Source organism: Flavobacterium sp. FG139 (assembly GCF_057809695.1).
The window spans coordinates 1-57,671 of sequence record NZ_JBMDKL010000019.1; the positions used below are offsets into that span (position 1 = coordinate 1).

Annotated in this window: 48 protein-coding genes and 1 other RNA gene (1 of these 49 running past the window's edge); 25 read left to right on the plus strand and 24 right to left on the minus strand. The window is 34.2% G+C overall.

What is annotated here, in order from left to right; all coding sequences use genetic code 11:
* Window positions 1-212 precede the first annotated feature (212 nt).
* The 5 genes from ACODSI_RS13830 to ACODSI_RS13850 all read right to left on the minus strand — a co-directional run bounded on the left by ACODSI_RS13830 (window position 213) and on the right by ACODSI_RS13850 (window position 5,253).
* Complete coding sequence (locus tag ACODSI_RS13830) at window positions 213-779, minus strand: hypothetical protein (protein ID WP_488917451.1); 567 nt, start codon at window positions 777-779, stop codon at window positions 213-215.
* A 108-nt stretch (window positions 780-887) separates the two neighbouring features.
* Window positions 888-2,639, minus strand: a complete 1,752-nt coding sequence (locus ACODSI_RS13835; protein WP_488917452.1) for a tyrosine-type recombinase/integrase — start codon at window positions 2,637-2,639, stop codon at window positions 888-890.
* A gap of 140 nt (window positions 2,640-2,779) precedes the next feature.
* Window positions 2,780-3,424 carry a hypothetical protein gene (locus tag ACODSI_RS13840; protein WP_488917453.1) on the minus strand — a complete coding sequence of 215 codons (645 nt, stop codon included), beginning with the start codon at window positions 3,422-3,424 and terminating at the stop codon, window positions 2,780-2,782.
* Window positions 3,425-3,485: 61 nt separating this feature from the next.
* On the minus strand, window positions 3,486-3,902 hold the full coding sequence (locus ACODSI_RS13845; RefSeq protein ID WP_488917454.1) for a hypothetical protein: 417 nt from the start codon (window positions 3,900-3,902) through the stop codon (window positions 3,486-3,488).
* 148 nt (window positions 3,903-4,050) lie between these two features.
* Entirely contained in the window at window positions 4,051-5,253 is a 1,203-nt protein-coding gene (locus ACODSI_RS13850; RefSeq protein ID WP_488917455.1) for an aminotransferase class I/II-fold pyridoxal phosphate-dependent enzyme, read from the minus strand.
* A gap of 185 nt (window positions 5,254-5,438) precedes the next feature.
* Here ACODSI_RS13850 and ACODSI_RS13855 point away from each other — a divergent pair, with 185 nt between their 5' ends.
* The gene (locus ACODSI_RS13855) at window positions 5,439-5,891 is read left to right on the plus strand and encodes an Lrp/AsnC family transcriptional regulator (protein WP_488917456.1); all 453 of its coding nucleotides are present in this window, start codon (window positions 5,439-5,441) and stop codon (window positions 5,889-5,891) included.
* Window positions 5,892-5,899: 8 nt separating this feature from the next.
* On the opposite strand, the gene ACODSI_RS13860 is transcribed toward ACODSI_RS13855, so the two are convergent.
* Window positions 5,900-7,270 (minus strand): threonine/serine exporter family protein, encoded by a 1,371-nt coding sequence (locus ACODSI_RS13860; protein WP_488917457.1) that lies wholly within the window; start codon window positions 7,268-7,270, stop codon window positions 5,900-5,902.
* Window positions 7,271-7,336: 66 nt separating this feature from the next.
* Window positions 7,337-8,938 carry a phosphoenolpyruvate carboxykinase (ATP) gene (gene pckA / locus ACODSI_RS13865; RefSeq protein ID WP_488917458.1) on the minus strand — a complete coding sequence of 534 codons (1,602 nt, stop codon included), beginning with the start codon at window positions 8,936-8,938 and terminating at the stop codon, window positions 7,337-7,339.
* Between the two features lie 352 nt (window positions 8,939-9,290).
* Here pckA and lpdA point away from each other — a divergent pair, with 352 nt between their 5' ends.
* Entirely contained in the window at window positions 9,291-10,694 is a 1,404-nt protein-coding gene (gene lpdA / locus ACODSI_RS13870) for a dihydrolipoyl dehydrogenase (RefSeq protein WP_488917459.1), read from the plus strand.
* A 68-nt stretch (window positions 10,695-10,762) separates the two neighbouring features.
* Here lpdA and ACODSI_RS13875 read toward each other — a convergent pair whose 3' ends face one another.
* Both ACODSI_RS13875 and ACODSI_RS13880 read right to left on the minus strand, forming a co-directional pair.
* On the minus strand, window positions 10,763-11,137 hold the full coding sequence (locus ACODSI_RS13875) for a DoxX family membrane protein (RefSeq protein ID WP_488917460.1): 375 nt from the start codon (window positions 11,135-11,137) through the stop codon (window positions 10,763-10,765).
* Between the two features lie 90 nt (window positions 11,138-11,227).
* A complete protein-coding gene (locus ACODSI_RS13880) occupies window positions 11,228-12,133 on the minus strand; it encodes a DUF4349 domain-containing protein (protein WP_488917461.1) in 906 nt (301 codons plus the stop codon).
* Between the two features lie 199 nt (window positions 12,134-12,332).
* Between ACODSI_RS13880 and ACODSI_RS13885 the strand changes: the two genes are divergently transcribed.
* From ACODSI_RS13885 to ACODSI_RS13895, 3 genes are read left to right on the plus strand one after another with little or no spacing between them, the layout of a single operon-like run.
* Window positions 12,333-13,622 carry an anthranilate synthase component I family protein gene (locus ACODSI_RS13885; protein WP_488917462.1) on the plus strand — a complete coding sequence of 430 codons (1,290 nt, stop codon included), beginning with the start codon at window positions 12,333-12,335 and terminating at the stop codon, window positions 13,620-13,622.
* A gap of 22 nt (window positions 13,623-13,644) precedes the next feature.
* Entirely contained in the window at window positions 13,645-14,955 is a 1,311-nt protein-coding gene (gene tilS, locus ACODSI_RS13890; RefSeq protein WP_488917463.1) for a tRNA lysidine(34) synthetase TilS, read from the plus strand.
* Window positions 14,955-16,967 carry a protein-disulfide reductase DsbD family protein gene (locus tag ACODSI_RS13895; protein WP_488917464.1) on the plus strand — a complete coding sequence of 671 codons (2,013 nt, stop codon included), beginning with the start codon at window positions 14,955-14,957 and terminating at the stop codon, window positions 16,965-16,967. Before tilS ends, ACODSI_RS13895 begins: the two co-directional genes overlap by 1 nt.
* A gap of 40 nt (window positions 16,968-17,007) precedes the next feature.
* Here ACODSI_RS13895 and ACODSI_RS13900 read toward each other — a convergent pair whose 3' ends face one another.
* Window positions 17,008-18,195: a sensor histidine kinase gene (locus tag ACODSI_RS13900; protein WP_488917465.1), complete on the minus strand. Its 1,188-nt coding sequence runs from the start codon at window positions 18,193-18,195 to the stop codon at window positions 17,008-17,010.
* A gap of 269 nt (window positions 18,196-18,464) precedes the next feature.
* On the opposite strand from ACODSI_RS13900, the gene ACODSI_RS13905 reads away from it, so the two are divergent.
* Together ACODSI_RS13905 and ACODSI_RS13910 are read left to right on the plus strand one after the other, a co-directional pair.
* Window positions 18,465-20,000, plus strand: a complete 1,536-nt coding sequence (locus ACODSI_RS13905; RefSeq protein WP_488917466.1) for a YifB family Mg chelatase-like AAA ATPase — start codon at window positions 18,465-18,467, stop codon at window positions 19,998-20,000.
* A 17-nt stretch (window positions 20,001-20,017) separates the two neighbouring features.
* Window positions 20,018-20,941: an alpha/beta hydrolase gene (locus tag ACODSI_RS13910; RefSeq protein WP_488917467.1), complete on the plus strand. Its 924-nt coding sequence runs from the start codon at window positions 20,018-20,020 to the stop codon at window positions 20,939-20,941.
* Here ACODSI_RS13910 and ACODSI_RS13915 read toward each other — a convergent pair.
* The 9 genes from ACODSI_RS13915 to ACODSI_RS13955 all read right to left on the minus strand — a co-directional run bounded on the left by ACODSI_RS13915 (window position 20,938) and on the right by ACODSI_RS13955 (window position 34,672).
* Entirely contained in the window at window positions 20,938-22,260 is a 1,323-nt protein-coding gene (locus ACODSI_RS13915) for a hydroxymethylglutaryl-CoA synthase family protein (RefSeq protein ID WP_488917468.1), read from the minus strand. The two genes, ACODSI_RS13910 and ACODSI_RS13915, sit on opposite strands and share 4 nt — an antisense overlap.
* Window positions 22,261-22,411: 151 nt before the next feature.
* Window positions 22,412-23,272 carry a KPN_02809 family neutral zinc metallopeptidase gene (gene ypfJ, locus ACODSI_RS13920; protein WP_488917469.1) on the minus strand — a complete coding sequence of 287 codons (861 nt, stop codon included), beginning with the start codon at window positions 23,270-23,272 and terminating at the stop codon, window positions 22,412-22,414.
* Between the two features lie 12 nt (window positions 23,273-23,284).
* Window positions 23,285-27,268, minus strand: coding sequence for a PAS domain S-box protein (locus ACODSI_RS13925; RefSeq protein ID WP_488917470.1), 3,984 nt, complete (start codon window positions 27,266-27,268; stop codon window positions 23,285-23,287).
* 108 nt (window positions 27,269-27,376) lie between these two features.
* Window positions 27,377-28,705, minus strand: coding sequence for an aldehyde dehydrogenase (locus ACODSI_RS13930; RefSeq protein ID WP_488917471.1), 1,329 nt, complete (start codon window positions 28,703-28,705; stop codon window positions 27,377-27,379).
* A gap of 4 nt (window positions 28,706-28,709) precedes the next feature.
* On the minus strand, window positions 28,710-30,086 hold the full coding sequence (locus ACODSI_RS13935) for a hypothetical protein (RefSeq protein WP_488917472.1): 1,377 nt from the start codon (window positions 30,084-30,086) through the stop codon (window positions 28,710-28,712).
* A 74-nt stretch (window positions 30,087-30,160) separates the two neighbouring features.
* The gene (locus tag ACODSI_RS13940) at window positions 30,161-30,850 is read right to left on the minus strand and encodes an RluA family pseudouridine synthase (RefSeq protein WP_488917473.1); all 690 of its coding nucleotides are present in this window, start codon (window positions 30,848-30,850) and stop codon (window positions 30,161-30,163) included.
* A gap of 30 nt (window positions 30,851-30,880) precedes the next feature.
* Window positions 30,881-31,237: a four helix bundle protein gene (locus tag ACODSI_RS13945; RefSeq protein ID WP_488917474.1), complete on the minus strand. Its 357-nt coding sequence runs from the start codon at window positions 31,235-31,237 to the stop codon at window positions 30,881-30,883.
* A 33-nt stretch (window positions 31,238-31,270) separates the two neighbouring features.
* Window positions 31,271-32,089, minus strand: a complete 819-nt coding sequence (gene panB / locus ACODSI_RS13950) for a 3-methyl-2-oxobutanoate hydroxymethyltransferase (RefSeq protein ID WP_488917475.1) — start codon at window positions 32,087-32,089, stop codon at window positions 31,271-31,273.
* 114 nt (window positions 32,090-32,203) lie between these two features.
* Entirely contained in the window at window positions 32,204-34,672 is a 2,469-nt protein-coding gene (locus ACODSI_RS13955; RefSeq protein WP_488917476.1) for a glycoside hydrolase family 3 N-terminal domain-containing protein, read from the minus strand.
* A 162-nt stretch (window positions 34,673-34,834) separates the two neighbouring features.
* Between ACODSI_RS13955 and ACODSI_RS13960 the strand changes: the two genes are divergently transcribed.
* The 8 genes from ACODSI_RS13960 (at window position 34,835) to ACODSI_RS13995 (ending at window position 43,040) form a co-directional block, all read left to right on the plus strand.
* On the plus strand, window positions 34,835-35,581 hold the full coding sequence (locus ACODSI_RS13960; RefSeq protein ID WP_488917477.1) for an NUDIX hydrolase: 747 nt from the start codon (window positions 34,835-34,837) through the stop codon (window positions 35,579-35,581).
* 67 nt (window positions 35,582-35,648) lie between these two features.
* Window positions 35,649-36,155 (plus strand): hypothetical protein, encoded by a 507-nt coding sequence (locus ACODSI_RS13965; protein WP_488917478.1) that lies wholly within the window; start codon window positions 35,649-35,651, stop codon window positions 36,153-36,155.
* Window positions 36,156-36,161: 6 nt separating this feature from the next.
* Window positions 36,162-36,599, plus strand: a complete 438-nt coding sequence (locus ACODSI_RS13970) for a nuclear transport factor 2 family protein (protein WP_488917479.1) — start codon at window positions 36,162-36,164, stop codon at window positions 36,597-36,599.
* 76 nt (window positions 36,600-36,675) lie between these two features.
* Window positions 36,676-37,785, plus strand: a complete 1,110-nt coding sequence (locus ACODSI_RS13975) for a sensor histidine kinase (RefSeq protein WP_488917480.1) — start codon at window positions 36,676-36,678, stop codon at window positions 37,783-37,785.
* Window positions 37,778-38,464: a response regulator gene (locus ACODSI_RS13980; RefSeq protein ID WP_488917481.1), complete on the plus strand. Its 687-nt coding sequence runs from the start codon at window positions 37,778-37,780 to the stop codon at window positions 38,462-38,464. Before ACODSI_RS13975 ends, ACODSI_RS13980 begins: the two co-directional genes overlap by 8 nt.
* 112 nt (window positions 38,465-38,576) lie before the next feature.
* Window positions 38,577-40,511 carry a KUP/HAK/KT family potassium transporter gene (locus ACODSI_RS13985; RefSeq protein WP_488917482.1) on the plus strand — a complete coding sequence of 645 codons (1,935 nt, stop codon included), beginning with the start codon at window positions 38,577-38,579 and terminating at the stop codon, window positions 40,509-40,511.
* 15 nt (window positions 40,512-40,526) lie between these two features.
* Window positions 40,527-41,879, plus strand: a complete 1,353-nt coding sequence (locus ACODSI_RS13990; RefSeq protein ID WP_488917483.1) for an outer membrane beta-barrel protein — start codon at window positions 40,527-40,529, stop codon at window positions 41,877-41,879.
* 96 nt (window positions 41,880-41,975) lie between these two features.
* On the plus strand, window positions 41,976-43,040 hold the full coding sequence (locus ACODSI_RS13995) for a porin (RefSeq protein ID WP_488917484.1): 1,065 nt from the start codon (window positions 41,976-41,978) through the stop codon (window positions 43,038-43,040).
* Window positions 43,041-43,048: 8 nt separating this feature from the next.
* Here ACODSI_RS13995 and ACODSI_RS14000 read toward each other — a convergent pair whose 3' ends face one another.
* Window positions 43,049-44,473 carry an L-serine ammonia-lyase gene (locus tag ACODSI_RS14000; protein ID WP_488917485.1) on the minus strand — a complete coding sequence of 475 codons (1,425 nt, stop codon included), beginning with the start codon at window positions 44,471-44,473 and terminating at the stop codon, window positions 43,049-43,051.
* A gap of 104 nt (window positions 44,474-44,577) precedes the next feature.
* Here ACODSI_RS14000 and ACODSI_RS14005 point away from each other — a divergent pair, with 104 nt between their 5' ends.
* From ACODSI_RS14005 to ACODSI_RS14015, 3 genes are all read left to right on the plus strand, one after another.
* Window positions 44,578-44,955: a ribosomal maturation YjgA family protein gene (locus ACODSI_RS14005; RefSeq protein WP_488917486.1), complete on the plus strand. Its 378-nt coding sequence runs from the start codon at window positions 44,578-44,580 to the stop codon at window positions 44,953-44,955.
* Window positions 44,956-45,244: 289 nt separating this feature from the next.
* Entirely contained in the window at window positions 45,245-47,131 is a 1,887-nt protein-coding gene (gene dnaK / locus ACODSI_RS14010; protein ID WP_488917487.1) for a molecular chaperone DnaK, read from the plus strand.
* A 126-nt stretch (window positions 47,132-47,257) separates the two neighbouring features.
* On the plus strand, window positions 47,258-47,845 hold the full coding sequence (locus ACODSI_RS14015) for a hypothetical protein (RefSeq protein WP_488917488.1): 588 nt from the start codon (window positions 47,258-47,260) through the stop codon (window positions 47,843-47,845).
* A gap of 36 nt (window positions 47,846-47,881) precedes the next feature.
* Here ACODSI_RS14015 and ACODSI_RS14020 read toward each other — a convergent pair whose 3' ends face one another.
* Window positions 47,882-48,127, minus strand: a complete 246-nt coding sequence (locus ACODSI_RS14020) for a hypothetical protein (RefSeq protein WP_488917489.1) — start codon at window positions 48,125-48,127, stop codon at window positions 47,882-47,884.
* 1 nt (window position 48,128) lies between these two features.
* Window positions 48,129-49,205, minus strand: coding sequence for a glutaminyl-peptide cyclotransferase (locus ACODSI_RS14025; protein ID WP_488917490.1), 1,077 nt, complete (start codon window positions 49,203-49,205; stop codon window positions 48,129-48,131).
* 87 nt (window positions 49,206-49,292) lie between these two features.
* Between ACODSI_RS14025 and ffs the strand changes: the two genes are divergently transcribed.
* The 5 genes from ffs (at window position 49,293) to fsa (ending at window position 52,644) form a co-directional block, all read left to right on the plus strand.
* Window positions 49,293-49,390: signal recognition particle sRNA small type (gene ffs / locus ACODSI_RS14030), an RNA gene on the plus strand.
* Window positions 49,391-49,480: 90 nt separating this feature from the next.
* The gene (locus ACODSI_RS14035; protein WP_488917491.1) at window positions 49,481-50,479 is read left to right on the plus strand and encodes an enolase C-terminal domain-like protein; all 999 of its coding nucleotides are present in this window, start codon (window positions 49,481-49,483) and stop codon (window positions 50,477-50,479) included.
* A 38-nt stretch (window positions 50,480-50,517) separates the two neighbouring features.
* Window positions 50,518-50,886 carry a VOC family protein gene (locus ACODSI_RS14040; protein WP_488917492.1) on the plus strand — a complete coding sequence of 123 codons (369 nt, stop codon included), beginning with the start codon at window positions 50,518-50,520 and terminating at the stop codon, window positions 50,884-50,886.
* A complete protein-coding gene (locus tag ACODSI_RS14045) occupies window positions 50,874-51,677 on the plus strand; it encodes an SDR family oxidoreductase (protein WP_488917493.1) in 804 nt (267 codons plus the stop codon). Before ACODSI_RS14040 ends, ACODSI_RS14045 begins: the two co-directional genes overlap by 13 nt.
* Window positions 51,678-51,987: 310 nt before the next feature.
* Window positions 51,988-52,644 (plus strand): fructose-6-phosphate aldolase, encoded by a 657-nt coding sequence (gene fsa, locus ACODSI_RS14050; protein ID WP_488917494.1) that lies wholly within the window; start codon window positions 51,988-51,990, stop codon window positions 52,642-52,644.
* A gap of 83 nt (window positions 52,645-52,727) precedes the next feature.
* Here fsa and ACODSI_RS14055 read toward each other — a convergent pair whose 3' ends face one another.
* Entirely contained in the window at window positions 52,728-54,137 is a 1,410-nt protein-coding gene (locus tag ACODSI_RS14055) for a peroxiredoxin family protein (protein ID WP_488917495.1), read from the minus strand.
* A 216-nt stretch (window positions 54,138-54,353) separates the two neighbouring features.
* Between ACODSI_RS14055 and ACODSI_RS14060 the strand changes: the two genes are divergently transcribed.
* Both ACODSI_RS14060 and ACODSI_RS14065 read left to right on the plus strand, forming a co-directional pair.
* Window positions 54,354-55,130 carry a TlpA family protein disulfide reductase gene (locus ACODSI_RS14060; protein ID WP_488917496.1) on the plus strand — a complete coding sequence of 259 codons (777 nt, stop codon included), beginning with the start codon at window positions 54,354-54,356 and terminating at the stop codon, window positions 55,128-55,130.
* A gap of 80 nt (window positions 55,131-55,210) precedes the next feature.
* Entirely contained in the window at window positions 55,211-56,830 is a 1,620-nt protein-coding gene (locus ACODSI_RS14065; RefSeq protein ID WP_488917497.1) for an ABC-F family ATP-binding cassette domain-containing protein, read from the plus strand.
* Window positions 56,831-56,921: 91 nt separating this feature from the next.
* On the opposite strand, the gene ACODSI_RS14070 is transcribed toward ACODSI_RS14065, so the two are convergent.
* Window positions 56,922-57,671, minus strand: the 3' portion of a protein-coding gene (locus ACODSI_RS14070; RefSeq protein ID WP_488917498.1) for a lysophospholipid acyltransferase family protein. Its footprint extends 126 nt past the window's final position; only the last 750 of its 876 coding nucleotides appear in the window; the start codon falls outside the window, past its right edge — the gene reads right to left on this strand; its stop codon occupies window positions 56,922-56,924.

Genomic DNA, 57,671 nt, shown 5'->3' on the forward strand with positions numbered 1-57,671 from the left:
TCAAGTATTTCATTGCTTTTTTAAAGATATACGTCATAAATTGCCACTAACGTTCCCAGGCTTTGCGCTGTTGCGTATTTTCAAGACTGACGATAACAAATATACCTAAAACTTTGAAAGAAAAAACCTGATTAAAAGAAAAAAAATATTCACTAATGATTTCCGAAAATCCCAAGCCAAGCAATAGCGCAAAACCTGTGTTGGGCGATGTTTTAATTATGTTCAAAACTCTCAAGACATTTTATCATCATACTCATATTTGTTTTTAAATCATCTTTTATTTGACAACCTGCATATAGTTGATAAAAAACTCCTTTTTCTTTACTTTTTACAATGAAAAATATTGATTCTAGTGAATTTTCATTTTCAGATTTTGTGTGTATGAAATAGGAATCATATTTTAAAAGTTTTGTTTTTCCGGATTCTATTGCTTTTGGATATTCAATTGTCTTTCCGTTATTTTTCAAGAGCGATTTATATTCAAGTTCTAAATCTGTGTTATTTTCAAAACTTTTATATTTAACAATCGACATTATCCTAGTATATTTAGTTATTGAATCAGTTTTCCCGATATCTATTGCTAGTAAGATATTCTTATTATGATAATCTTCAATTTTCCATTCCCAATTTTTAGGAATTGTTATTGAAAAATCTTTGTTAGGATAAGAAATTTGTGTTTTTGCATATTTCACAGGATAGTTAGAATACTCTTCAACGGTAGTATACTTTTTAGTACAAGAGATTAAAAAAAAGATAAAAAAATATTTAAGAAGTTTCATAATCAAACTTATATTATTTTAAAATACTAAACGTTGTCTTTTGGATATTCTAAAATATCGCTCCAACTAGTAAATATCATCAAAGATATACATCTTTTTGAATGTTTTTTAGTGGTCATTGATTTTTTTGTTACTATTTACATTTACCATTCGGTCTAGTGGACTTTGGATTTTATCGACTGCTGTTTTGGTAAGATGCGTGTAGATGGTGGTGGTTTTAATACTGGAGTGCCCTAAGAATTGTTGGATGTATCTTATGTCTGTGCCGTTTTCTAATAGATGGGTAGCAAAACTGTGACGCAGCGTGTGTACTGTTGCTTTTTTTTCTAGGCCCGATTTCTTGATGGCGTCTCGCATTACTTGCTGTACGCTACCAGTGCTGTAGGGTTCACTTGCAAATTGTCCTTCAAACACATAATAGGTTCCTTTGTACAGTTGTTTGTAAATCTCCAGTGATTGTACAATAGAGTAGGGTAACATTACCATTCGATCTTTCTTGCCTTTTGCATTTTTGATGTGAATTTTGTGTTCGCTAAATAAGATATCGCTCCATTTTAATTGCACAATTTCACTTACTCGAAGTCCGGCACCATAACCAATTAATAGCAATAGCTTGTGTTTTGGATTGTCGACTACTTGAAATATTCTTAAACATTCTTCCATTGTCAATACAGAAGGTAATTTTTTCTCTTTTTTTGGTCGTGGAATACTGATTTCGAAAGAACTTCTACCCAATACTTGCTTATAGTAGAATTGTAATCCATTCACCATACTGTGTCCTGATGTTGCCGAAAGTCCTTGTTCCATTAATGAGCCTAAATATTTTATGACTTCTTTATGGGTGATCAATTCGGGATTCTCAAAGTCAAAATGTCTCATGAATTGTATGAAACTACTACTGTATGTTAACAAGGTTGAACTGCTGTAATTCAGAGCCAATAGTTGATCCACAAAATCGGATATATACGGCATTCCTTTTTCGGGAACTCTATTGAAAATGTTTTCTTTAGTCTTGGTTAAATCTTGTTTTTTCTTATTTGGCAAATGTTTTTTCTGCAAATACAATTTGGGTAATTCGTTGTTGACTAGTATTTCAAACGCTTCCATTTGAAGTTGAATACTTTCTAAAACAATTGGCGCAGCAGGCAATAAATAGCAATCTTTAATTTTGCTGTAGCGGGCCATTGAAAAGCGTTTTAGTTTTTCGTGAACGGCTATGATCTTAGGAACATAAACTTCTATCCAAGCGCTATCTTCTGGATGCGGAAGAATCCGAATCATTTGTCCTCTGTAATTGATGTCTTTTGAGATGTAATCATCTCCAAAAAAAGGCGATGTCATTAAGATGTTCTCTACATTTTCTTTAACCTTTGGGTTGCGTAAAACCATATAGGCTTTGTAACCCGAATTCCAGTATACTCCTTTTACAGACAGAAGTTGCTTGCTGATGGTTTCGTTGTAATGCATTTTAAACACCCAATATTTACCGATACTGTCTAACAATTGTAAACGCATTTTTTGTGCAAACGGAATAAGAGCCGTTTTATGTTCAGGATTGCCTTTTTGGGAAGTGCCTAACTGACTTTTGCTTGTAGCTATGGGTGAAAGGTCACGGCTTTTGCCGGTCACCGATTGCGTTTTGTTGGATAATTGGGTTGTAGTGTCAATTTCTATAGTACTGAAATTATTTTTTAATAAGGCGTAGGATGCCGCAGAATAATCAAGATACCAACATTTATTGGTACTACTAAAAGCGGCTTTTATAGTTCTTAATTTTGAAATAATTTCAGAATTGTAATCAAAATAAATTCCAATTCTAAAGGCATCACGGTGCCATATTTTCCTGATAATAATTGACATAGGCGTATAAATGAAAGTACTAAAGTAGTGAAAAATGTAGTAATAAAGAAAAAAAATGGGAGTTTTTTTATCTGTGATATTGAAATTGATGCAACCCTAATTTTAAAAACATTTAGTAGAATCAAACTTTGTTTTTTAACCTATTTTATGGATTTCACCAAAACCTTTTTTCTGCTGATAATTGTAAAATCTTTATTCCAAGTGTCTTTAAAAATATAAAACTTGGAACCTAATTTGACAATTCGATTTTCGTAAGCTGGATCGTCATCAAGAAATACGTTCACCTCATTTAATAGCCGCCATTGGTTGTTATAAAAGGAATACAAACTCAAAACTCCCCAGTTGTATTGCTCCAATTCCCTAAAAATTAAGAGTTCGGCTTTGCCATCGCCGTTTACATCTTCAGTAGATTTTATGTCAATACTATAGGCTTCAATAATGATTTCAGGAATAGTGCTGTTGAATTTAATTCGGCAGTAGCACACATTTTGACCGCATTCTTTTACATAAGTGCTATCGGTTGCTTTGGCAAGATTGTTACCTAAATCTTTATCCGCAATTAGTACACGTTTATATTCTATAAAGGCACTATCAGGAACTTTATCGCCGTTAATATCGCTTAATAGTATTGCTTTTTTGATGACTTCTAGTCGTCCTATGTAAGGACGTACTAAATTTTCGGTGGTGTCTAAATCTTTTAGAGTTGCTAGTCCGTTAGTATCTTGTGCATTGAGGTTGAAATGCATCAAAATTGTACATAAAATAAAAACTACTGATTTTGACATTTTTAATTATTATATTCTACAATAGTAGGAAACAGAACTGAATCACAAGCAAGTTTGAGGTTTAATTTTCTCTCAATTCCAATAAAGTAAGTTTGTTAATATCAAATGCCATTATTTTATATTTTCTTGGGATTGTTGTATTTTCTAGATATTCAATTTCTAAAACCAAGTTTACAGTATCTAATTTCCAATTCCCTTTTTGATGATGTAGTTTTAAATCATTGCCGCAAGGCGGTATAACAGAATTGATGAACGCTCCATTTTCTAAAAATGTAATTTTAGAGCCAAATACAGTGCTGTTGGATTCTCTGGTATAAGTTACAGTTGTTTGATTTGGATTGAGTTTTAAAATCCAAGTTCCTGTGAGATTAGATTCATTTAGTGTGGTAGCATTGCTTTTTTGACCGAAACCTAAAGTAACAGTTGTTAGTATCAAAATGGTGGTTATTATCTTTTGAAGTTGTATGGATTTTATCATTGTTTGTTAGGATTTATTAGATAACGATTAACACAGCAAAAAGTTACATATGTAGATAAATTTTTGTAAAAATAAAATGTAGAACATTTAAATAAAAAAATCCGCTCAAGATAATTCTCAAGCGGATTATTATTTAGGATTGGTTTTTTTACAAAACGTTTAATGCTACCATACAAGCTTTCATGGCTTGATAGGTTCTTTCAATATCGTTGTCTAATCCTATGGAGAAACGAATTAATCCATCGGTCAATCCCATTTCTAGTTGCTCTTCTAATGGAATTTCAGATGAAGTTGAAGTGCCAGGAGCCGAGAATAATGTTTTGTAAAACCCTAAACTTACGGCTAAATACCCGAGGTTTTTTTCTTGCATTAATTCCATTAACTCGTTGGCTTTATCAATAGTTCCGACATCGATAGTCATCATACCGCCAAAACCGTATTCTGGATTGATCATGGATTTGTATAATGAATGACTTGGATGGCTCGCTAAACCTGGATACACCACTTTTAATCCGTCGTTTTCAAATTTAGTAGCCAAATACAACGCATTATAACTGTGTTGTTTCATTCGGATGTGGAGCGTTCTCAAGTTTTTCATTACCGAAGCGCTTCTCAAACTGTCCATGGTTGGACCAAGAAGCATGCTTGCTCCCGAATTTACATCTTTCAAACTGTTGATGAATTCTCTTGAAGCACAGGTAACACCTCCAACAGTATCACTACTTCCATTGATGTATTTGGTCAAACTGTGAATGACAATATCGGCGCCTAGTTTAATTGGCGCTACCGATAAGGGTGAAAACGTATTGTCAACGACTAATTTCAGATTGTGTTTTTTAGCAATTTTAGCCAAACCAGCAATATCGGCAACTTCCAACAACGGATTACTTACCGTTTCGCAATACAATACTTTTGTACTTGAATTGATAGCGGCTTCTACAACATCTAGTTTGGTAATGTCTACGAAAGTAGTTTTGATACCCAATCTTGGTGCGAAATTCTTTAGAAAAGCATACGTTCCGCCATAGATGGTTCTACTCGAGACAATGTGATCACCAGCTTGACACAGTTGTAGCAATGTTGGCGTAATGGCGCCCATTCCAGAAGCAGATACATTGGCCGTTTCGGTTCCTTCCATAGCCGCTAAAGCTTTGTCGAGGTATAAGTTACTGGGTGACGAATGACGTGAATAAAGATAACAGCCTTCGGCATTGCCTTCAAAGGTGTCAAACATGGTTTTAGCCGAAAGAAAGGTATAGGTTGACGAGTCGGAAATGGATGGGTTTACACCACCAAATTCGCCAAAATATTGTAAGTCTTGAATTTTATCGGCAGGGTTGAAGTCGTTCATAGTGTTTAGTTTGTTTAATAATGTTCAAAGTTGTTTAATATGTTTCATATTTTCAATACATTTGAAAAATATTAGATTTTTAATCTATATTAGTTTAATATTATAGATTAAAAGGCATATTAAAATGAAAATTTATCCTTTACACAAACAATTTTAAACTTTCAATATTTAAATCCAAAAATAAAATGGACGTTACCGATAAAAAACTCTTGCAATTGCTTCAGTCGGATACCAAGAAAACCACTAAAGAGTTATCTTTAAAACTTAATCTTTCGGTTACTGCGGTGTATGAACGAATTAAAAAATTAGAACGTGAGGGCATCATTGATAAGTATGTTGCTTTGTTGAATAGAAACAAAATCAATAAAGGATTTGTGGTGTTTTGTCATATCAAGCTTATTCAACATTCGAAAGATTTTTTAACCAAATTTGAAAGTGAAGTGGTACAGCTTGCTGAAGTATTGGAGTGTTTTCACGTCAGTGGTGATTATGATTATATTTTAAAAATTTGCGTTAAAGACATGGAAGAATACCGCGAGTTTATGGTAACCAAACTGACTACTTTGCAGCATATAGGAAGTACACACAGTACGTTTATGATTGGTGAAGTTAAAAATACTACAGCTTTTATAGTGTAGATTGTTATTTATTTTGACTGTTTTTTTTGGAAGTAAAATTCAATTAATCGGTTTAAATCATTTCCCTTTACCGAATGATTTTTGAAAACAATAGTAGCAATTGCTACACCAAAGGCTAGTGCAAATACGATAAATATTGCCGAAATTCCGAAACTGAACGTTTGAATTACATCGTCTACCCTTTGAGGTTCACCATTGGGGTTCATAACCCAATTAATCATGCCCATCATGAATTTGTAACTTAACAAGCCTGGAATCATATTGATTACGGCTGGAATGGTAAAAACTAATGGCGGAGTATGAGTGCGATGGGCAAAATACATTCCAGAAATTCCCACGAAGCAAGAAGCGCAGAACACAGCAAATATTTGTCCGAAATTTAGTTCAACATTGAGATAATATTTTAGCATAAAACCTAATCCGCCTAATAAAAAAACTACCCATAAAGCACGTTTTGGAGTGTTGAATAAAATCGCAAATCCCACAGAAGTGATGCCTCCTAAAATGAATTTTGATAGTAATACAAGGCTGTTGGAATTTGATTGGTCCATGGTGATTGTATTTTGCAGCTCAGAAAAATCAAAAAGAATAGGAACCGAATTTTCTTGATGGAATAAATAATTACTGAAGAAAAATCCACTAGCAATGGCCGAAATGATTAGTAAGCTGTAAATTAATTTAGAACTTCCGGCTTCAATAAAACTTTCGAGATAATCGATAAACGAATTGATTAAAAATACACCAGGCACCAAGTAAAGCACAGAAACCGCAAGTGCTTCTTCGACTTTTATATTGAAAAGAGCTCCGAGAACATGAATTATTGAAACCGATACTATCGTAACTAGAAAAACAGAAAAGTAAGTATTATAACTTTTTGACCTGAAAAAGCGGAGCAACCCAAAGCCGGTAAGAGTTGATATAAATGCAATTAAAGCTTGCAATCCATCACCATTGAATAAAAGACAAAGTGCTACTGTTGCTAGGGAAATAGCGCTGTAAATTGTTTTTGTTTGATAAACAATTCTATGCTTGATGTCTTTTAAAGTCGACTTAATTGTAGCTAATCCTATTTTATTTTCTAGAACTTCCCAAGATAAAATACTGATTTCAGAAACGGTTTCGAAGTTGATGCCTTTTAATTTGATGCTTTTTGATAAGGTATATTTTTTTTCAGAATTATCTTTATAAATTGAAATTACTATTCCGTTGAACATTAAAACTAATTCTACATTGTATTCTAAACCTTTGGCTATTCGTTCAATATTTCTAGTAATGCGTGCATTGTGTGTACCGCTTGAGTGCAATAACACTACAATTTCGGCTAAAACCTCTAAGGTTTCGTTAGCCTCTTTGTCAATATCAACGAGATTAGGTTTCATTATTTAGAAAGTTAAAATAATAAGCCACTAAGATAGTGTTAAATTAGTGGCTTATTCCAAAAAAAATTATAAACTTGGGCCAGCTGCCACCAATCGTTTGCCTTCTTCTGTATTCGTATATTGTTCAAAGTTTTTATTGTACAAGGCTACTAATTTTTTAGTTTTAGTTTCCCATTCTGCTGCATCGGCATAGGTTGTTCTTGGGTCCAAAATATCATCAACATTAGCTAATGTTTTTGGAGCAGTTAAGTTCAAGAAAGGAACTTTTACAGTTTCTGCATTTTCAATACTTCCATCAATGATGGCATCGATTATCGCACGAGTGTTTTTTAAAGAAATACGTTTTCCTGTGCCGTTCCAACCGGTGTTAACTAAATAGGCTTTGGCGTTGTGTTCTTTCATTTTGGCGACCAATGTTTTAGAATACATCGTTGGATGCAAGGTTAAGAACGCTTCACCAAAAGCAGGAGAGAATGAGGGTTGCGGTTCAGTTATTCCACATTCAGTTCCGGCTAATTTAGAGGTAAATCCACATAAAAAATGGTATTGTGCTTGATCTTCATCCAGGATAGAAACTGGAGGTAATACGCCAAAAGCATCGGCAGATAAATAGATTATTTTGCTTGCATGACCTGCTTTAGAAGGAAGAACAATTTTATTGATGTTGTAAATGGGATAGGATACTCGAGAGTTTTCAGTGATGGAATGGTCGTAATAATCGACTTCGCCATATTCGTTAACGACTACATTTTCTAACAAAGCGTCACGTTTGATAGCTCTCCAAATATCAGGTTCGTTTTCTTCAGACAAATCGATTACTTTAGCATAACAACCGCCTTCGTAGTTAAAAACACCATTGTCATCCCAGCCGTGTTCATCATCACCAATTAAATAGCGTTTTGGATCGGCAGAAAGTGTTGTTTTACCTGTTCCAGAAAGGCCGAAGAAGATAGCAACATCGCCTTTTTCGCCTACATTAGCAGAACAGTGCATAGATGCCATGCCTTTCAGTGGCAGATAATAGTTCATCATAGAGAACATTCCTTTTTTCATTTCGCCACCATACCAAGTGCCGCCAATGATTTGAATTTTTTCGGTAAGATTGAACAACACAAAATTTTCTGAATTCAATCCCATTTTTTGCCAATCGGGATTGGTGGTCTTAGATCCGTTCATCACAATAAAATCGGGTTTGCCAAAATTCTCCAATTCATAAATAGATGGACGAATGAACATATTGGTGACAAAGTGTGCTTGCCATGCGACCTCCATGACAAAACGTACTTTCAATCGAGTATCGGCATTGGTTCCGCAAAAGGCATCGACCACATACAATTTTTTAGAAGCAGAAAGTTGTTTTAAAACCAAATGTTTCAACTCGCTCCATACTTCTTGAGTAGTTGGGAAGTTTACTTTATCGTCCCAATAAATGGTGTCTTTGGTAATGTCATCTTTTACTATATAACGATCTTTAGGAGAACGACCTGTGAATATACCTGTTTTTACAGCTACAGCACCAGAATCGGTTAGGGCACCTTTTTCAAATCCTTTTCTAAAATGAGACGTTTCGGCTTGAAACAATTCTTCGTAAGTTGGATTGTATACGACTTCATGATATCCGGTTATTCCTAATTCGTGTAATTCTTGTATGATTTTGATATTTTTCATGATGAAAAGATTTTTTAATTTATTTAACGTATTATAGGCTTAATTTTATACTTCAAAGTTCCAATAGTAAGCGGTTAAATAAGCTGATAATTATCATAAAAAAAATAAATCTACGAAATCGTTTTCTTTGTGTAGCAAGGGTTTAAAAGGGTTTTAGGTTTGTTTCTTTGGAAAGATAGTTGCTTCGTTGGAATGAAAGATTATTTGTTTTTATATCAAAAGATTATTGGTTCTCTTACTGTTTTTGTTGTTGAAATTGAAATTGATTTTTGTATTTGTTTTTGTAATTGCTATTGAATTTTAATTCGTAATTTTGCATAACAATTTTTAAAAACACACTAAATAATATAACATGAGTTCATTTGACGTAGTCATCATAGGTTCGGGTCCAGGCGGATATGTTTCGGCAATTCGTTGTGCCCAATTAGGTTTTAAAACTGCCATTATCGAAAAATATTCAACTCTAGGTGGAACCTGTCTAAATGTAGGTTGTATTCCTTCTAAAGCATTGTTAGCCTCTTCACACCATTATGAAGAATTGCAACATTTTGCCGATCACGGAATTGAAGTTTCGGGAGCAGTGAAAGTAAATTTGGAAAAAATGATTGCGCGTAAGCAAGCAGTTGTTGACCAAACCAGTGGTGGCGTTAAGTTTTTAATGGATAAAAATAAAATTACCGTTTTTGAAGGATTGGGTTCTTTTGTAGATGCAACTCATGTGGCTATTGCCAAAGCAGATGGAACTTCAGAAACTATTGAAGCTAAAAATATCATTATCGCTACCGGCTCTAAACCATCGAGTTTACCTTTTATTAAATTGGATAAAGAGCGTATCATTACTTCAACAGAAGCCTTAAAATTGCCAGAAGTACCTAAACATTTAGTGATTATTGGTGGTGGTGTTATCGGTATCGAATTGGGTCAAGTATACTTAAGATTAGGTGCAGAGGTTTCAGTAGTAGAATACTTAGACCGTATTATTCCTGGAATGGATGCTGGTCTTTCGAAAGAATTGACCAAAGTGTTGAAAAAACAAGGCATGAAATTCTATACGTCTCACAAAGTACAATCGGTTGACCGAAAAGGAAATGTAGTTACCGTTAAAGCCGAAAATGCTAAAGGTGAAATCGTTACTTTAGAAGGTGATTATGCTTTGGTTGCTGTTGGTCGTCGTCCGTATACAGACGGATTGAATGCTGATAAAGCAGGAGTGAAGCTAACTGAAAGAGGTATGGTAGAAGTGAATGATCATTTGCAAACGAACGTTCCGAATATTTATGCTATTGGCGATGTAGTTCGTGGCGCCATGTTGGCACACAAAGCGGAAGAAGAGGGTGTAATGGTTGCTGAAATTTTAGCAGGTCAAAAACCACATATTGATTATAATTTGATTCCGGGCGTGGTATATACTTGGCCTGAAGTAGCTGCTGTTGGTAAAACAGAGGAGCAATTGAAAGCGGATGGTGTTGCTTATAAAGCAGGAAGTTTTCCATTTAAAGCTTTAGGTAGAGCTCGTGCAGGAGGTGATATTGATGGATTTGTAAAAATCTTAGCCGATGCCAAAACCGATGAGGTTCTTGGAGTTCACATGATTGGTGCTCGTTGTGCCGATTTAATTGCTGAGGCAGTTACTGCTATGGAGTTTAGAGCATCTGCTGAAGATATTTCAAGAATGAGTCATGCGCATCCAACATTTGCAGAAGCTGTTAAAGAAGCAGCTTTGGCTGCTACAGATAATAGAGCGTTACACGTGTAAGTTAAAATTTGTTTTTTACATTATATAATTAAACCTGACAAGATTCAACATCCTGTCAGGTTTTTTATTTATGCAGTAAAAATCCCTTTATAACTATCCCATTTCGCATAAATCAAAAATAGATTTCCTATAAATAAGGCTGCTGCAATCGGAATTCCTTCAGGCATTAAGAAGACATTTATTAATAAAATGTTTAACGTCACTGGAACCAAAATTACAGCCCCAATTTTCATGAATTTTCCGGTAATAATTGTCAATCCTGCAATAAGTTCCACCGACTTAGCCAATGGTAAAATGTATTTGGAAGCCATAAATCCTTCCATTACTGTTTTCATATCTCCAACAGGTGCTGGTTGTTCTCCAAATTTAAAGAAATACGATAATGATGCAAAAAGCATTAGCCCACCTACAAGCAGTCTAACAATGAGTGTTGCAATTTTCATAATTTAAAGTTTAATTGATTAGTACAACAAATATAAGAGGTATTTGAAATAGAAAAACCACTGCTAATGAGTGGTTTATCAACAAAGTTTTCAAGATTTATTTTTCAGAATTTTTTTATATCCTAAATATCCCATACTGCCAATCAAAGCAAATGGCCATAATACCACCAGAAATGAAATGATGTTTTCTAGCATAAACCAGCCTGTTTTTACACTGTCCCACACTTGCAAACCAATATGAGGTCGATAGGCATTAATGCTTTTTTCATTTGCCACCATTTCTTGTTTGATGGTTTGATCTTGATACACCAATAGGGTTAAGGTGCTAAAGTTTACTTGATCTTTTAAAGATAAATTTTCTAAAGTTTTAGAATCATTGGCTTCTTTTTTAGCCTCTAAATTTTCTTCAGCATCAATAATTTGATTGAGTTTTTTGCCTTTGGTGTCAATGCCATTAGCGATTCTTTTTTCGGTAGTAACACTTCTGTGTTGTGCCATTTTATTGGATAACATTTGTAAAGTTACATCATCGGCCTTGATCACACGGTAATGTAAAAAACCAATTTGCTGGGCTATGGTTTTGATGACCGTATCCAACTGGGTGTTGGGTACTCGAATGGTCATGTTATTTTCAACGGTATATTTTGTAGTAACCAAAGTGCTGTCGGGACTAATTTTAGTTTTGTCTTCGTCGTTAATAGTGCTTTGTAGGTTGGTATAAGTTACAAAACCACCAAATTTACTAGTCGCATCTTCAATTATATTAGTCGATTTGTAAACATTTTTAACTTTAAATTTGATGTCGGCAGTTCTCACAAACTTACGAGTACTGTTCTTGGGTTGTACAGCTGCCGATGACGAAATTACACTGGTGCTGTCGGCGCTCATTTCGCTAGTGTCTACCGCAGCGATTGCGTTTTCTTTTTCTGCTTGTTTACAGGAAATTGCGATGCCAACTAGTAGCAAAGCAAATGCGAATTTGGTGTTTCTGTTCATAAAAATTCATTTTAAGTTATTATTGATGTAATTGTATTTAACTAAAAGATTATAAGTAGATTTATTATCAATATATAAAATGATTTTTAAGTGAATATTGGTTTTGTTTGGATAAACTAAAAACCGTGCCAAAAAATTAAAAACTTACGTTTAGCTTAAAATAAATTTGTTGTAATTTTGAGCAAATTAAATTTGTCCATTGAGAACCACAATAACTAAATCTATTGCCAAACCATCCGAATTTGTAAAACAACTTTTGTTGTGGTCCAATTCGTTTAGAGAAGTAGTTTTTTTAGATTCTAATGAGTACCATCAACACTATTCCAGTTATGATTGTGTTGCTGCCGTTGATGCGTTTACGTCCCTTAAAACCGATTACGAAAAAGCGTTTGAAGATTTGCATCAATACCAAAGTCAAACCAAAGATTGGTTGTTTGGTTATTTGTCATACGATTTAAAAAATGATACTGAAAACTTACAATCCCATAACTTTGATGGGTTAGAGTTTCCTGATTTGTTTTTTTTTCAGCCTAAGAAGCTTTTTTTACTAAAAGGAAACCAACTTGAAATTCAGTATTTATACCTGTGTGATGATGAAATGGAAGATGATTTTAATGAAATCTCTAGCATTAAAAATTCAGACAACCTTGTGCCTTCGCATAAAATGAATATTCAGCAACGTATTGCTAAAGACGATTACTTGTCTAAAGTTGAGGTAATGCTAGAACATATCCATCATGGCGCTATTTATGAAGCCAATTTTTGTATGGAATTCTTTGCTCAAAAGGCATTAATTGATCCTTTGGAAGTTTATCAAAAATTGAATGCTATTTCTGAACCACCATTTGCAGTGTATTTTAAAAACAATGATCAGTTTTTGATCTCTGCTTCACCTGAGCGTTATTTAAAGAAAGAAGCTGCTAAAGTCATTTCCCAACCCATAAAAGGTACAGCAAAACGTTATTTGGATTCTGTTTTAGACGAACAATCTAAGAACGAACTAGTGGCTAACCCTAAAGAGCGCTCCGAAAACATTATGATTGTTGATTTGGTTCGAAACGACTTATCACACACCGCCACTAAAGGTTCGGTGACCGTAGAAGAACTTTGTGGTATTTATTCTTTCAAACAAGTACATCAAATGATTTCAACGGTTGTTTCTACAGTAGATCCTACGACTTCACCTGTAGAAATTTTGAGAACTACTTTTCCAATGGGAAGCATGACAGGCGCACCTAAGATTTCGGCGATGCAAATTATTGAAAATCTGGAAGAAACCAAACGCGGATTGTACAGCGGAGCCGTAGGTTATTTTGCACCCAATGGTGATTTTGATTTTAATGTTGTAATCCGAAGTATACTGTATAATGCTAAAAATCAATACGTTTCCTTTTCTGTTGGAAGCGCCATTACTTCGTTATCCGAGCCTGAAAGCGAATACGAAGAATGTTTGTTGAAAGCCAAAGCCATGTTTGCTGTTTTGAGTTAATTATATTTCTTACTTTTGAAAGATGCTACAAAAATTACAAAACCACTTAGTTACTAATTTTTCTTTTTTATCAGGAAAACGCTTGTTTTTGGCGATTAGTGGTGGTATTGATAGCATGGTTTTATTGGATTTATTTCATAAAATGAATTATGATATTGCTGTTTTACATTGTAATTTTTCGTTGCGAAATTCTGAAAGTGACGGTGATGAAGATTTTGTGAAAGCATTTTGCAAAGCAAGACAGATTCCGATTTACATAGAAAAGTTTGATACCAAACAATTTGCCGAAGATTCTAAAACATCTATTCAAGTTGCTGCACGAAAGTTACGTTATGCCTGGTTTTATGAGCAATTAGCGCAATATAAATTTGATTTCATACTAACAGGTCATCATCTCGACGATAATTTAGAGACCTTTTTAATCAATCTTTCTCGCGGTACCGGTTTGGATGGTTTAACAGGAATTCCGGCTCAAAACGATCAAATTGTTCGGCCGTTATTACCTTTTTCTCGTGAAGAAATTGAAACGTATGCCAAAGAAAATAATTTGTCATGGCGCGAAGATTCTAGCAATGCTTCTGATAAATATCTACGCAATAAGATTCGACATCAGATTGTTCCTGTTTTAAAAGAAATCAATCCTACTTTTTTGGATTCTTTTCAAAAAACACAAAGTTATTTAAAGGAAGCACAATCGATTGTAAATGATGGAGAATACATCGTTTATCGAGAAGTTGTTACAGAAAAAGAAGACGGCACCATTTGGTTTGATTTGAAAAAACTACTTCAATTGCCCAATTATGGTGCTTATTTATACCAATGGCTTAAAGATTTCGGATTCACTGCTTGGAATGATATTTATGCGTTAGCACAGGCGCAATCGGGTAAACAGGTATTTTCAGAACACTATATTTTATTGAAGGATAGGGGTTTTTTAATCCTATTTGCCCAAGAAGAAAAGAAGGATTCAGAAGTGTTTTTGATTGAAAAGGGTCATAAAGACGTTAAAGTTCCCTTAAATATAACGTTTTGTAATGTAAGTGACATTTCGGTTACCGATGCAAATACTATCTTTGTTGATGAAGACGCATTGCAATTTCCGTTAACGATTCGGAAATGGGACGAAGGCGATTATTTTTATCCATTCGGAATGCAAGGTAAAAAGAAATTGAGCAAGTATTTTAAAGATGAAAAAATGTCTTTAATTGATAAATCAAATCAATGGATTTTATGTTCTGAAAATCAAATTGTTTGGATAATTGGAAAACGACAAGACGAACGGTTTAAAATAACAAATAAAACAACAAATAAACTACAAATACAACTGCAATAATGAGGAAAATAGTTTTTATACTTTTAGCTTTTTTAGCTTTTACAACTGGAAATTCACAGGTTAAACATCCTGTAAAATGGACATCCAATCTTGAAAAAGTTTCAGATACCGAATTCAATTTAGTTATGAATGCCACTATTGAAGAAGGTTGGCACATGTATTCTCAATTCACTCCAGCCGATGGTCCGTTGGGAATTACTCTTACATTTAAAAATCAGAAGGGCAATTTCGAATTGATGGGTAAAGCAAAAGAAACTCCCTATAAAAAAGAGTTTAATAAAGATTTTGGAGTAGACGAATATTATTTCGAAAACAAAGCTACTTTGACACAAAAGGTTAAAATTATCAATCCGAAGTGTGCCAAAATTGTGGTCAATGTTGACTTTCAAGCGTGTTTAAATGTGTGTGTAAATGATAATATTGACTTGAATTTTGTGTTGCCAGTTGTAGCTGTATCTTCTGCCGATCCTGCTGTTTCTACTATTGATACCACACAACAAAGTGTAACAAAAGTAGATTCTTTAGCTTCAGAAGTTAAAAAAGAAGCGACTTCTCCAACGGCTTCTAAACCTAAAAAAGAAGAGAAGAAAGGCTTATTAGCCATATTTTTCTTGGCTTTTTTAGGAGGGTTTGCTGCATTGTTAACCCCTTGTGTGTTTCCTATGATACCGATGACGGTGAGCTTTTTTACCAAACAAAGTAAAACTCCAGCACAAGGAAAACGAAACGCCATTATTTACGGAATTTCAATTATTGCTATATATGTTGTTTTGGGATTAGCAGTTACGGCAATTTTTGGCGCCGATGCTTTAAATGCACTTTCTACCAATGTTTGGTTTAATGTTATTTTCTTTGTCTTATTAGTTGTTTTTGCCACTTCATTTTTAGGAGCATTCGAAATTATGTTGCCAAATTCATGGGCTAATAAAGTCGATCGACAAGCGGATAGAGGTGGAATTGTAGGTATATTGTTTATGGCTTTAGCCTTGGCCATTGTATCTTTTTCGTGTACTGGACCTATCGTTGGAACGCTTTTAGTTCAAGCGGCCTCTAATGGAGGTATTGCTCCAGTAGTTGGAATGTTGGGATTTTCATCGGCTTTGGCGTTACCTTTTATGTTGTTTGCGATGTTTCCAGGTTGGATGCATTCGTTACCAAAATCGGGTGGGTGGTTGAATACGGTAAAAGTGTCGTTAGGATTTTTAGAATTAGCCTTAGCGTTCAAGTTTTTATCCAATGCCGATTTAGTATTGCAGTTGCATCATTTTGAAAGAGAAACCTTTTTAGCCATATGGATTGCTATTTTTGGAACATGGGGAATCTATTTGTTAGGAAAAATTACGCTTCCTCACGATTCGCCAATAACTCACATTTCGGTAGGAAGATTGATGCTAGCCTTATTGGTTTTGTCCTTTACATTTTACATGATTCCGGGACTTTGGGGCGCTCCTTTGAAATTAATTAGTGCTTTTCCACCGTCTGAAGAATATAGTGAAAGTCCGAATGGCGTTGGTGGTTCATCCGGATTTATATCAAATGAAAAACTACCCGATGGAGCAGAGCGCAACAAACACGGATTATTAATTTTTACAGATTATGACAAAGGGTTGGCTTATGCCAAGGAAATTAAAAAACCAGTTTTATTAGATTTTACGGGTCATGCCTGCGTAAATTGCAGAAAGATGGAAAATAATGTTTGGACCGATGTTAACGTTTCCAAAATTTTGAAAAACGATGTCGTTATCATTTCATTGTTTGCTGATGATAAAAGAGATTTACCAAAAAACGAACAATTTATTTCAAAATCAACAGGTGCTGAAATTGTAACCATTGGAGATAAATGGACCGATTTTATGATAACGAAATATAAAACCAACACACAACCTTTATATGTTTTGGTTGATGCTGAAGGAACTAATTTGAATGCAGAAACGCCAACTACAAGTTATGATCCAGATCCTAGATTATATGAAAATTGGCTGAAAGAAGGTTTGGCTAATTTCAATAAATAACTTCTATAAAAAAAAGTCTGTTGATTCAACAGACTTTTTTTTATTTTTTAATATTAATAGTAAATGTGGTGCCTACATTTATTTCAGAGGTTACTTTTATTTCACCATTTATTCGATCTAAAATTTTCTTTACAGAAGATAAACCTAAGCCAGTACCATAATCTCCATTTTTATCTCTAATATTCAAATTTTTGAATGTATAAAAAATATCCTCAAAATGTTCTGATTTCATACCAATGCCATTGTCTGAAACTTCAATAATCAATTCTTCTGGACTTTCAGTAAAGTCCACATCAATAATTATTTGTTCCTTATTATTGTATTTAATTCCATTTTCAACTAAATTCATTAAGATTTGAATCAAAGCATATTTACTAATTTTAAGAGAACAATAGGGACTTGAAAAATTAATGGTAATGTTCGGACTGACTTTAAACATTGATTTTATTTCATCAATAACCTCGCTAATTTTGAACTCTTCTTTAGTTGTTAAATCTACATTATCTAATTTATAATAGGATAGAACACCATCAACATATTTTTTCAATTGTAATGAACATTCTTCAATCAAATACAAATATTCTTTATCTTCATTGCGGTATTCCGAATCAGAGTTTTCTTTAATCAATCCAATAATTGAAATGATGTTATTTAATGGAGATTTCATGTCGTGCGATATCACTCCGGCAAATTTTTCTAATTCTGAGTATTTATAATATAAATCTTCATTATACTCTCTTAAGTTATCGTATTTTCTTCTGATTTTAAATAACTCAGAAGCTTGAACTGCAAGTATTTCTAATGATTTAATTTGCTTTTCGGTCAATGATTTATTTACATTATCTATAACACATAATGTTCCTAAAATAGCACCTGAATCCTTGTCTTTGATTGGAACACCAGCATAGAATCCTTCATCGGTAAAACCATTAATTAATCCTATTTTTCTAAATTCAGCATCCTCCATTAATTTTTCAATCACAACAGTTTCTGCTGAACGTGCAATAGCTATAGAACAAAAAGAAACCTCTCTTGGAACTTCGTCAAGAGTTAATCCTACTTTTGATTTATACCACTGACGGTATTTGTCAATTAATGAAATTGTAGATACAGGCGTGTTGCACAATGTTGAGGCTAAGTAAGTTATGTTGTCAAATTCTGCCTCTGCTTCTTTATCAAGTATATCATACTGATAGAGAATTTCTAGTCTTTTTTCTTCGTTAATCATTGTTAGGTAGTTTGGGTAATTCCATTTACGAGGAATTTCCAAGTAGAGTTTTATTTATTTTGTTAAATTTTAATTTTATTTCATTTTTTTATAAAATTCTGTTTTATATCAATGATAATTTATATTAAAATATTTTTATTTCTTATAGTTGTATAGTTAGTAAATATGAATTTTCTATTGAATTAATGTGCTATATTTTCTATTAACGTTAATATTTTTATATTTGTATTAGTATTAGTATTAGTATAAGCCAATTAAAAATATAAGCCATGTTAGTAAAAGTATTTGGAAGCGCCGTCTTTGGTGTTGAAGCCACCACAATAACAGTAGAAGTAAATATCGATAAAGGTATTGGATACCATTTGGTAGGATTACCAGACAATGCCATAAAAGAAAGCAGTTATCGTATAGCTGCTGCACTCAAAAATAACGGTTATCAGTTACCGGGAAAAAAAATCACCATCAACATGGCGCCAGCCGATTTACGAAAAGAAGGATCTGCCTATGATTTGACTTTGGCTATCGGAATTTTAATGGCCTCAAGTCAGATTCGAACTGAAGAAGTAGAGCGCTACGTTATAATGGGTGAGTTGTCTCTGGATGGAAGTTTACAGCCCATCAAAGGTGCTTTATCGATTGCCATTAAAGCTTATGAAGAAGGATTTAAAGGTTTTTTTCTTCCAATTCAAAACGTAAAAGAAGCTGCAATAGTGGAAGGTTTAGAGGTTTATGGCATTGAGAATGTAACGCAAGTAATCGACTTTTTTGAAGGAAAAGGGACATTAGAACCTACTGTAATTAATACGCGAGAAGAGTTTGATAAAACTTCAGATTTTCCAGAATTCGATTTTTCAGAAGTCAAAGGTCAAGAATCGATTAAACGATGTATGGAAATTGCTGCGGCAGGCGGACATAATATTATTCTTATAGGTCCGCCAGGTTCAGGAAAAACAATGTTAGCCAAGCGATTACCGAGTATTTTGCCTCCAATGACGCTGAAAGAAGCTTTAGAAACAACCAAAATTCATTCGGTTGCAGGTAAAATTAAGAATGCTGGGTTGTTAAGTCAGCGTCCGTTTAGAAGTCCGCACCACACGGCATCGAGTGTGTCGTTAGTTGGTGGAGGTAGTTATCCGCAACCCGGAGAGATTTCGTTATCGCATAATGGAGTCTTGTTTTTAGACGAATTACCCGAATTTAAACGAGAAGTACTGGAAGTTATGCGCCAGCCTTTAGAAGATAGGGAAGTAACCATTTCGAGAGCTAAATTTACTATCACGTATCCGTCATCTTTTATGTTAGTAGCAAGTATGAATCCGAGTCCGAGTGGCTATTTCAACGATCCAGACGCACCACAAAGTTCTTCTCCACATGAAATGCAACGATATATGAGTAAGATTTCAGGACCACTTTTAGATCGAATCGATATTCACATTGAAGTTACTCCAGTACCCTTTGAAAAACTAACAGAAACCCGAAAATCGGAAAGCAGTGTTGCCATTAGAGGCCGAGTAATAGCCGCAAGAGCAATCCAATCGAAACGTTTTGAACACACAGATAAGGTTCATTATAACGCTCAAATGGGTTCAAAATTAATACGAGAATATTGTGTTTTAGACGAAGCTTCCCTACATTTGTTAAAGACTGCCATGGAGCGATTGAATCTTTCGGCTCGTGCTTATGATAGAATTTTGAAAGTGGCTCGAACGATTGCCGATTTGGAAGCATCAGATAAAGTGCATTCCAATCATATTGCAGAAGCTATTCAATATAGAAGCTTGGATAGAGACGGTTGGCTGGGATAATGTTAAATCGATTAATTATGAAAAATACTATTTTATTAGGATTGTTGTTGGTTTCACAATTTGTTTTTTCACAAAGTATACCCAAAGTGGTATCTGGAACTCTTCATAGAATCGAAAATTTTAAATCTAACTACGTAACCGTTAGAAATATTGATGTTTGGTTACCGGATAATTATTCAACTTCTAAAAAATATGCTGTGTTGTACATGCACGACGGACAAATGTTATTTGACGCTGAAACAACTTGGAACAAACAAGCTTGGGATGTTGATGATGTATTGTCCAAATTGACAAAAGAGAAAAGGATTCAAGAGGTTATTGTAGTTGGTGTGGCTTCTGATTCACAAACGCGTCATATCGATTATTTTCCTCAAAAACCTTTTGAAAGTCTGGCTCAAACCCAACAAGATTCCATTTATAATGCCAATAGGAGTAATGGGCAGAGTGTGTTTCATAATGGCAAAATAAATTCGGATAACTATTTAAAATTTTTAGTTGAAGAACTAAAGCCTATGATTGATAAAACGTATTCGGTTTACACCGATCAAAAGCACACTTTTATTACAGGAAGCAGCATGGGCGGCTTGATATCGATGTATGCCATTTGTGAATATCCAAAAGTCTTTGGTGGTGCCATATGTATGTCAACCCATTGGCCAGGAATTTTTAGTTTAGAACACAATCCAATTCCGGGTGCTTTTTTTAAATACTTGAAAAAGCATTTGCCAAATCCTAAAAATCACAAAATTTATTTTGATTACGGAACGGCAACTTTAGACGCCTTGTATGTAACCCTACAACCACAAGTAGATGAAATCATGCAATCTAAGGGATTTACCGCTACAAATTGGATGACTCAAAAATTTGAAGATGCCGATCACAGTGAAAAATCTTGGAACAAACGGTTGTCGATTCCAATGCAATTTCTACTTGGGAATTAAACAAACTTATAGTATCGAGCACCCATTAAAACAGGATTTTCTTTTTCGATATAATCTAAAACAAATTCATTTTTAGGTTCTAAAACAGGATGCTTTCTTTCTTTTTTATGCAGTGAAATGTAGGTGCCAAAATCAATCTCAGACGATTGGTCTAAGGTTTCAAACAAATTAGTTTTAGCGATTACTGATTTCCATTCGGAGGCTACTTCGGCTTCAAACACTTTTGCTTTCGAACCACTACCATAGGCAATGAACCCCATTTTTTTACCGGTTAATTCGGTATTGTTTTGCAAATGAAAACTCAAGGTAGATAACATGCCAAGAAAAATTGAACCTGTATACATATTGCCTACTTGACCCGAAGCAATTTCTGATGGAAAAATAGTTTTTGTTACAAATTCTATATACTCAGCACTTTTAGCAATTGTTTTGAGGTCATCAGTCAGATTATTTTCTTTAGCATAAATCTCTACAAAAGTCCTACGCGCCTGAAAACAATAGGGAAGATGCATCAAAATATTCTCCCAGTTCTGATACAAAGCATTCGTTTGATTGGTGATTTCTTTATAATGGATATAGGCTTCAGAAGTTCGTTTGATGTAACATTCATTAGAATAATATCCGTCAAAAACGGGTTGTTCCTTATAGAATGCCACTTCATTTTCCAAAATTCCAAACCATTCGGGATTATCATCGGTATTTAGAATTTCATTTTTGGAAGCATACCGTCTTGGTTTGAAAAAATCAAAAACACCTTGTGCCGAAACGCCAACTTTGTTTGAAAACGATAGAATTCTTGGATTAGCCGAAATTAACATGGCGACAGCGCCAGCGCCTTGAGTATATTCTCCAGTTGAATTCAAATCGTATTTGGCATTGTCTGTGGCAACTACTATGGCTTTTTGGGTTGGGTTTAGACGAATAAAATCGAGAGTGGATTGTAACGCATCCACAGCTCCGATACACGCAAAAGTCATGTCTAAAGTATCGCAATATTTAAAACTACCATCGCCCAACTGTTGTTCTAAAAGTGCAGTAATATAGGTTGCAATGGGTTTAGAAGAGTCGACACCACTTTCAGTACCAACATAAATTCGCGCAATGTCTTTTGGGTTTAGGTTTTCCTGTTGGATTAATTTATAAACGGCATTTGCTCCAAAAGTGATCACATCTTGATACACATCTGGAAAACTCATTTTTTGAAGTCCAAGGCCTTTTATTAATTTATCAGGTTCTATATTTCGATTTTCTGCAAGCGTTTTAATAGGTAAATGCAGTTTGGGTATATCAAAAGTAATGCTGTCAATTCCGACTTTCATAGTAATCATATTTCCTGCAAAAATAAAAAAGCTGTTGTCAAATAGAGTTAGACAACAGCTAAAATATGTGGTAATAATGTCGATTTGTGATTATCTTAAAATAAGTCTTTTAAAATTTAATAATAGTAATTTTTTAGAACTAAAAACAGTTTTATTTTAATAATGCACTAAAAGTATCACCTTGATTGATATCGCCAGTTTCATATCCTTTTTTAAACCAGTACATTCTTTGGGCTGACGAACCATGTGTGAAGGTTTCTTGATTAACATGACCTTGCATTTTACTTTGAATGGAATCATCACCCACAGCATTGGCAGCACTTAAAGCCTCTTCGATATCGCCTTCTTCTAAATATTTTTGATTGTATTTTGCCCAAACGCCAGCATAAAAATCGGCTTGAAGTTCTAGGCAAACGGATAGTTTATTGGCTTCGGCCTCGCTTTTTCCTTGTTGAAGTTGACGAACTTTAGCCGAAGTTCCCATGAGGGTTTGTATGTGATGTCCAACTTCATGCGCAATGACATATGCTGTAGCAAAATCACCACCTTGGGCACCAAAACGTGTTTTTAATTCTTTCATAAACTCCAAATCGAAATACACTTTGTGATCGCCTGGACAGTAAAAGGGTCCCGATTGCGAAGTAGCATTTCCGCATGCGGTTTCTACTGCGTCAGAAAACAACACCAATTTTGGTTGTTCATAATCCATTCCTTTTTCTTTAAAAAGTTGTCCCCAAGTATCTTCGGTATAGGCAAAAATGGTTGAGGCAAAATCGCCCATTTCTTTTTGTTCGGGTGTTAATTCTTTGGCAGGTCCGTTACTAGTTGTTGATTGATTTTGTTCCACTTGTTGTTGGATGTTATCAATCAAAGGAGCGCTTTGTGGCATAAAAGTTTTAAGTAAGAAAAAGATAATTGCAATTACGCCACCGCCTACAATTGTTTTTCCGCCACCAGACATTCCTCTTCGGTCTTCTACGTTGTCACTTTTTCGGTTTCCAATCCATTTCATAAGATATCATTTTTAATGTTTAATCCATTTGGAAATAATGTTTTCCAATACTTCTTTCAAAATTGGTTTTGAAGCATAATCATTCATGCCAGCTTCAATGCATTTTTCTTTTTCCCCAACAACGGTTCCAGCGGTAAGTGCAATAATTGGTATATGTTCTCCATTTTTTAGATTTCTAATCTCTTTAGTGGCCTCATAGCCATTCATAACAGGCATTTGAACATCCATCAAAATAAGATCTGGTTTTAACACAATAAATTTATCGACACCTTCTTTTCCATCGCTAGCTTCATATATGGTTCCGTTTGGAATAATTTGTTTGACTAGTGTTTTGGCCAATAACATGTTTATTTTGTTGTCTTCTACTATAAGTATTTTGTAGTTTTCATGACCATAATCGTCTCGTTCTCTAGGATTGAAAAATACTTCAATGTTTTCAATTTCATTAGTTGTATTTTCATTAGAAGTTTTTAGAATGACTTCAAATGAAAATTCACTTCCTTTTCCGTATTCACTTTCTAGAATTAACGTACTGTCCATTAAAGACAATAATTGGTTGGAAATGGTCAAGCCAAGTCCGGTTCCACCGAATTTTCGTGTTGTGGAATTGTCACCTTGTGAAAAGGCAGAAAATATTTCTTCTTGAAAGTCTTTTTTAATACCAATTCCAGTGTCTTTTACGGAGAATACTATTTTATTTTCGTTAGCATTAATGGTTTGTTTGTTGTTGATTGAAAGGGTTACTTTTCCTTTTTCTGTAAATTTTACAGCATTACCAATAAGATTTATCAATATTTGTTTCAATCGAACGTTGTCGGTCCACACATAACGCGGTAAATTCTCATCAATAATTAATTCTAATTCTATTTTTTTAATATTGGAATCATAGCGGACCAATTCGATTACTTGTTTTGCTATTTCTGAAAGGTCATATTTTTTAATATACAAATCTAATTTTCCAGATTCTATTTTAGAGAAATCCAAAATGTCATTTATGATGTCCATTAATGAATGTGCCGATTCATTGATAGTGCCCATATATTGTCTTTGAATAGGCTCAAGTTTGGTGTTTTTTAATAAGTCAGAGAAGCCAATAATTCCGTTTAGTGGTGTTCTAATTTCATGACTCATGTTAGCAAGAAATTCTGATTTGGCACGATTGGCAGCTTCGGCATAATTTTTAGCTTTAATGGCTTCTTCTGCTTGAATTCGTTGGGTAATGTCTGTAAAAATACCTACAACAAATTCAATTTTATCATCTTTCATAATAGGTTCTCCAAACTCTTCAACCCATACTGTATGACCGTCTTTTTTAATAATTCGGTATATAAGATGTATTTTATGTGGTTTTATATTGATTTCTTCGGCTTCATTAATCAGTATTGCAACATCATCGGGATGTACGACATCAAGATAATAGACTTTGTTTTCGAGGAAGTCAGTTTTGGAATAACCGGTCAGTTTTTCAATTTCATCATTGAGATAAATTTTGGTCCAATGTTCGTCATATTTACTCAAATGAACACTTCCGGGAATGTTGTTTGCCAACAATCTAAATTTCTCTTCACTTTCTTGAATAATGGCTTCGTTATAATTGCGTTCAATGGCAGATGAAATATTATTTGCTAAAGTAAGTAGTGTGTTGATTTCTTCAAAAGACCAAATTCGTTCTATTTTAGTATCATCAAAAACGATAAAACCATAAAATTCATGTTTGACATGGATGGGTAAAAATAGAATTGATTTGGAATAAAGTGTTTCTAAAAACTCACGAGTCGTCTGATCTTTTATGTTTTTTATTAAAGAAAAATAAGGTTTGTTAGCTTTTAAAACCTCAACAATTTCTGGAATTTTGTTTTGCGAAACTTGTCTTAGATTAGGATTGATAGGTGCAATACCGTTCAAATCTCGAGTCCAACGGTGTTTTTGTTCTAGAATTCCATCATCTTTGTGGTAGGTAAAAAAGGACATTCTATCGGTTTTTGTAACTTTTCCAATTTCATCTATAATTCCTTCAAACATCTCGGAATTATTTTTACTGATAAGTACTTTATCGGTAATTTTGGTAATCACACTCAAAATATCATTCTTGTATGATAGTTTTCTTTCCGCTTCAATTCTTTTTTGAGTTTCTATAGATAGTGTGATAATATCGGCTATAGATCTAACAAAATTGCTGTCTTCGGTATCCCAAAGTTTGATTTTAGTGTCCGATTCTAAACACAATACTCCAATTAATTTACCATTGATTATAATGGGTGTATCAAGTAGTGATTTTATGTTATTTTTCGGAAAATAATCAACGCAAAACTCGGCTGTTTCTTCACTTTTATAGACATCTGATGAAATTATTTGTATTTCATTTTCAAGATAATTAAAGTAAGAAGGATACTCTTTTCTATACAGTATGGTACCGCTTTCAAATGTATTGCTATTTCTTAAAAAAAGACTTTTACATTCAATTGACTCGGGATTATAAATCCAATAACTAATTCGGTTTACATCAACTTTTTCGGCAACTAATGTCAACATGTTTTTTAACACATCATCAAAATTGTCCGATTTTAAAATGTTTGTTAAAGTGATGTTTTTTAAAGTTTCATTGTATAATTTTAATTTCCGTTGTTTGCGTTGTTTCTCAATTTCATTTTCTTTTACTAAAGTAATATCTCTAGCAATTGCGGTGAATCCAATTATTTTATCTTGATCATTTTTCTTGAAGGATACATTTTGGGAAAGCCAAACCGATTCACCACTCTTTTTTACTATAGGAAATATTAAAGTTGGAAATTCTTTTATTTCACTGGTCGTAATGCTGTAAAAAGTCATTACTTTATTGAGGTAATCTTCTCGAATTATTTGCGTGTAATGTTGTTGATATAATTCGTTGATGTCGTATCCTGTAACGACTTCAGCGTATTTATTAATAAAAGTATAATTACCTTTTAAATCGGTTTCATAAATAAAATCATTGGCATTTTCAATCAGATTGATGTATTGATTTTGAATTTGAATTTGTTCCGTAATGTCTTGACCAATGCCTATTACTAACTCTTCAGAAAATTTCCGATCTTTCCATTGGATGTACTTATATTCACCAGATTTTGCTTTTAATTTCCGAACATGCAATCGGTTATCAATATAATTATCGTGGTAGGCTTCTCCAATAAATTCTGGATCTTCTGTGAGTTCCCAAAATTTGAGTCCTAAAACTTCTTCGGGAGTATACCCTAAAAATTCCATTACTTGATGACTACAGTAGGTTAACGCACCTTTTTTATTAGTGACAATAGTCAACATATTACCTTTATTAACAATTTCATTGGCAAATAAAAACTTGTTTTTGGTATCTGTTAATGCTATGTGTCGCGCAATGTTTATAGCAAATGTGGCTAAAAAAGTGTTGAATAATAGTACTACTATATCTGTGGTTAATTGAGAATTATTATAAATGCTTATTGTGAATAGTAATGTTATTATTGAAAAAACTAAAAACTGAAAATAGCTTTTAAAAGCGTTGTAAGAAATAAAGAAAGCTACAATTAATTCAAGATAATTAGCCAATTCAAAGGTGTTGAATAATAAGTTGTAGTAGGTAACGCAAAAATAGCCCAAGTATAATGTGATAAAAACAGTACCTAAATGCTTTTTAAGTAATGTTGTTCGGGTGCTTACAAAATATAAAAGAATTAGTATAGAGCCCAGAATTAAGTTTGGGACGAAAAAAGGATTCCGCCGTACTTCAAATATTTGACAGATGAGTTCTACCAGAGGAAGAATTATTCCTAAAAAAAGGAGATAAAAATTGTATTGTTCTTCTTTGGGTTCAAATTCCGAGAAATGGCTGTCGAATTTTAATTGAAAGTTTCTGTTTTTTTTGACAATGATGTATGTAAAGTAAGCAATAAGAATTAAAATAGCACTTATTATCCATTCGTTGTTATAGAAAAAATTAGCCGTAAACTCTATGTTTAATGGAATGTAGTTTCGAATCATAAAAAAATAAGCATTCAATTGTATATTTATGACAAAAAATGATTTTCAGGATAAATATACTATAAAATTACCATAACCTGCTCAAATTTAGTGTACATTTTTTATAATTTACAACCAATCTAATATTTTTTTAAGAAATTTAATTTTGTTTTTATAGGGCGCATACCGCATTGGTAAATCCAACCATGTAGCTTTTTTTAGGATGGCTTTTTTGTGCGAAAAGGAATCAAAGCTTAATCGACCATGATAAGCGCCATTACCACTGTGTCCAACGCCACCAAAAGGCAAACGGTTATTGGAAAAATGCACAACGGTATCGTTAATGCAACCGCCTCCAAAAGAATATTTTAGCACCATTTTTTTAGCCCATTTGGTATTGTTTGAAAAAACATATAACGCCAAGGGTTTTTCATATTTTGATAGGACGGAATCAATTTCACTCTCATTTTTATAACTGATGACAGGCAAAATTGGACCAAAGATTTCCTCTCGCATCACCAAACTTTCCAGATTTGGCTCGTCTAGAAGGGTAGGAGCAATATAGTTTTCGGTTTGATTGGTTTGGCCACCATAAAGAATAGTTTCATCTGCTAAAAATTGAGTAAGGCGCAACCAATTTTTATCATTAATTATTCTAGGAAAATCGGGTGAAATAAAGGGGTTTTCTCCATAAGCTTGCACAATTTCTTCTTTAAGAGCCGCTACCAAATTTGATTTTGCATTGTGGTGGACCAATACATAATCGGGTGCAATACAGGTTTGACCCGCATTGATGAATTTTCCCCAAACTATTCGTTTAGCGGTTAATTTTATATTACAATCCTCATCAATAATGCACGGATTTTTACCACCAAGTTCTAAGGTTACGGGCGTCATGAATTCGGCCGCTGCTTTGGCTACCATTTTTCCTACGGCAACACTGCCGGTAAAGAATATATAATCCCATCTTTGGGCTAACAATTTTTGAGAAACTTCAACGCCACCTTCAATTACTTCAACATGGTTTTTGTCAAATGTTTCAGTAATAATTTTAGTGATTATGGTTGATGTATTAGGAGTTAATTCAGATGGTTTTACCACCACTTGATTACCTGCGGCCACTGCTGCAATTAAAGGGCAAAGTGCCAGTTGAAAGGGATAATTCCACGGAGCAATAATTAACACTTTTCCGTAAGGTTCACTCAAAATATAATCTTGAGATGGAAAATTTAATAAAGAAGGCAAAACCCATTTCGGTTTTGCCCAATGCTGTATGTTTTTAATAGTATTTTTTAAATCGGAAATAACATAACTCGTTTCTGTTATAACGGCTTCAAACTTTGGTTTTTTAAAATCTTGATATAATGCCGAAACAATCTCACTTTCATAACGATTAATGACGTTTAAAAGCTGTTTTAATTTTTCTTTTCTAAAATGGATGTTCGTTTTATATTCCATGATTTTATAAAAAAGCCCATCTCCAACCGGTGTAAAAGTCGGCTTGCTTGGTATCGTTAATTAAAGCGGTAACAATAGATCCCGAACCCATGTAGAAACCACCAATTCTAAATCCGACACCACCATTTAACCCCGAAATTTCATTATGCGTCCATGGTGAGAAAAATTCAAAAAAGCCTAAATTTACTCTAGGGGTAAGTGTATAACTGTTTTGAGCTGTAATTTGATTGTTGGCGTTATTGTTGTTTACTTTTTGCTGAATGTATCCTGAAATGAATAATTTTGAAATAATTTTTACATCGGCATAAGCGGTAAATAAAGTCGGCAATTTTACGGTAAAATCTTTTTTCTGTGGCGTAACGTTTAAATAACCTTGATTGATAAGAATGGTTTCTACCTGTTGTAAATTGTCTACATTATCAAACTGGTTTAAGTTTAATCCCAGCGGATTAGCTGCAGTGGATTGGATGTTAAGTTGGTAATTCGTTGCATGATTATTATCGTCTTTAAAGGTCATCGAACCTACATTACGAATGGCCATGCCCAAATTTAATTTGTATTTATTCCAATTTTTCTTCGGATTGGTTTCGGGTTTGTCTTTCCATTGGTAATTAATTCCGATATCACCAGAAAAGCCATTTAGCCCACCAAAAATCGATTGTGAATAATCATTTAAATTCGAAAAACTGGAAGCTAAGCCACCCGAATAAGCAATGTTTAAATTGGCTGTTGTATTGTTTAAATAGACTTGCCCAGCAGTATTAGTAATGGTTCCTTGAAACTTATCCAAACCTAAATTGGCATACGAACCAGGAAATAATAATTTGAATGTAGCACCAATATTTAGTTTGTATTTTTCTTTATCGATAAGATTTCTAGACAATGTAAAACCCACTTCACCCCAAGTAGTTCCGTTCAATCTTTGGTTGTAGTTGTTGCTAATCGTTGAAGAACCAAAAGCACTGTTTAATCCCGAATTGACCAAAGCATCTCCAAGTTTTGGATCGATATCGATAACATCCAATTTACCATGAGCTTTAGATGTGATGGCAAAACCCCAGTTTTTATATTTCATCGCTAATCCTAGGCCTAAAACCTCTGCATCAATACGCATATTGACTGGGTCTGAACCTTGAAAGAGTAGGGATTGTAAATCAGCATTTGAAAATAAATCGCTATAACCAATTTTATTATTAGAAACATTAAAGCTCATCCCTATAACATTCACTTCAAACTTATTAGACATGTTGGCCAATTCGGCTGGATTTAGGGAAGCATTTAAAATTCCCACACGACTTGAGGTGCTAACACCTGCAAAATGATCTTGTGAAAAACCTGAGTAGGCTAATAGCGCTAATACAATTACACTTATTTTTTTCATGAATAAAAGATTTAGGTTAATGTTTTATAAAGATACTATAACTGTTTAATAAACGAAAAAAAACATGAATTAGTTTACACTGCATTCCAAATTACATCGTTGGGAGTAGGAGCCAAAAGCGTTAAATGTTCTTTTGAAACTGGATGCGAAAAAGATAATTTTCGAGCATGAAGATGAATACCACCATCGGGATTGCTTCGATCGAAACCATATTTTAAATCACCTTTTATAGGACATCCAATTGCAGATAATTGTGCTCTAATTTGATGATGTCTTCCTGTATGAAGATTAATTTCTAAAGCAAAATAGTTGTTTAATTCTTTAATAATTTTATACTCTAAAGAGGCTTTTTTGCTTTCTGGAACTTCTTTTGTATGAGCCTTAGACGTATTGTTTTTTTCATTTCTTTTCAGAAAATGTATCAGAATATCCTGCGATTTAGGTGGTTTGTTTTTAACCACAGCCCAATAGGTTTTTTGAGTTTCTCGTTGACTAAACATTTTATTTAATCGCTCTAACGCTTTAGATGTTTTAGCAAAAACGACAATACCCGTTGTGGGTCTGTCTAGACGATGCACCACACCCAAAAAAACATCTCCAGGCTTGTTGTATTTGTCTTTAAGGTATTCTTTAACTACATCAGAAAGTGGTTTATCACCAGTTTTATCACCTTGTACAATATCGCCTACACGTTTATTAACCACAATAATATGATTGTCTTCGTGCAGAATTTGGAGGTTGGATTTGTTGGAAATAATTTTCAAGATTGATTATTGGATTTTTAGATAATTAGATTATTGGATTCCCAATGAAGAACGAAATTTAGAAATCATTTTGATGATTTTATTCAAATCTGTACTTAATTCATCTAATTTATCCTGATTAATATAACCTAAATCAAATGCTATTAATAGTTGAGTTTCTATTTCATAAGTTGAACCTATTGAAATCTCAAGAAATCGCGAAAAATCTTTATTGCTGCTTCTTGAACAACCTTCAGCTATGTTTGATGGAATGGATACGGATGCTCTTCGTAGTTGATTAGTAAGACCAAATTTTTCATCATCAGGAAAATTTGAAGTAGTAGCATAAATTTGGGTACAAAATTGTCTGCTTAGTTTCCAAATTTCCAAATCTTTAAATCTATGCATAAATCTAACAATCTAATTATCTAAAAATCCATACTAATACTGCTCATTAGCATTCGGAAAATCTTTACTTTTTACATCGCTAACATACTGACCGATGGCGCCAGTCATTTGTTCGTATAGATTGAGATAACGTCTTAAAAAACGCGGACTGAATTCGTTGTTCATACCCAACATATCGTGGATTACCAAAACTTGACCGTCAACGCCACCACCAGCACCAATTCCGATTACTGGAATAGAAATACTTTGAGCTACTTTTTCGGCTAAATGAGCTGGAATTTTTTCTAAAACTAAGGCAAAACAGCCTAGTTTTTCGAGCAATTTGGCGTCATCCAATAATTTTTCTGCTTCAGCTTCTTCTTTAGCTCTAACAGTGTAGGTTCCGAATTTATATATCGATTGTGGGGTTAAGCCCAAATGTCCCATAACCGGAATTCCGGCGTTTAATATTTTCTTGATGGAATCTTTAATTTCACTTCCGCCTTCTAATTTAACGGCATGTCCACCACTTTCTTTCATAATTCTAATCGAAGAACGCAACGCTTCTTTAGAGTCGGATTGATAGCTTCCAAAAGGTAAATCTACTACTACAAGTGCTCTTTCTATCGCGCGAACTACACTACTGGCATGGTAAATCATTTGATCTAATGTAATGGGCAAAGTAGTTTCGTGACCTGCCATAACATTACTTGCCGAATCTCCAACCAAAATTACATCAACACCAGCGGTATCTACAATTTTTGCCATGGTGAAATCGTAGGCAGTGAGCATTGAAATTTTTTCGCCATTGGCTTTCATTTCAACTAATGATTTTACGGTGATTCTTTTGTAATCTTTTTTAGCTACTGACATAAATGTAATTTTGAGATTGTAAAAGTACTAAAACTAATTGTTTTGAAATAAAAAAATGGACCCGAAATACATCGAATCCATTTTTAAAATAATTATTCCAAACTAAAAAAATAATTACGGTTTTAAATCGGCAAATTTGATATCGCTAGCAAATGAAGAATTGGTTTTTTCCACTACTAATTCTTTGGCAAGGTTGAAATCGACTGATTTTCTGATGTTTAAAGAGGAGCTTCCTACCGCTACTTTATAGGTTCCTGCCTCTGCAATCCAGGCGTTTCTAGATGCAATGAATGACGCTAATTCTTTAGGGTTTAAAGTAAGGGTTAGGGTCTGACTTTCGCCAGGTTGTAATACATTGGTTTTGCCAAAAGCTTTTAATTCGGATGTCGGTTTGTCAATTGATTTAGATGGAGCCGATACATACAATTCTACAACTTCTTTTCCAGCTATTTTTCCTGTATTTTTTACAGTAACCGAAACGGTCATTTTACCCGAAAATGATTTTGAACTCAATTTTACATCCGAATAATCAAAAGAAGTATAGGATAAGCCATATCCAAATTCGTAAGAAGGTTTTACGTTGAAAGTATTGAAATAACGGTATCCCACATAAACTCCTTCTTCATAAGTAACGCTTGTTGGATTTTCGGCCGGAGTTCCAATCCAATTTTTAGTTGCAGCAGCATCTTCATAGTTTATTGGAAATGTCATTGTCAATCTTCCCGAAGGATTTACTTTTCCTGTGATTACATCCGCTACCGAATTTCCACCTTCTTGGCCTGGTTGCCATGGCAAAATAATTGCATCTACTTTGTCTCTCCAACTTGCCGTTTCAATTACGCCACCAATATTTAAAACTACCACCACTTTTTTGCCTTTGGCATGAAAAGCATCAGCAACTTTATGGATTAGAGTTACTTCGTCGGCAGCCAAATTGAAATCGTCGTTTACAGTTCTATCGGCGGCTTCACCTGCATTTCTTCCTATAGTAATTAAAGCCATTTCAGAGGTATTCGCTTTGTTAGCGATATAGTCACGGCTTAATTCCAATTCAGAAAGTTTTTTAGGAGTAGCCAGTAAGCCACCTTCTTTTTTGCGACGATCCATTTCTTTTTCCTTTTGTCCGGCAGTATATGGTTTGTATATGCTTTCTAATTCTTTATCAATAGAAAAGCCAGCATTAGTTAAACCATCAATTAAAGAAATGGAGTAGGCTTCGTTTACATCGCCACTTCCCGTTCCGCCCGAAATAAAATCGTAGGATGTTACTCCGAAAACTGCTAAAGGCACCGATTTAGATGTGAACGGTAAGGTGTTTTTGTCATTTTTTAAAAGAATAGTTCCTTCAGCCGCCGCTTGTCTCGTAACTTCAGCATTTGCTTTCAAATTGGGTTTATTTGAATAATTGTATTTATTCATAGAAGGCGATTTCAAAATCAATTCTAATATTTTAGAAAGATCTCGATCTACATCAGCTTTGCTTAGTTTTCCATTTTTAATACTTTCTAAAACAGCTTTCTTTTGGGCAGGTAAGCCTGGCATAATTAGGTCGTTTCCTGCAGCAATCTGAGCGGCAACATTATTTACTGCATTAGGGGCAAACGGTGCCATAAAGCTATTGTAGCCTCCAAACCAATCGGTCATTACTAGACCTTTAAATCCCCATTCGTCTCTTAAGACGGTAGTCAATAAATCTTTTCGTTCGGATGTGAAAGTACCATTAATTGAGTTGTAAGACGACATTACTGTCCAAGGCTGAGCTTCTTTAACACTAATTTCAAAACCTCTTAAATAGATTTCACGCAACGCTCTTTCGCTGATGTGTGCATTGATGCCCATTCGATTGCGCTCTTGATTGTTGGCCGCAAAATGTTTAACCGAAGTTCCAACACCATTCGATTGAATTCCGTTTACCATAGCAGCCGAAATTTTACCTGTTAACAATGGATCTTCTGAATAGTATTCAAAATTTCTCCCACAAAGCGGATTTCTATGAATGTTCATTCCTGGTCCTAATAACACATCAACACCATATTCTTTAACTTCATTCCCCATGGCTTTACCAACAGTGTTGATTAGTTCGGTATTCCAAGTAGAAGCTAGAGCAGTTCCTACTGGAAATGCAGTGGCATAATAGGTATTGGTGTCTTTATCGCGAGTAGGGTTGATGCGCAATCCAGCAGGTCCATCAGAAACAATAACCGAAACCAAACCCAATCGTTTGATTTCATAAGTACCTCCAGCGGCTCCAGGCACTTTACCTAAATCGGCTTCTGGATTAAACGTAAATTTTACAGGATCAAAACCGGGCATTCCAATTCCAACTAATAAATTGGTTTTTTCTTCGTCAGTCAATTTGCTTAACAAATCTTTCACGCGATCCGCCATAGGAAGTCTATAATCTTCATAGATGTCTAGCATACCGTTTTGATTAAAATCGGAAAAGGTAAATCCGTTTATGGTGATAATTGGATTTCCGTCTGCATCTGTTTTTACAGGATTAGTTTTCCAAGAAATCCCCGAAATAATTAATGCCGATAACAGTGATGTTTTGGCAATTTTTGAAATGGAATGTTTTTTCATGGTTTATTTTTTATAGAAGTTATTTTTTCATTGCTTCAATATGAAGCAATATTAAATCTATTTTTTAATATTTGCAAAAAATTGGTAATTATTTTTTTGAAATGTATAGATTTATTGTATTAAACATAATCTTATTCGTAATTTTGCAAAGAATTTATAATTATGGACATTAAAAGAATTCTTGAAGAAAAGTCGGAAGTTTCCTGGGAAATCTATTTACCGCATCTTTCTATTGATTGTGTGGTTTTTGGGTTTTACAACACCGAGTTAAAAGTTTTAGTCACCAAAATTAAGGATCAAAACCAATGGGCGCTTCCCGGTGGTTATATTTTGAAGTCTGAAAATTTAAGCGATGCTGCCAACAGAATCTTGTTTGACAGAACTGGAGCAGAGAATATTTACCTGCAACAATTCCGTGTTTTTGGAGATTTGAATCGCTCGGAAGATTTTTTTAAAGACTATTCGGATACACTTTGGAATAAGCAGCGATTTCTTTCTATTGGATTTTACGCATTAGTCGATTATTCAAAAGTCAATTTGGTTATTGATGAAATTTCGGATGCCTGCGAATGGGTTTCTATTGATGATTTACCCGAATTTATGATGGACCATCGCTTTATATTGGACAAAGCATTAATGACACTTCGAAAACAACTGAATCATAAGCCAATTGGTTTAAATTTATTACCCGAAAAATTCACCATGCCCGAACTCCAAAAGTTGTATGAGATTATTTTGGGTAAAAAACTGAACCGTGGTAATTTTTACAGAAAAATGCTCCGTTATGATATTCTTGAAAAATTAGATGAAAGCAGAAAAGGTGGTGCGCACAAAGCCCCTGATTTGTATAAATTTGATGTAGAAAAATACCAAAACGCACTCCAAAATGGATTGAGTGAAGGCTGGTAAAATATTTTTGTAACGTTTTGATTTTTAGAGCTACTAATAGATTAGTTTAACTAGTAAAGTAATCAAAATGGAAACTACTAAAATTTGGAAAACCGTAAAGCAAGGTTTGTATTCTTTTGAAATTGACGGAAATAGTATCGGCACTTTAGAAGTTATTTATTCTCAAAATGATAGAAGGGCATTATTTACCATTGGGAATGCTATTTATACTTTAAAATACACCGGTTTTTGGAATAGTAATTTTGAAATTACTGACGCATCACAAACCAAAATTATGACTTCTCGTATTGAAAAATGGTATGCTAGTGCTATAATTTTAGAGTATAAGGGAAGGCAATTAAAACTTAGAATCCGAAATAATCCTATGGCAGAATATGTCATTTTAGATGGGGAAAAAGAACTATTAGCCTATGGATTGTCTACTGAAAATCGAAAAGCAATAGTGAGAATAAACACTTTTTCTGACGAAAATGATTATGTATTTGATTTTTTACTCTGGTATCTTTTCTTACCAATTGCACAAGAAAATATTGGAGATAACTTTTTATTCCAATCACTACTATTAAATGCCTAATTTTCTATGAAAAAGATTTTACTTTTTATCATTTTACTTTTAAGCCATTTCATCCATGCTCAAGAGCAAGAAGCAAAAACTACCATTGAACAATTTTTTGTTGCTTTTCATGCCAAAGATACTTTGAAAATGAAAGCAATATGTTCGGATAAAATGATTTTACAATCCATTCAAGAAAATGCTAAAGGCGCTAAATTAATCGATGAATCCAGTACTGAATTTTACAAGTCGATTGCTTCAATTCCAAACAACATCACATTTCAAGAAAAGCTGTTGGGCTTTACTATAAAAGTAGATGGAGCTATGGCACACGTTTGGACGCCCTATGAATTCTACATAAATGGCAAGTTAAGTCATTCGGGAGTCAATGCTTTTACACTTTTTAAAGAAAACAATAGTTGGAAAATTATCTATTGTATTGATACCAGAAGGAAATCTTTATAAAATCTTTATACAATCGCAAGAGAATACTATTTTTTACTTACAACTAACGCCGTAACTTTGTCAAAAATTAGAAGCAATGGATAAGTTGTTTAAAAAGAATACACCCAACCAATACCTAATTAGTGTAGTATCAGTTGTTATTCTTTCCTTATTGAGTCTTATCGTAAGAGATACAATCGATTATAAAATCATAGGATATGTTTTATTGCTTTTAGTTTCTCTATTAGCTATTTTCCTCGAAATAAGACCAGTTTTATTAGCCGCTATCTTGAGTGCTTTGGCTTTAGATTATTTATTCATCAAGCCTTATTACACACTTCACATTGATAATGTTCAAGATGCATTTTTGCTCATTATGTTCTTTATCATTGCTTTGATTAATGCCGTTTTAACTAATAAATTTAGACGAATGCAACGTGCCATTCAAATTAAAGAAACACGTGCCAGTACTTTAAAATTATACAATACCTTACTCGATTCTTTATCGCACGAATTGCGCACACCGATTGCTGCTATTTTAGGTTCTATCGATACCTTGCAACAAAAAAATGTGAACTTATCGTCAGAAACCCAACAAAAATTGCATAATGAAATTGAGAAAGCGTCGATGAAGTTGAACTATCAAGTAGAAAATTTGCTGAACATGTCGCGTTTAGAATCAGGATATATTCATCCTAAATTAGATTGGTGTGATGTTAAGGAAATTATTTATAATGTTTGCAGTCGGCTTTCTGAAGAAACAAAAGACCATCACATTTCCTATAAAATAGACGAAAATTTACCTTTATTCAAATTGGATTATGGATTGATGGAACAAATTATTTACAATTTGGTTTACAATTGTGCACAACATACGCCTAAAGGAGCAAACATAGAAATTAGTGCGAAATACGATGTGGATGTGGATTATGAAGTGCATATTGATTTGATTAAAAAATGCATCATCACTATTTCTGATAATGGCTACGGATTTCCACCAGAAGAAATTGATCGTGCTTTCGATAAATTTCATAGATTTAAAGATTCAAAAACCGGCGGAACTGGTTTGGGTTTGTCTATTGTGAAAGGCTTCGTTGAAGCTCAAAATGGTAGTATTACTTTGCAAAATGGTGAAGAAAGCGGTGCCGTTTTTACCTTAGAATTTAATGTTGATTGTTTACCCATTAATTCTTTAAAAAATGAATAACGGATTTTCCATATTGGTCATAGACGATGAAATTCAAATACGAAAGTTGCTTGAAATTTCACTAGAAGCCAATGAGTATAAAGTTTATTTTGCCGTAAATGGAAAAGAAGGAATTACGGCAGCAGCAAGCCATCAACCCGATTTGATTCTCTTAGATTTGGGTTTGCCTGATGAAGACGGTCAAGATGTTTTGGTCAAATTGCGCGAATGGTACCACAATCCAATCATCATTTTAACGGTTAAAAGCGCCGAAGAAGAAATTGTGAAAGCATTAGACAATGGCGCTAACGATTATTTGACTAAGCCTTTTCGAACTCAAGAATTATTAGCACGTATTCGAACTGCGTTGCGAAGTAAATCGAGTGTAACCAACGAATCGATACTCACTTTTGGAAATATTTCAGTCGATTTGGTTTCTAGAATAGTTAAAGTAAACAATGAAATTATAAAGTTTACGGCTACTGAATATAATTTACTTACGCTTTTAATAAAAAATGACGGACGTGTATTGACCCATCAATATATTCTCAAAGAAATTTGGGGTCAAAGCTATTCCGAACAAACGCAATATTTGCGCGTTTTTGTGGCGCAACTTCGTAAAAAAATTGAAGACGATCCCAACCGACCTAAATTCATCATCACCGAATCGGGTGTAGGATATCGCTTCAATACGTCTTAAAATTTCAAACTAATCTTATCGAATTACCAATTGAATTGCTTGTTTTAAACTCGCGATAAAGGTCTTTTGTGCTCAATTTTTTCTAATACTTAAATACTTAAATTCTAAAATAATGAATCCTTCAACCAAACAAAAAATAACAGCAGTATCGCTTTTAGTAGCACTCGGCATCATTTATGGTGATATTGGAACCAGTCCGTTGTATGTAATGAAAGCCATTATTGGCGACAAACCTATAAACGAATTACTGGTTTACGGTGGTGTTTCTTGTGTTTTTTGGACGCTTACTTTTCAAACCACTTTAAAATACATTATCCTCACACTTTCGGCCGACAATCACGGCGAAGGCGGTGTTTTTTCGCTTTATGCATTAGTAAAACGTTTTGGGAAAGGGAAGTTAGTGATTCCAACTATTCTAGGAGCAACCACACTTTTAGCCGATGGAATTATTACACCACCCATTTCAGTTGCTTCTGCGGTAGAAGGATTGGGCGATATAATTCCGAATATTCCCACCATTCCCATTGTGATTGTAATTTTATCGGGATTGTTTATTTTTCAACGCTTTGGAACTCAAAAAGTGGGTTCGATATTTGGTCCAGCCATGTTCATTTGGTTCAGTATGCTTCTAGTTTTAGGAGTTTCACAAATCATTCATCATCCTGGAATCATCAAAGCATTAAATCCTATGTATGGGTATGAATTGCTAACACAATATCCAAAAGGCTTCTGGTTGTTAGGCGCTGTTTTCCTATGTACTACTGGTGCTGAAGCATTGTATTCCGACTTAGGGCATTGTGGTAAAGAGAATATTCGTTTGACTTGGATTTTTGTAAAAATAAGTTTGGTTGTGAACTATTTGGGGCAATCGGCTTGGTTGATGAATCAAGGAAAAGAATTCCTAGATGGCAGAAACCCATTTTATGCCATCATGCCACATTGGTTTTTATTGGCAGGTGTAATTATATCTACATTCGCCACCATCATCGCATCTCAGGCTTTAATTAGTGGTTCGTTTACGTTAATTAATGAGGCTATATCGTTGAACTTTTGGCCACGGGTTACTCTTAAAAATCCAACCAATTTAAAAGGGCAAATTTATATTCCCTCTATAAATAACATACTTTGGTTTGGGTGTATTTTGATGATTTTATATTTCAAAAACTCCACCAATATGGAAGCTGCTTATGGTTTTTCCATCACTATTGCCATGATGATGACCACTGTTTTACTAACGTATTACTTGGTTTATATTAAAAAAATACACAAATCGTGGGTTACTTTAATATTGATTGTATTTGCTTTAATTGAAGTGTCTTTTTTCATTGCTAATGTCTCTAAAATTAAAGAACGATGGATGTTTTTATTCTTTGAATTATTCATTTTTATGGTGATGTATGTTTGGTATTATTCTCGTAAAATCAACAATCGATTTGTAAAATTCATTAATTTGGTAGAGCAAACTTCCTTGTTGAAAGCATTGAGTGAAGACGATGCCATTCCGAAATATGCTACGCATTTAATCTATTTATCAAAAGCTGATCGAACTTATGAAATTGAAGAAAAAATCATCAAATCCATTTTCGCTAAACAACCCAAAAGAGCTGATATTTACTGGTTTTTTCACATTAATCGAACCAATGAACCGTTTACCTTAAACTATGAAGTAATCGAATTATTAGACGATAAAGTCATCAAAATCGTATTGAATATCGGATTTAGAGTGCAACCCAAAGTAGAGTTGTATTTCAAAAAAATTGTTCAGGATTTAATGAGTAAAAAAGAATTGAACTTACACATTCGCCCAGATGGTTCAACAAAATACAATAGCGAACCCGACTTTAAATTCATCATTATTGAGAAATTTCTTTCTGCAGAAAATGAATTTGCTATGAAGGAAGGATTCTTATTGCATTCGTATTATTGGTTAAAAAACCTGTCACTTTCTGATGCCAAAGCCTTTGGATTGGATAAAAGTGATGTGGCCATAGAAAATGTTCCTATAGTATACCAACCCATGACCAACTTACAATTAGAACGAAAATAAACAAACAAAACAAACATGAAAACAAACATTTTTTTAGGAGCACTGTTCTATTCAGCTATATTTTTTGGACAGACTGATTCGACTAAAGTCAAAACACCTTTTGAAGGTATGGATCAAACTTGGCAAAACGGTTCTGACCGACGAACCAACTCGGTTTTAACGTCAAAATATTTTACAGGAAGCGTTATGCTTGATGCCAATTACACCCATTCGTTTAACAATCCAAATGACAATACCGTTGTGGGTTCTACTGCTTTGGCACGCAATAACGAAATGCAAGTTTCTAGTGCTAATTTGGGTGGTGAATTTAACTATGAAGGTGCTCGCGGTAAAATTATGATGCAATTTGGCACGCGTTCTACGGTGATTCCACGAAACGATTACAGTGTCTATCGCGGTCAATACCAATTGGATAATGTGTATCGCTATTTGTCTGAAGCCTATGCAGGGTATCATTTTAATAAATGGTACGGCATTAATGTGGACGCCGGAATGTTCATGTCCTACATCGGTTTGAATTCGTATTATCAAGTTGAAAATTGGGAATACCAAGCTTCTTTTACATCCGACAATACGCCATGGTTTTTCAATGGTTTGCGTATTCAAATCTTTCCAACGAAAAAATTAAAAATTGAAGGTTGGTTGATTAACGGATGGCAGAGTTATGGTAAATTCAACAGTATGCCCGGAGTTGGAGGAAATATTACGTGGTGTCCTAATGAAGCTGTCAAACTATTAAGTAACGATTATTATGGTACTGATGCCGCAGGATTACCAAACAGGAAGCGCTTTCATTCGGATAATAGTTTGTTAGTGCGCTATTACAACCAACCTAAAGCTAAAGGTGTGAGTCGTGCGGCTTTTTCCTCTACCTTTGATATCGGATTTGAATCGGGTGATGGTGTTAAAGGATTTAATGGCGATGCCAACACACCTTCACAGTATTTCTTGAGTGGTATGGTGTATAACCGAATTTGGTTCAACCAAAATAAGCTTGCTTGGACTATTGGTGGTGGTTATATGACCAATCCTGGAAGGTATTTAGTATTGTATCCCACAGGAGATGCGAGTCCGTTACCGAATCCTAATAATCCAACTCAAACGGCTGGGACGCATCCCTTTTCGGCCAATCCAGGCGATGAATTTAAAGGTTGGGATTGTTCTACCAATTTTGATTTCATGCCCAACCAAAGCATAACTTTTCGAATAGAATTTGTTCATAGAGAGGCGAATGTTCCTTATTTTGCGGGTAGTGGCGGTGTTACTTCACCAACAGGTTACACCACTACAGCTTTGCCAACCGATTGGAAACCTGATTTGGTTAAAATGGAAAACCGACTCATTTTTGCTATTTTATTTAGAATTTAATTAAAAAAAGTAAGTTTCATACGAATGCAAATCTAAATGTCAAAAAAGCGTTTAGATTTGCATTTTTATTTTTAGAATTTTCTAAATAAGGTTCGTATGAAACACTTCTTTTATTCTTTTTTACTAATTGTTTGTTGCAGTTTTTTTGGTTTTTCACAAGAAAAAAGTGAGGTTAAAGTAACATTTTCGGGGTTTTTAGAGACCTATTATTCGTATGATTTTAATCAACCTCAATCGGAAAAGAAGTTACCTTTTTTATACAATTATAACCGACACAATGAGTTCAATGTCAATCTGGGCTTGCTTAGAGCCAAACTGGAATATGAAAATATGTACGGAAGTATTGCATTACATTCGGGTACTTATGTTGAAGATAATTATGCTAATGAAAAAATAAAATATGTTAGCGAAGCCTATTTAGGATTGTATTTGGATCAACATAAAAAGCAAACCATTGAAGTAGGAATTATGCCCAGTCATATTGGTTTTGAATCGGCTACAACGGCGACTAACTTGACTTTAACACGTTCTATTTTGGCTGAAAATTCACCGTATTTTGTAACTGGAATTAAATATTCATACAAACCGTCCGATAAGTGGAATTTTTCGGGATTAATCTTGAATGGTTGGCAGCGCATTTCAAAACCAGAAAAAAATAGTATTCCCTCAATAGGAACTCAAATGGTTTACAAACCATCCGATAAATCAACAATTAATTGGAGTAATTTTGTGGGTAGAGAATATTATGGTTCCGAATTATTAATGCGTTATTTCACCAACATTTATTGGGACTACAAATGGAATTCGAAATGGCGAACTATTGGAGGTTTCGATTTTGGTTTGCAAGACACTTCTTCTCGAAACGAAGTGCATGCCAATTGGTTTAGTCCAGTGATTATAGCACAATATACCATCAATTCAAAATGGCAAACGGCACTTCGAGCAGAGTATTATCAAGATGTAAAAAACGTTATGATTGCTACACCTAATGCGTTTAAAACAACAGGTGCTTCTTTGAATTTTGATTATTTAATCAATTCAAAAATGAAATTTAGAACTGAAGTGCGCTACTTTGACAGTAAAGAAAAAGTGTTTGTAAAAAACAATCAACTCACTCCTGAAGATTTTTTTATAACTACGAGTTTGAGTTTCGAATTTTAATCGATGTACTAACAATCAGCCACGTTAACGGCTACAGCTAATCCACCTTCGGAGGTTTCTTTATATTTGGAATTCATATCTTTAGCCGTTTGCCACATGGTATTAATGACTTTATCCAAAGGCACTTTGGCATTTTTAGCATCGGTCTCCATTGCCAACTCGGCAGCATTAATGGCTTTAATAGCACCCATAGTATTGCGCTCGATACACGGAATTTGAACCAAACCGCCAATAGGGTCGCAAGTCAACCCGAGATGATGTTCCATGGCAATTTCGGCTGCCATTTGCACTTGATCGGGAGTGCCACCCATTACTTCACACAACGCAGCTGCTGCCATGGCTGACGAAACGCCAATTTCTGCCTGACAACCACCCATAGCTGCTGATATCGTAGAACCTTTTTTGAAAATACTGCCAATTTCGCCAGCAACCATCAGAAATTGTTTGATTTCTTTTTCACCAGCGTCATGGTTTTCAATCACTAAATAGTACATTAAAACAGCCGGAATTACACCAGCACTTCCGTTGGTTGGTGCGGTAACTACACGACCTAATGCCGCATTAACTTCGTTAACCGCTAAAGCAAAACACGACACCCATTTAAGAATTTGACGAAATTTCACTTCGGTTTTTCTAATGCACTCGAGCCATTCTTGAGGCGAATTGTAGTTGGACAATCCTATTAGACCTTGATGCATATCAAAAGCACGTCGGCGCACATTCAATCCGCCAGGAAGTATGCCTTCACTATGACATCCAATGTACATACATTCGAGCATGGTGTTCCAAATGCGCATTAACTCGTTGTGAATTTCTTCTTCAGAGCGCATCGATTTTTCATTATCGTAAACCACTTCAGAAATTTTTCGGTTTTGAGTGGTACAATACTGCAGTAATTCTTCTGCATTTTGAATAGGATATGGAAACGCACATTTGATGGCTAATTTCTTTTTGGCGTTGATGCGTTCTTCTTTCACCACAAAGCCACCACCAATAGAGTAGAAGGTTGACGCATATTCTTGAGTTGCTGTTTTGGCGGTAAAAGTCATTCCATTAGCATGAAATGGCAAGAAGTTTTTATTGAAGACAATGTCTTTATCAAAATCAAACGCAATAGGAAATTGATTACCAAGGTTGATTTGTTTATTAGTTTTTATGGACGAAATGATTTTGTCGATATTTTGAACCGGAATGTACTCGGGATCTTGACCACTTAATCCCAGCATGACCGCTAAATCGGTAGCGTGACCAATTCCGGTAAGTGATAAAGAACCAAACAAATCGACTTTAATATGGGATACATTTTCAAGAAGGTTTTCTTGTTTGAGTTCGGCTAAAAATCGTTCGGCAGCACGCCAAGGCCCCAAAGTGTGCGAACTCGACGGTCCGACACCAATTTTTAACATGTCAAAAACCGAAATACATTCTTCCATAAACTATATCGTTTTAGTAAAGGCAAATATAACGGAAAGAATTAGATTTTTTAAGCTACATTTGATTTTGTTATTCTTAATAAAATCAAGTTTTGGCTATTAAATTGAAATATAATTATTTGGCTTTTTTTGTGGTACTTTTTTTAACAGAGATAGTGATAGCCTTGTATGTGCACGACGATTTTATTCGACCTTTTTTTGGAGATGTTTTGGTGGTTATTTTGATCTATTGCTTTTTGATGAGTTTTCTAAAAGTTTCAAAAATCAAGATGGCGGTATTTGTTTTACTTTTTGCTTTTGGTATTGAATTGGGACAATATTGTGATTTGATTTCGATTTTACACCTTCAAAATTCGAGATTAGCACGTGTGGTGATTGGAACGTCTTATTCTACAGCAGATTTAGGTTGCTATTTGGTTGGATTTGTTCTCATTTTGTTAGTAGAATATTGGTTAGAAAATAAAAAGAACAATAAAGTGTAATAACATAGTTAATTCCTAGCCCAGGTAGAGCCGGCATCCTTGCGTAGTTTACGAAGCAAGATACAGGCAAAAACTGGACACGAGCTCCAAAAGAGCGAACTGATGAAGTAAATAGCTTCTAAAAAATACAAAATTTGCGACAACTTGTCATATAATTTTCCTTTAAAACTGACAATTTTAACCAATTTATCGCTTGGCACAATACTTGTCATTTGTGAAAACGTGTTGAAAAACGCTGCTCACTCCTAGAGGAGCAATCAAAAGAAAACAAAAAAAGGAGATAAAAAAAATGGGAAAAATTATTGGTATCGATTTAGGTACAACCAATTCATGTGTTGCTGTTATGGAAGGTGGAGAACCAGTTGTAATTGCTAATGCAGAAGGAAAAAGAACTACACCATCTGTAATTGCATTTGTAGAAGGTGGCGAAATTAAAGTAGGTGACCCTGCAAAAAGACAGGCAGTAACAAATCCTACTAAAACCATAGCATCTGTAAAAAGATTTATGGGTAATAAATATTCAGAAAGTGCTAAAGAAGCATCGACTGTAGCGTATAAAGTGGTTAAAGGAGATAATGACACACCACGTGTTGATATTGACGGAAGACTTTATACACCACAAGAATTGTCAGCAATGACACTTCAAAAAATGAAAAAAACTGCTGAAGACTATTTGGGTCAAACCGTTACAGAAGCAGTTATCACAGTACCAGCTTATTTTAACGATGCACAACGTCAAGCTACAAAAGAAGCCGGTGAAATTGCAGGATTGAAAGTAATGCGTATCATCAATGAGCCCACTGCTGCGGCATTAGCTTATGGATTGGACAAACAAGGTAAAGACCAAAAAATTGCAGTTTACGATTTAGGTGGAGGTACATTTGATATTTCTGTTCTTGAATTAGGTGACGGAGTTTTTGAAGTATTATCTACCAATGGAGATACACACTTAGGTGGAGACGATTTTGATCAAGTGATCATCGATTGGATGGCTAACGAATTCAACAGCGAAGAAGGTGTTGATTTACGTAAAGATCCAATGGCGTTACAACGTTTGAAAGAAGCTGCTGAAAAAGCTAAAATTGAATTGTCATCTTCAACTCAAACAGAAATTAACTTGCCGTATGTTACAGCTACTGCTTCAGGACCAAAACACTTAGTTAAAACATTAACTCGTGCTAAGTTTGAGCAATTGGCTGAAACTTTAGTAAAACGTTCAATGGAACCCGTTGCTAAAGCGTTGAAAGATGCAGGTTTGTCAACTTCTGATATTGATGAAGTAATCTTGGTTGGAGGTTCTACAAGAATTCCAGTAATTCAAGAGCAAGTAGAAAAATTCTTTGGTAAAAAAGCATCAAAAGGAGTGAACCCTGATGAAGTTGTAGCTATTGGTGCTGCCATTCAAGGTGGTGTTTTAACGGGTGATGTAAAAGATGTATTGTTATTAGACGTAACACCTTTATCATTAGGAATTGAAACTATGGGTAATGTGATGACCAAATTAATTGAGTCTAACACTACTATTCCAACTAAAAAATCACAAGTTTTCTCAACGGCTGCGGACAATCAACCAAGTGTTGAAATTCACGTATTGCAAGGTGAAAGAACGATGGCCGCAGATAATAAAACTATCGGTCGTTTCCACTTAGATGGAATTCCACCAGCACCAAGAGGTGTTCCTCAAATTGAAGTAACATTTGATATTGATGCTAATGGTATCATCAAAGTGTCTGCTACAGATAAAGGAACAGGTAAATCTCACGACATTCGTATTGAAGCTTCTTCAGGTTTAACTCCAGAAGAAATCGAAAGAATGAAGAAAGATGCTGAAATGAATGCAGAAAATGATAGAGTTGCTAGAGAGAAAGCTGATAAATTGAACGAAGCTGACAGTATGATTTTCCAAACTGAAAGTCAATTGAAAGAGTTGGGCGATAAATTATCTGACGATCATAAAGTAGGTATTGAAGCGGCTTTAACTGAATTGAGAATGGCACACCAAAATCAAGATTTAGAAGCCATTCAAAAAGGTCTTGATAACGTGAATGCTGCTTGGAAAGTTGCCACTGAAGCAATGTATGCTCAAGGTGATGCAGGTCAAGCCCAAGAAGCACAGCCACAAGCCGACGCTAATGGCGACCAAACTCAAGATGTAGATTTTGAAGAGGTAAAATAAGAACTAAGTAATTAGTACTACATTTTAATAGTAAACCGAGTTAGCAATAACTCGGTTTTTTTATTTAACAGTAATCAAACAAATAATTTGCTATATTGGTCGTTCATTAAACATCAATTTAATTCTATGAAAAAAATAATTTTGTTGGTAGCGCTTTCTTTCGTGTTGGCTACCGCTGTTGGTCAAAAAAAGAAAGCTACTGCAGCATCCAAAGCAACTGTTGGTTTGGCTAAAGCCGATAATTTAGTGGCTGAAGTAAAGTCGGGAAATTTTCAATTGACAATTACTGAAAATGGCAAACCCAAAGATGCTATTGTGATCAAGGCAGCTGATGCTAAATTTGCACCAACCAATTGTAAATTAACGTCGTTCACTGCAAGTGGTACCAAATTGTATTTATTGACTTGGACTGAAGTTACACAAAACAAAACCGATTTAAAAACAGAAGATATTACGACCATTTATTCTAATATTTATGAAATCTCATCAAAAAAACTGGTTTTTTACAATACACAACTAACCAATCATATCACTGAGAAAGTCTTTTTAGATAAAATGAAACAGGTAAGTGAAACCCAAGAAAAGATGCGAAGAGAAGGTTTTGAATTTACGTTAAATCCTGATGGTTCGGTGAAACAAAAGAACAAAACGCAAGAAAATAAGTTAGTGTTCGATGCGGCTAAAATGGAATATGTAGACAGTAGAAAAAAATAAGTTAAAAAAAATCGAGTTTAATTCACTCGATTTTTTTTATTTTCTTTTGATGAATAGTTTCGAAATTTTGGTTAAAATAGCAGATTTTGGTTTAGTAGTATTTTGGAGTGACGTTGCATAACGCAAACAAACTTCATCTGTATTTATCGCTTTTTCATTGTCGTAGTCAAAAACATTTTTCTGACATAGGGTACAAAATCGGCTTTTTTCTTCAGGATTCATTTCAAGCCAATTCTCCTGACATGGTTTCGGAACTAAACTACTTTTAGTTGTATTTGACATCTTATTGGTTTATCTTGATTTCAAACATCTTATCCCAATTTTTGCCCGTTACAAAAAAGGTTTTAGTTTTTGGGTTGTAAGCAATTCCGTTAAGCACATCAACATCGGCTAGTTTAGTTCGCTTTTTTTCTAAATCGGATAAGTCTAACATCGCTTCAACAGCACCATTTTTTGGATTGATGACAATAACAAAATTTCGTTGATAAATATTGCTGTAAATTTTTCCATCAACCCATTCCAATTCATTGATATAAGGAACTTTTGAATTGCCAGAATATACATTTAAATAGTCAATTTGTTGCAATGTTTCTGGGTCAACAATATGAATTTTTTCTGAACCATCATTATAATACAAATTCTTGCCATCATTCGTCATTCCCCAACCTTCCATAGGTTTATAATAAGGTAATGTTTTTAATTTTTTAAAGGTATTTACATCATACACATAGCACTCGTTTTGCTTGTACGTCAATTGATAAATTTTACCATTTAAAATTGAAATTCCTTCTCCAAAAATAGCTTCAGGGTATTCTACTTTTTTCAACACTTTTCCTGTTTTGTAATCTACTTTTCGCATGCTTGAAATGCCTCTAATTCCGGTATCGTTTCCTTCACCATTTCCTGTTCCTTCATACAAGGTATCTTTGTAAAACTCTAAACCTTCTATGTAAGCTTTGTAATCGTGTGGATACGTGTTTACAATGGTATACGTTAAAACTTTAGGTGTAATATCGGAGATCAACTCCACACGGGTAGAATCTACTTCAGTCGATCCGTCGTAAAAGATATTGGCTTTTAAATTTTGATAACCTAACTTTTGATTTTTTAAATCAAATAATAACTTGTCAGCGCCTTTAACAGCTCCAACTTTTTTGTTATTGATGGAATAAACAATGCTGTCTACTTTTTTATTTTGAAGATTAACAACCTCTAATTTTAAGGTTTCTTTTGGGGTATATTGTGCTTTTAGTACATTTTCATTGAAGCTAAATAAGTTCTCTGAAGCAGTTTTATCCAAACAACTCACAGTCGATAGAGAAGCTAATAAAATGACTGCTAATAGATTATATTTTTTCATTATAAAAAGGTTGAATTTTATAGTTACAAATGTATTATTTAAGATGTTAATTTCTTGCAAAAATATAAAAAGATTGTATCTTTGCACCGGCAAGTCCTACACGACCAGCTCCTGCAGACTCCTCCAGGATGGGAACATAGCAAAGGTATGTGGTTGTAGCGGTGCGATGTAGGTCGCTTGCCATCTTTTTATTCCGTTACGCTACTTTGGTTTCGTTTCGGAATTATTTTTTTATATTTGTTTGTACTTCAACAAACAAAAATCAACTTCCTTACATGACATTATCTTGGCAAATTGTTCGCTTGGAATTAAAAGAAACTTTTTCCATTGCTTATGGTAATTATTCCCACCGAGAAGCATTAATTGTTTCGTTGCAATCGCATCAATGCTCTGGTTATGGCGAATGTACTGCTATCGATTATTATCATATTAATTTAGCAGATTTTGAGCTTCAATTGAAATCGATTCAAAGTAAAATTGAATCACAAAAAATACAACAGCCAACCGATTTTTATGCATTTCTACTAACTTTAGAATTGCCAAGTTTCTTGCGTTCTGCTTTAGATTGTGCCTATTGGGATTTGTATGGAAAACTTGAAAATAAAACTTTTTTGGAGCTCAATTCAATTAATGTTCGGCAACTTCCAGAATCATCCATTACGATTAGTGTGGCTCCGATTGTAGATCAAATTAAAAAAATAAAAACGTCATCTTGGAATAGATTCAAAGTAAAATGCAATCATTTTAACAAGCAAGAAATCACCTCTTTATTGGAATTGGATTACAATATTGCTTTAGATTCAAATGGTAGTTTTTTGAAAGACGATTGTCTGTGGTTGGAACACGATGCTGGCACTGAAAGGTTCGCTTATTTAGAGCAACCTATGCCAAAAGGAAGTGAACAATTTAAAGTTTTGCATGCTGATTTACATGCCAATTGGATGGCTGATGAAGATTGTCAAGATGAAGTGGCTTTAGAACAATTGCAACCGCATTACAGAAGTGTTAATATTAAATTAGTGAAATGTGGTGGATTAACACCAGCCTTGCAAATGATTGCTAAGGCACGAGAATTGAATTACAAGATAATGATTGGTTGTATGACCGAATCAACTGTTGGAATTTCGGCTGGAGCTGCACTTGCACCATTATGTGATTTTGCCGATTTGGATGGTGCTAACTTGATTTCCAATGATATTGCTAAAGGAAGTCAAATAGTTAATGGAAAAATCCAATTATCTGAACAATCTGGATTGGGAATTACTTTAATTTAGGATAGATTTTTCTATCTTTAACCCTTAATTTTTATCAAATGAAATTTGAACCTATAGTTCCAATGATTTGGACGAAAGAATTACAAAAAACCATCGATTTTTACTGTAATGTTCTAGGATTTACTTGCGGAAATCAAAGTGAAGAATGGGGTTGGGCTTCTGTTCACAAAGATGATTGTGAAATTATGATAGCCGAACCTAATGCACATACACCATTTGAACGACCTTATTTTTCGGGAACTTTTTACATCAAAACGGATGATGTAGAAACGCTTTGGAATGATTTGAAAGACAAAGTTAAAGTGGCGTATGATTTAGAAGATTTTGATTGGGGCATGCGTGAGTTTGCCATTTACGACAACAACAGTTATATGATTCAATTCGGGCAAGATTTATGGAAAAAGTAGTATTAATAACTGGTGGTTCCTCTGGGATTGGAAAATCTATTGGGGAGTTTCTGCATCATAAAGGTTTTGTAGTGTATGGTACGAGCCGAAATCCAGAACGTGTTACCAATTCGGTGTTTCCGTTGATTGCACTGGATGTTCGAAATGTTGAGAGCATTCAAAAAGCGGTTGCTGAAGTAATCACCAAATCGGGTAGGGTTGATGTGGTGATAAACAATGCAGGTGTTGGAATAACGGGTCCGATTGAAGAAATTCCGACAGAAGAAATCAAGAATAATTTTGAAACTAATTTGTTCGGTCCGATTGAAGTAATGAAAGCCGTTTTGCCACAAATGCGTCTGCAAAATTCGGGTTTGATCATTAACATTACTTCTATAGCCGGTTATATGGGTTTGCCATATCGCGGCATTTATTCGGCTTCCAAAGGCGCTTTAGAATTGATTACCGAAGCGTTGCGAATGGAAGTCAAATCGTTTGGAATACACCTAACGAATGTGGCACCTGGTGATTTTGCGACTAATATTGCGGCCGGACGTTATCATGCACCTTTAGTCAAAGGCTCGGCTTATGAACTGCCGTATGGAAATACCTTAAAAATGATGGACGAACATGTGGATAGTGGCAGTAATCCGTATGAAATGGCAGCAGCAATTTATAAGATTATTCAAAATCCGAATCCGAAAGTACATTATAAGATTGGCGTTTTTATGCAAAAATTTTCTATTGTGTTGAAACGCATTTTACCTGATACAATGTATGAGAGAATGTTGATGAATCATTACAAGCTTTGACAAAATTCAATGTCAATTTCAATCACAATTACAAAAATCAATTACAAAATTCAATGTCAATTTCAAAAATCAATTAAAACACAATCATAATTTGATTTTTGTAATTGAATTTTGTAATTGAATTTTGTAATTGAATTTTGAAAAGGAATTTGTAATTTTGCACCCGATTGCGTTAAGGATAGTAGTGAAAAGCCCAGAAACTTGCTGCAACGATAGTGGAAGTAAGTTGAGGACTTGTAACGGATAGCCTGACCCGTAGGGTAACGCCCAAATTAAAAATAAAAACACAACTACTTTAATATATAAAACTATGAAATTTTTTATTGACACTGCCAATCTAAACGACATTAAAGAAGCACAATCGCTTGGAATTCTTGATGGCGTAACAACTAATCCTTCGTTGATGGCGAAAGAAGGAATTACTGGGAAAAACAACATTTTGAAACACTATGTTGACATTTGCAATATTGTAGATGGTGAAGTGAGCGCCGAAGTGAACGCAGTTGACTATGAAGGAATGGTGAAAGAAGGTGAAGAATTGGCGGAATTGCACGATCAAATTGTGGTAAAACTTCCGATGACTAAAGATGGAATCAAAGCCTGTAAATATTTTTCGGATAAAGGAATAAAAACGAATGTTACTTTAGTGTTTTCGGCAGGTCAAGCGTTGTTGGCAGCTAAAGCTGGAGCGACTTTTGTATCGCCATTCGTAGGACGTTTAGACGATATTTCAACCGATGGTTTGAACTTGATTCAAGAGATTAGAGAAATTTATGATAACTACGGTTATGAAACTCAAATTTTGGCCGCTTCAGTGCGTCACACGATGCATATCGTAAACTGTGCTAAAATTGGTGCTGATGTGATGACCGGTCCATTATCAGCTATTTTAGGTTTGTTGAAACACCCATTAACCGATATTGGATTGGCGCAGTTTATTGCTGATTTCGAAAAAGGAAACAAATAAAAGTACGAAGTTAAAAGTACGAGGTACGAAGTAAATAAAAAGCCGATTTTCATCTGAAAATCGGCTTTTTATATTGTGAAATGTTATTTTAATTCGTCTTCAAAATTGACTTCAAACATGTTGGTAAAACCGTTTTTAATGGTTTTGTTGGCATTGATGATTAGAGTTCGATGCACGCGAGTGATGGCCCATTTGGCTCTTATGTCTTCAAAGTTGGCGCAACGCAATTCGGTGATAGAGCCAAAATTATATTTTTTCAAATCAGATTTCCATTTATCTTGGTCATCATCCAAGTTGATGGCGATAAAAGTATAATCGGGATGTTTTGCTTTTAAAGCCAGCACTTTTTTGTGTGCGGCAATTAGATGAGAATTCAATTTTTCGGACCAAAAAAACAATACTGTTTTTTGTTTGATGACGTCGTTAGAAGATATTGTTTTGCCATTACTATCAATCAACTGCACTTCGGGTAATTCTTTTCCTTCCGTTAATAACTGAATGGCATTTCCAATTTTTAAAACTTCATTTTTCTTACTCTTGTCGGTAGAATATTGGTGGTATGTTTTTAGAAATTCCTTATTGTTGACTACATTTTGATCTTCCATTAAATATTTGAACGCAATGTTATTGAGCACAATATTTTTTACTTTCTGATTTTTAATTAAGGTGTCGGCAATTTTTAATTTGTTGATATTGGTTTTCAACTCAAGGTCACAATCTGAAAAATGATTGTGGTAATTAATAGCACCCACATTGTTCAACATGTGATCCAGATACATGACAAAAGGAGAGAAATCAGTTAGCGCTTCATTGCTAAAATCGATGGTTTTTCTGAAGTCGTAATAATCTTTTGGGAGTTTATCAGAAACATCTTCACCCGTTCTCATTTTGTGAAGAATAGGATAAATTTCTTTTTTGGTATAATGTGGAAATTTCACAATTCCGCTGGCGTAAACGTCAAATTCATCATTCCATTTGATCTCTTCTTTTCGAGAAGCATAGAATTTTTCGTTATCCTTATTGATTTTATTAATGTAATCGTTGAATTTATCAAAGGAATAATTGAAGGTTTCAAACATGTTATTTTTGTCCTTTTCATTTCTCAAATACATTTCCATCAAGAAATTGTTTTTTCGATCACCTCTACCACAGAAAATAATTGATTCGTCAAAATCTTTGGAATCGATATGCACTTTGATGCTATCGTTTTTGTCGAAATACACATATTGGTATTCGGGTTCATTTTTAAAAGTATATAAACCGGGTGTTAAGGAATCAAATTTGATGAAAAAAGTATTGTCTTTTTTTAAAGGAATAGTATCTAAAACCACATTGTCTTTACAGAAAAGGATGTAAGGAGTGGATGGATTTGCGACTTCACCACCAAAATAGGCTACATAATTGTCGTTTGAAAATTCTTTTTTGCAAGAAGTCAACAAACATAATAATACAGCTGGAAGTAGGTAAATTCTATAAAAGGGCATTTGGTTCATTATCGTATTTCTTAAAACAAATGTATTCAGATGATTTTAAATATATTGTTAATCAATAGTTAAATAAATGTTTTAATGTAATGGTGTATTTAAACTTTTTTTAAAATGCTTTTAATGTTGTTTTTCAGGCTTAAAAAGTAAGTTGTTATCTACTTAAATGGGTTTACTGTCTTTTCTTTTCTTAATTTTGGAACATCAAAAGCGCTATTACTTATTATGAAAAAAGCAATCAAATTATATTTTTTACTATTCATTTTTTCTTCGTGTTCGGGTCAAGCCCAATATGGTGCTCCCGAAGTAGATCCGGTTGCTGTTCAAAGTAAGTTTATGGATTGGTGGAAGTATCAAAATGCTCATATCATGCTTTCACGAGATTATATTGCTTTGGATGCAAATTCTAAAGTTATTACAAAAGAGGCTTTTTTAAAGGAGTTGACGTTGGGAAATTATATTCCCATTCGGATGCAATCGACAGATTCCTTATTTTATTATAAATTGTTTAACATAGAAGCTACGTCCGATACCAGCATCAAAGCTACCATAATGCAAACTGCTTTTGATGAATACGAACATTTTAAAATGGAAGGTACCGAGTTTCCTAAGTTTCATTTTACCGATTTAAAAGGAAATGTAATTTCTAACGAAACCATGAAAGACAAGATTGTAGTAATAAAATGTTGGTATATCCATTGTGCGGCTTGCATCAAAGAATTTCCTGATGTAAATCGTTTGACCGAAAAATACAAAGACCGAAAGGATATCCTTTTTGTGAGTTTGGCCGAAGATACGCCGCAACAACTCCATACATTTTTAGCTAAAAAGCCGCTTTTGTACTCGGTAGTTCCTAATATGAAAATATACATGAATGAAACCTTGCATTTGAATGCGTTTCCGACTCATTTTATTCTTAATAAAGAAGGAAAAATTATTAAAGTATTGTCAAATTTTGAGAGTTTGGAGGTAGCTTTAGAAAAAGAAAGTAAAAATGAATAGCACTAAAAAAACTAGTCACGAATTGTCAATTACTAATCACTATTGCTTACTTTTGCACCAAATTAAAATACTCTTTTTATATGCTTACAGTTTCTAATTTATCAGTTCAATTTGGTAAAAGAATATTATTTGATGAAGTAAATACCACTTTTACCCAAGGTAATTGCTATGGTGTTATTGGTGCCAATGGAGCAGGAAAATCTACCTTTTTAAAGATTCTTGCTGGCGATATTGATCCCACTTCAGGAAGAGTTATTTTGGAGCCAGGAAAACGTATGTCGGTTTTGAATCAGAATCACAATATGTTTGATGAACATACGGTTTTAGAAACGGTCATGATGGGAAATAAGGTTTTGTTTGCTGTTAAAACAGAAATGGATGCCTTATATGCCGATTATGATGATAAAAATGCCGATAGAATAGGTGAGCTGCAAGTGCAATTTGAAGAAATGAATGGTTGGAATGCCGATTCAGATGCTGCAGCAATGTTATCTAACTTAGGTATTTCTGCCGATATGCATTACACATTAATGAGTGAAATGGAAGGAAAACTTAAAGTACGTGTGTTGTTAGCACAAGCACTTTTTGGAAATCCGGATGTGTTGGTGATGGATGAGCCTACGAATGACCTGGATTTTGAAACGATCACTTGGTTAGAAAATTTCTTAGCCAATTATGAAAACACCGTAATCGTTGTATCGCACGATAGACACTTTTTGGATTCGGTTTGTACGCATATTTCGGATATTGATTTTTCTAAGATCAATCATTATTCAGGAAATTATACCTTTTGGTACGAATCCAGTCAATTAGCTGCGAAACAAAAAGCACAACAAAATAAGAAAGCCGAAGAAAAGAAAGCCGAATTGGAAGAATTTATTCGTCGTTTTAGTGCGAATGTGGCTAAATCAAAGCAAGCGACTTCTCGTAAAAAAATGATTGATAAATTAAATCTTGATGAAATTAAGCCATCAAGTCGACGTTATCCAGCCATTATATTTGATACGGAACGAGAAGCTGGCGATCAAATTTTACATGTTGAAAATCTTGCGGCATCAATCGATGGTGAAGTATTGTTTAAAAATGTTGATTTGAACATGGCTAAAGGTGATAAAGTGGTTGTTTTCTCTAAAGATTCACGTGCTACAACAGCATTTTATGAAATCTTAAATGGAAATATGACAGCAGATGCCGGTACTTTTGATTGGGGAATTACGACCAATCAATCCTATTTACCCAATGATAATCATTCCTTTTTTGAAGACGGAAGCTTGAATTTAGTCGATTGGTTGCGTCAATGGGCAAAAACTGAAGAAGAACGTGACGAAGTATATGTTCGTGGATTTTTAGGTAAGATGATTTTCTCTGGAGAAGAAGCGCTAAAAAAATGTACGGTTTTATCGGGAGGAGAAAAAGTGCGTTGTATGTTATCTCGTATGATGATGATGAGAGCTAACGTTCTAATGTTAGATGAACCAACGAATCACTTAGATTTGGAATCGATTACCGCTTTTAATAATTCATTAAAAAACTTTAAAGGATCGGTATTATTTACTACTCATGACCACGAGTTTGCTCAAACCGTTGCCAATAGAGTTTTAGAAATTACACCTAATGGTGTTATCGATCGTTATATGACATTTGATGAATATCTTGATGATGATAAAATTCAAGAATTGAGAAAGAAAATGTATTCTTAAAGTTTGAAGTATAAAATCAAAAACTAAAAAGCCTGAAAACAATGTTCAGGCTTTTTTTATACTTCGTACCTTGTACTTTTCACTTTGTACTTTAGTCATACTTCTTGTGTTTCCAACGTTTATGTGTCCACAAATAAAACTCTGGCGCTTCATAAATTTGTTGTTCTACTTTTCGCATAAAAGTTTCTGAAATTTTATAATCGGGAACCGACTTTACATCTTCCGAAAGCACTTCAAATGATGCTTCATAATACCCTCGTTTTACTTTTTTTACCCTAAGATAAATCACATTCATATTGTATCGTTTCGCCAACATCTCCGCTCCAAAATGAATGGGAGTCTCAATACCCATAAAACTATCCCAATATAAATTATCGGAACGTCTTGGAGTTTGGTCGCTTGCAAAACCAAACACACCAAGAACTCCATTTTTGTTGTTTTGTTCTATACAGACTTTAGTTTCTTTGGTTGTAATTAAATAGGCTTTAAACTTAGATCGAATGTCTCGAACCAATTTGTCAAAATACTTATTAGCGATACGTTTGTATATTGCATACCCTTTAAAAGTAATGTGATTGTTCATTGAAATAACCCATTCGTAACTGGCATAATGGGCACACATCAAAGCGATGCTTTTACCTTTTTTCTCCAAATCTAAATAAACCTCCAAATTGGAATATTGAAATCGTTTGTTGATTTCTTTTTCCGAAATGGTCATTGTTTTTACCATTTCTAGAAACATATCACACAAATGGTGAAACGATTTTTTTTCTATCACTAACCGTTCTTTCTCTGATAAATGGGGTAGTGCTATGGCTAAATTTTCTCGCACCGTTTTTTT

What these genes read in the sequence shown, in the direction of transcription:
- ACODSI_RS13985 (WP_488917482.1), top strand. Translation starts at nt 38,577, where the DNA reads ATGAATCCTTCAACCAAACAAAAAATAACAGCAGTATCGCTTTTAGTA.
- ACODSI_RS14065 (WP_488917497.1), top strand. Translation starts at nt 55,211, where the DNA reads ATGCTTACAGTTTCTAATTTATCAGTTCAATTTGGTAAAAGAATATTA.
- ACODSI_RS14025 (WP_488917490.1), bottom strand. Translation starts at nt 49,205, where the DNA reads ATGAAAAAATATAATCTATTAGCAGTCATTTTATTAGCTTCTCTATCG.
- ACODSI_RS13960 (WP_488917477.1), top strand. Translation starts at nt 34,835, where the DNA reads ATGGACATTAAAAGAATTCTTGAAGAAAAGTCGGAAGTTTCCTGGGAA.
- ACODSI_RS14055 (WP_488917495.1), bottom strand. Translation starts at nt 54,137, where the DNA reads ATGAACCAAATGCCCTTTTATAGAATTTACCTACTTCCAGCTGTATTA.
- ACODSI_RS13875 (WP_488917460.1), bottom strand. Translation starts at nt 11,137, where the DNA reads ATGAAAATTGCAACACTCATTGTTAGACTGCTTGTAGGTGGGCTAATG.
- ACODSI_RS13900 (WP_488917465.1), bottom strand. Translation starts at nt 18,195, where the DNA reads ATGATTAACGAAGAAAAAAGACTAGAAATTCTCTATCAGTATGATATA.
- lpdA (WP_488917459.1), top strand. Translation starts at nt 9,291, where the DNA reads ATGAGTTCATTTGACGTAGTCATCATAGGTTCGGGTCCAGGCGGATAT.
- ACODSI_RS13930 (WP_488917471.1), bottom strand. Translation starts at nt 28,705, where the DNA reads ATGGAATATAAAACGAACATCCATTTTAGAAAAGAAAAATTAAAACAG.
- ypfJ (WP_488917469.1), bottom strand. Translation starts at nt 23,272, where the DNA reads ATGAAATGGATTGGAAACCGAAAAAGTGACAACGTAGAAGACCGAAGA.
- pckA (WP_488917458.1), bottom strand. Translation starts at nt 8,938, where the DNA reads ATGAAAAATATCAAAATCATACAAGAATTACACGAATTAGGAATAACC.
- ACODSI_RS13880 (WP_488917461.1), bottom strand. Translation starts at nt 12,133, where the DNA reads ATGAACAGAAACACCAAATTCGCATTTGCTTTGCTACTAGTTGGCATC.
- dnaK (WP_488917487.1), top strand. Translation starts at nt 45,245, where the DNA reads ATGGGAAAAATTATTGGTATCGATTTAGGTACAACCAATTCATGTGTT.
- ACODSI_RS13965 (WP_488917478.1), top strand. Translation starts at nt 35,649, where the DNA reads ATGGAAACTACTAAAATTTGGAAAACCGTAAAGCAAGGTTTGTATTCT.
- ACODSI_RS13980 (WP_488917481.1), top strand. Translation starts at nt 37,778, where the DNA reads ATGAATAACGGATTTTCCATATTGGTCATAGACGATGAAATTCAAATA.
- ACODSI_RS13910 (WP_488917467.1), top strand. Translation starts at nt 20,018, where the DNA reads ATGAAAAATACTATTTTATTAGGATTGTTGTTGGTTTCACAATTTGTT.
- ACODSI_RS14060 (WP_488917496.1), top strand. Translation starts at nt 54,354, where the DNA reads ATGAAAAAAGCAATCAAATTATATTTTTTACTATTCATTTTTTCTTCG.
- fsa (WP_488917494.1), top strand. Translation starts at nt 51,988, where the DNA reads ATGAAATTTTTTATTGACACTGCCAATCTAAACGACATTAAAGAAGCA.
- ACODSI_RS13970 (WP_488917479.1), top strand. Translation starts at nt 36,162, where the DNA reads ATGAAAAAGATTTTACTTTTTATCATTTTACTTTTAAGCCATTTCATC.
- ACODSI_RS13830 (WP_488917451.1), bottom strand. Translation starts at nt 779, where the DNA reads ATGAAACTTCTTAAATATTTTTTTATCTTTTTTTTAATCTCTTGTACT.
- ACODSI_RS13935 (WP_488917472.1), bottom strand. Translation starts at nt 30,086, where the DNA reads ATGAAAAAAATAAGTGTAATTGTATTAGCGCTATTAGCCTACTCAGGT.
- ACODSI_RS14000 (WP_488917485.1), bottom strand. Translation starts at nt 44,473, where the DNA reads ATGGAAGAATGTATTTCGGTTTTTGACATGTTAAAAATTGGTGTCGGA.
- ACODSI_RS13850 (WP_488917455.1), bottom strand. Translation starts at nt 5,253, where the DNA reads ATGAACGACTTCAACCCTGCCGATAAAATTCAAGACTTACAATATTTT.
- ACODSI_RS14020 (WP_488917489.1), bottom strand. Translation starts at nt 48,127, where the DNA reads ATGTCAAATACAACTAAAAGTAGTTTAGTTCCGAAACCATGTCAGGAG.
- ACODSI_RS13835 (WP_488917452.1), bottom strand. Translation starts at nt 2,639, where the DNA reads ATGTCAATTATTATCAGGAAAATATGGCACCGTGATGCCTTTAGAATT.
- ACODSI_RS13840 (WP_488917453.1), bottom strand. Translation starts at nt 3,424, where the DNA reads ATGTCAAAATCAGTAGTTTTTATTTTATGTACAATTTTGATGCATTTC.
- ACODSI_RS13915 (WP_488917468.1), bottom strand. Translation starts at nt 22,260, where the DNA reads ATGAAAGTCGGAATTGACAGCATTACTTTTGATATACCCAAACTGCAT.
- ACODSI_RS13925 (WP_488917470.1), bottom strand. Translation starts at nt 27,268, where the DNA reads ATGATTCGAAACTACATTCCATTAAACATAGAGTTTACGGCTAATTTT.
- ACODSI_RS14035 (WP_488917491.1), top strand. Translation starts at nt 49,481, where the DNA reads ATGACATTATCTTGGCAAATTGTTCGCTTGGAATTAAAAGAAACTTTT.
- ACODSI_RS13855 (WP_488917456.1), top strand. Translation starts at nt 5,439, where the DNA reads ATGGACGTTACCGATAAAAAACTCTTGCAATTGCTTCAGTCGGATACC.
- tilS (WP_488917463.1), top strand. Translation starts at nt 13,645, where the DNA reads ATGCTACAAAAATTACAAAACCACTTAGTTACTAATTTTTCTTTTTTA.
- ACODSI_RS13845 (WP_488917454.1), bottom strand. Translation starts at nt 3,902, where the DNA reads ATGATAAAATCCATACAACTTCAAAAGATAATAACCACCATTTTGATA.
- ACODSI_RS13995 (WP_488917484.1), top strand. Translation starts at nt 41,976, where the DNA reads ATGAAACACTTCTTTTATTCTTTTTTACTAATTGTTTGTTGCAGTTTT.
- ACODSI_RS13990 (WP_488917483.1), top strand. Translation starts at nt 40,527, where the DNA reads ATGAAAACAAACATTTTTTTAGGAGCACTGTTCTATTCAGCTATATTT.
- ACODSI_RS13975 (WP_488917480.1), top strand. Translation starts at nt 36,676, where the DNA reads ATGGATAAGTTGTTTAAAAAGAATACACCCAACCAATACCTAATTAGT.
- panB (WP_488917475.1), bottom strand. Translation starts at nt 32,089, where the DNA reads ATGTCAGTAGCTAAAAAAGATTACAAAAGAATCACCGTAAAATCATTA.
- ACODSI_RS13860 (WP_488917457.1), bottom strand. Translation starts at nt 7,270, where the DNA reads ATGAAACCTAATCTCGTTGATATTGACAAAGAGGCTAACGAAACCTTA.
- ACODSI_RS14040 (WP_488917492.1), top strand. Translation starts at nt 50,518, where the DNA reads ATGAAATTTGAACCTATAGTTCCAATGATTTGGACGAAAGAATTACAA.
- ACODSI_RS13895 (WP_488917464.1), top strand. Translation starts at nt 14,955, where the DNA reads ATGAGGAAAATAGTTTTTATACTTTTAGCTTTTTTAGCTTTTACAACT.
- ACODSI_RS13905 (WP_488917466.1), top strand. Translation starts at nt 18,465, where the DNA reads ATGTTAGTAAAAGTATTTGGAAGCGCCGTCTTTGGTGTTGAAGCCACC.
- ACODSI_RS14015 (WP_488917488.1), top strand. Translation starts at nt 47,258, where the DNA reads ATGAAAAAAATAATTTTGTTGGTAGCGCTTTCTTTCGTGTTGGCTACC.
- ACODSI_RS13955 (WP_488917476.1), bottom strand. Translation starts at nt 34,672, where the DNA reads ATGAAAAAACATTCCATTTCAAAAATTGCCAAAACATCACTGTTATCG.
- ACODSI_RS13945 (WP_488917474.1), bottom strand. Translation starts at nt 31,237, where the DNA reads ATGCATAGATTTAAAGATTTGGAAATTTGGAAACTAAGCAGACAATTT.
- ACODSI_RS14045 (WP_488917493.1), top strand. Translation starts at nt 50,874, where the DNA reads ATGGAAAAAGTAGTATTAATAACTGGTGGTTCCTCTGGGATTGGAAAA.